This window comes from Halomonas sp. DP5Y7-2 (genome assembly GCF_019802025.1).
Lineage (GTDB): Bacteria > Pseudomonadota > Gammaproteobacteria > Pseudomonadales > Halomonadaceae > Halomonas > Halomonas litopenaei_A.
The window spans coordinates 1-57063 of sequence record NZ_JAHVHY010000008.1 but is presented as its reverse complement, the minus strand read 5'-3'; the positions used below and the strand labels follow the sequence as shown (position 1 = coordinate 57063).

At 63.1% G+C, this 57063-nt stretch carries 52 protein-coding genes (1 of these 52 only partly in view); 35 read left to right on the top strand and 17 right to left on the bottom strand.

The window, feature by feature from the left end; all coding sequences use genetic code 11:
* Positions 1–159: the 3' end of a TetR/AcrR family transcriptional regulator gene (locus KUW18_RS15710; protein WP_206940455.1), read on the top strand. The gene continues 462 nt to the left of window position 1, outside the view; the window shows 159 of its 621 coding nt (coding positions 463–621); the start codon falls outside the window, past its left edge; its stop codon occupies positions 157–159.
* A complete protein-coding gene (locus tag KUW18_RS15705; protein WP_315857905.1) occupies positions 156–863 on the top strand; it encodes a 1-acyl-sn-glycerol-3-phosphate acyltransferase in 708 nt (235 codons plus the stop codon). Before KUW18_RS15710 ends, KUW18_RS15705 begins: the two co-directional genes overlap by 4 nt.
* Positions 864–1029: 166 nt before the next feature.
* Here the strand turns inward: KUW18_RS15705 and KUW18_RS15700 are convergent, their stop codons facing one another.
* Together KUW18_RS15700 and KUW18_RS15695 are read right to left on the bottom strand one after the other, a co-directional pair.
* Complete coding sequence (locus KUW18_RS15700) at positions 1030–2319, bottom strand: HlyC/CorC family transporter (RefSeq protein WP_222486442.1); 1290 nt, start codon at positions 2317–2319, stop codon at positions 1030–1032.
* A 217-nt stretch (positions 2320–2536) separates the two neighbouring features.
* The gene (locus KUW18_RS15695) at positions 2537–3337 is read right to left on the bottom strand and encodes an inner membrane protein YpjD (RefSeq protein ID WP_206940451.1); all 801 of its coding nucleotides are present in this window, start codon (positions 3335–3337) and stop codon (positions 2537–2539) included.
* Between the two features lie 450 nt (positions 3338–3787).
* Between KUW18_RS15695 and ffh the strand changes: the two genes are divergently transcribed.
* The 11 genes from ffh to recJ all read left to right on the top strand — a co-directional run bounded on the left by ffh (position 3788) and on the right by recJ (position 15077).
* Positions 3788–5197 carry a signal recognition particle protein gene (ffh, locus tag KUW18_RS15690; protein ID WP_222561814.1) on the top strand — a complete coding sequence of 470 codons (1410 nt, stop codon included), beginning with the start codon at positions 3788–3790 and terminating at the stop codon, positions 5195–5197.
* A 206-nt stretch (positions 5198–5403) separates the two neighbouring features.
* Positions 5404–5652: a 30S ribosomal protein S16 gene (gene rpsP / locus KUW18_RS15685; RefSeq protein ID WP_206940440.1), complete on the top strand. Its 249-nt coding sequence runs from the start codon at positions 5404–5406 to the stop codon at positions 5650–5652.
* Between the two features lie 50 nt (positions 5653–5702).
* The gene (gene rimM, locus KUW18_RS15680) at positions 5703–6272 is read left to right on the top strand and encodes a ribosome maturation factor RimM (RefSeq protein WP_206940438.1); all 570 of its coding nucleotides are present in this window, start codon (positions 5703–5705) and stop codon (positions 6270–6272) included.
* 42 nt (positions 6273–6314) lie between these two features.
* The gene (gene trmD / locus KUW18_RS15675) at positions 6315–7121 is read left to right on the top strand and encodes a tRNA (guanosine(37)-N1)-methyltransferase TrmD (RefSeq protein ID WP_206940436.1); all 807 of its coding nucleotides are present in this window, start codon (positions 6315–6317) and stop codon (positions 7119–7121) included.
* 110 nt (positions 7122–7231) lie between these two features.
* Positions 7232–7588: a 50S ribosomal protein L19 gene (gene rplS, locus KUW18_RS15670; protein ID WP_045991330.1), complete on the top strand. Its 357-nt coding sequence runs from the start codon at positions 7232–7234 to the stop codon at positions 7586–7588.
* 283 nt (positions 7589–7871) lie between these two features.
* The gene (gene xerD / locus KUW18_RS15665) at positions 7872–8768 is read left to right on the top strand and encodes a site-specific tyrosine recombinase XerD (protein ID WP_222561813.1); all 897 of its coding nucleotides are present in this window, start codon (positions 7872–7874) and stop codon (positions 8766–8768) included.
* A gap of 3 nt (positions 8769–8771) precedes the next feature.
* Complete coding sequence (locus KUW18_RS15660) at positions 8772–9524, top strand: DsbC family protein (protein ID WP_206940432.1); 753 nt, start codon at positions 8772–8774, stop codon at positions 9522–9524.
* 152 nt (positions 9525–9676) lie between these two features.
* Positions 9677–10993: a homoserine dehydrogenase gene (locus KUW18_RS15655; protein WP_206940846.1), complete on the top strand. Its 1317-nt coding sequence runs from the start codon at positions 9677–9679 to the stop codon at positions 10991–10993.
* A gap of 88 nt (positions 10994–11081) precedes the next feature.
* Positions 11082–12473 (top strand): threonine synthase, encoded by a 1392-nt coding sequence (gene thrC / locus KUW18_RS15650; protein WP_206940429.1) that lies wholly within the window; start codon positions 11082–11084, stop codon positions 12471–12473.
* 65 nt (positions 12474–12538) lie between these two features.
* Positions 12539–13156, top strand: coding sequence for a glutathione S-transferase family protein (locus KUW18_RS15645; protein WP_222164015.1), 618 nt, complete (start codon positions 12539–12541; stop codon positions 13154–13156).
* Between the two features lie 109 nt (positions 13157–13265).
* Positions 13266–15077 (top strand): single-stranded-DNA-specific exonuclease RecJ, encoded by a 1812-nt coding sequence (gene recJ, locus KUW18_RS15640; protein ID WP_222561812.1) that lies wholly within the window; start codon positions 13266–13268, stop codon positions 15075–15077.
* Between the two features lie 146 nt (positions 15078–15223).
* Here the strand turns inward: recJ and KUW18_RS15635 are convergent, their stop codons facing one another.
* From KUW18_RS15635 to KUW18_RS15625, 3 genes are all read right to left on the bottom strand, one after another.
* On the bottom strand, positions 15224–15664 hold the full coding sequence (locus tag KUW18_RS15635) for a VOC family protein (RefSeq protein WP_206940423.1): 441 nt from the start codon (positions 15662–15664) through the stop codon (positions 15224–15226).
* A gap of 140 nt (positions 15665–15804) precedes the next feature.
* Positions 15805–18411 carry a heavy metal translocating P-type ATPase gene (locus KUW18_RS15630; RefSeq protein WP_261396721.1) on the bottom strand — a complete coding sequence of 869 codons (2607 nt, stop codon included), beginning with the start codon at positions 18409–18411 and terminating at the stop codon, positions 15805–15807.
* Positions 18408–18857, bottom strand: coding sequence for a MerR family transcriptional regulator (locus KUW18_RS15625; protein WP_206940421.1), 450 nt, complete (start codon positions 18855–18857; stop codon positions 18408–18410). The genes KUW18_RS15630 and KUW18_RS15625 overlap by 4 nt, the downstream gene beginning before the upstream one ends.
* Before the next feature lie 315 nt (positions 18858–19172).
* Here KUW18_RS15625 and KUW18_RS15620 point away from each other — a divergent pair, with 315 nt between their 5' ends.
* The 3 genes from KUW18_RS15620 (at position 19173) to KUW18_RS15610 (ending at position 24022) form a co-directional block, all read left to right on the top strand.
* Positions 19173–20495 carry an OmpP1/FadL family transporter gene (locus tag KUW18_RS15620; protein WP_222561811.1) on the top strand — a complete coding sequence of 441 codons (1323 nt, stop codon included), beginning with the start codon at positions 19173–19175 and terminating at the stop codon, positions 20493–20495.
* Positions 20496–20943: 448 nt separating this feature from the next.
* A complete protein-coding gene (locus tag KUW18_RS15615) occupies positions 20944–22881 on the top strand; it encodes a TonB-dependent receptor domain-containing protein (protein ID WP_222561810.1) in 1938 nt (645 codons plus the stop codon).
* A gap of 61 nt (positions 22882–22942) precedes the next feature.
* A complete protein-coding gene (locus tag KUW18_RS15610) occupies positions 22943–24022 on the top strand; it encodes an MBL fold metallo-hydrolase (RefSeq protein ID WP_222561809.1) in 1080 nt (359 codons plus the stop codon).
* Between the two features lie 95 nt (positions 24023–24117).
* On the opposite strand, the gene KUW18_RS15605 is transcribed toward KUW18_RS15610, so the two are convergent.
* The 5 genes from KUW18_RS15605 to KUW18_RS15585 form a co-directional block, all read right to left on the bottom strand.
* A complete protein-coding gene (locus KUW18_RS15605) occupies positions 24118–25752 on the bottom strand; it encodes an ABC transporter ATP-binding protein (RefSeq protein WP_206940413.1) in 1635 nt (544 codons plus the stop codon).
* A gap of 20 nt (positions 25753–25772) precedes the next feature.
* Entirely contained in the window at positions 25773–26654 is an 882-nt protein-coding gene (locus tag KUW18_RS15600; RefSeq protein WP_206940411.1) for an ABC transporter permease, read from the bottom strand.
* 9 nt (positions 26655–26663) lie between these two features.
* Complete coding sequence (gene oppB / locus KUW18_RS15595; RefSeq protein WP_206940409.1) at positions 26664–27590, bottom strand: oligopeptide ABC transporter permease OppB; 927 nt, start codon at positions 27588–27590, stop codon at positions 26664–26666.
* A 112-nt stretch (positions 27591–27702) separates the two neighbouring features.
* Positions 27703–29328, bottom strand: a complete 1626-nt coding sequence (locus KUW18_RS15590; protein ID WP_222561808.1) for a peptide ABC transporter substrate-binding protein — start codon at positions 29326–29328, stop codon at positions 27703–27705.
* A gap of 95 nt (positions 29329–29423) precedes the next feature.
* Positions 29424–31055, bottom strand: a complete 1632-nt coding sequence (locus KUW18_RS15585) for a peptide ABC transporter substrate-binding protein (RefSeq protein WP_206940405.1) — start codon at positions 31053–31055, stop codon at positions 29424–29426.
* Between the two features lie 362 nt (positions 31056–31417).
* Between KUW18_RS15585 and prfB the strand changes: the two genes are divergently transcribed.
* From prfB to KUW18_RS15550, 7 genes are all read left to right on the top strand, one after another.
* A protein-coding gene (gene prfB / locus KUW18_RS15580; protein WP_347401316.1) for a peptide chain release factor 2 occupies positions 31418–32516 on the top strand; the annotation gives its coding sequence in 2 pieces (ribosomal slippage) (positions 31418–31492 and positions 31494–32516; 1098 coding nt in all).
* Between the two features lie 136 nt (positions 32517–32652).
* On the top strand, positions 32653–34182 hold the full coding sequence (lysS, locus tag KUW18_RS15575; RefSeq protein ID WP_206940403.1) for a lysine--tRNA ligase: 1530 nt from the start codon (positions 32653–32655) through the stop codon (positions 34180–34182).
* Between the two features lie 144 nt (positions 34183–34326).
* The gene (locus tag KUW18_RS15570) at positions 34327–34713 is read left to right on the top strand and encodes a hypothetical protein (protein ID WP_206940401.1); all 387 of its coding nucleotides are present in this window, start codon (positions 34327–34329) and stop codon (positions 34711–34713) included.
* Between the two features lie 131 nt (positions 34714–34844).
* Positions 34845–36275 (top strand): MFS transporter, encoded by a 1431-nt coding sequence (locus KUW18_RS15565; protein ID WP_206940399.1) that lies wholly within the window; start codon positions 34845–34847, stop codon positions 36273–36275.
* Between the two features lie 155 nt (positions 36276–36430).
* Complete coding sequence (locus KUW18_RS15560) at positions 36431–36742, top strand: BolA family protein (RefSeq protein WP_206940397.1); 312 nt, start codon at positions 36431–36433, stop codon at positions 36740–36742.
* Positions 36739–37632, top strand: coding sequence for a hypothetical protein (locus KUW18_RS15555; protein WP_222561807.1), 894 nt, complete (start codon positions 36739–36741; stop codon positions 37630–37632). Before KUW18_RS15560 ends, KUW18_RS15555 begins: the two co-directional genes overlap by 4 nt.
* On the top strand, positions 37629–38156 hold the full coding sequence (locus tag KUW18_RS15550) for a GNAT family N-acetyltransferase (RefSeq protein WP_222561806.1): 528 nt from the start codon (positions 37629–37631) through the stop codon (positions 38154–38156). The genes KUW18_RS15555 and KUW18_RS15550 overlap by 4 nt, the downstream gene beginning before the upstream one ends.
* 173 nt (positions 38157–38329) lie before the next feature.
* Here KUW18_RS15550 and zapB read toward each other — a convergent pair whose 3' ends face one another.
* Together zapB and rsmD are read right to left on the bottom strand one after the other, a co-directional pair.
* On the bottom strand, positions 38330–38551 hold the full coding sequence (gene zapB / locus KUW18_RS15545) for a cell division protein ZapB (protein ID WP_222486456.1): 222 nt from the start codon (positions 38549–38551) through the stop codon (positions 38330–38332).
* A gap of 193 nt (positions 38552–38744) precedes the next feature.
* The gene (gene rsmD / locus KUW18_RS15540) at positions 38745–39371 is read right to left on the bottom strand and encodes a 16S rRNA (guanine(966)-N(2))-methyltransferase RsmD (protein ID WP_222561805.1); all 627 of its coding nucleotides are present in this window, start codon (positions 39369–39371) and stop codon (positions 38745–38747) included.
* A 219-nt stretch (positions 39372–39590) separates the two neighbouring features.
* Here rsmD and ftsY point away from each other — a divergent pair, with 219 nt between their 5' ends.
* The 4 genes from ftsY to rpoH all read left to right on the top strand — a co-directional run bounded on the left by ftsY (position 39591) and on the right by rpoH (position 43983).
* Positions 39591–41207 (top strand): signal recognition particle-docking protein FtsY, encoded by a 1617-nt coding sequence (ftsY, locus tag KUW18_RS15535; protein WP_222561804.1) that lies wholly within the window; start codon positions 39591–39593, stop codon positions 41205–41207.
* Entirely contained in the window at positions 41204–41872 is a 669-nt protein-coding gene (gene ftsE / locus KUW18_RS15530; RefSeq protein WP_206940388.1) for a cell division ATP-binding protein FtsE, read from the top strand. Before ftsY ends, ftsE begins: the two co-directional genes overlap by 4 nt.
* Positions 41873–41874: 2 nt before the next feature.
* A complete protein-coding gene (gene ftsX / locus KUW18_RS15525; RefSeq protein WP_261396753.1) occupies positions 41875–42933 on the top strand; it encodes a permease-like cell division protein FtsX in 1059 nt (352 codons plus the stop codon).
* A 183-nt stretch (positions 42934–43116) separates the two neighbouring features.
* Positions 43117–43983, top strand: coding sequence for an RNA polymerase sigma factor RpoH (gene rpoH / locus KUW18_RS15520; protein ID WP_206940385.1), 867 nt, complete (start codon positions 43117–43119; stop codon positions 43981–43983).
* Between the two features lie 155 nt (positions 43984–44138).
* On the opposite strand, the gene slmA is transcribed toward rpoH, so the two are convergent.
* The 5 genes from slmA to coaBC form a co-directional block, all read right to left on the bottom strand.
* Positions 44139–44747 (bottom strand): nucleoid occlusion factor SlmA, encoded by a 609-nt coding sequence (gene slmA, locus KUW18_RS15515; RefSeq protein ID WP_206940382.1) that lies wholly within the window; start codon positions 44745–44747, stop codon positions 44139–44141.
* A gap of 129 nt (positions 44748–44876) precedes the next feature.
* The gene (gene argB / locus KUW18_RS15510) at positions 44877–45782 is read right to left on the bottom strand and encodes an acetylglutamate kinase (RefSeq protein ID WP_206940380.1); all 906 of its coding nucleotides are present in this window, start codon (positions 45780–45782) and stop codon (positions 44877–44879) included.
* Positions 45783–45804: 22 nt separating this feature from the next.
* The gene (locus KUW18_RS15505) at positions 45805–47187 is read right to left on the bottom strand and encodes a phosphomannomutase/phosphoglucomutase (protein WP_206940377.1); all 1383 of its coding nucleotides are present in this window, start codon (positions 47185–47187) and stop codon (positions 45805–45807) included.
* A gap of 48 nt (positions 47188–47235) precedes the next feature.
* Positions 47236–47676: a dUTP diphosphatase gene (gene dut / locus KUW18_RS15500; protein WP_374107049.1), complete on the bottom strand. Its 441-nt coding sequence runs from the start codon at positions 47674–47676 to the stop codon at positions 47236–47238.
* Between the two features lie 142 nt (positions 47677–47818).
* Positions 47819–49120 carry a bifunctional phosphopantothenoylcysteine decarboxylase/phosphopantothenate--cysteine ligase CoaBC gene (coaBC, locus tag KUW18_RS15495; RefSeq protein WP_206940373.1) on the bottom strand — a complete coding sequence of 434 codons (1302 nt, stop codon included), beginning with the start codon at positions 49118–49120 and terminating at the stop codon, positions 47819–47821.
* Positions 49121–49475: 355 nt separating this feature from the next.
* Here coaBC and radC point away from each other — a divergent pair, with 355 nt between their 5' ends.
* From radC to KUW18_RS15455, 8 genes are all read left to right on the top strand, one after another.
* Complete coding sequence (gene radC, locus KUW18_RS15490) at positions 49476–50150, top strand: RadC family protein (protein WP_206940371.1); 675 nt, start codon at positions 49476–49478, stop codon at positions 50148–50150.
* A gap of 414 nt (positions 50151–50564) precedes the next feature.
* Positions 50565–50801 carry a 50S ribosomal protein L28 gene (rpmB, locus tag KUW18_RS15485; RefSeq protein ID WP_206940369.1) on the top strand — a complete coding sequence of 79 codons (237 nt, stop codon included), beginning with the start codon at positions 50565–50567 and terminating at the stop codon, positions 50799–50801.
* Positions 50802–50913: 112 nt separating this feature from the next.
* Complete coding sequence (gene rpmG / locus KUW18_RS15480) at positions 50914–51069, top strand: 50S ribosomal protein L33 (protein WP_016856547.1); 156 nt, start codon at positions 50914–50916, stop codon at positions 51067–51069.
* A gap of 151 nt (positions 51070–51220) precedes the next feature.
* Complete coding sequence (gene mutM, locus KUW18_RS15475; RefSeq protein ID WP_206940367.1) at positions 51221–52084, top strand: bifunctional DNA-formamidopyrimidine glycosylase/DNA-(apurinic or apyrimidinic site) lyase; 864 nt, start codon at positions 51221–51223, stop codon at positions 52082–52084.
* A 48-nt stretch (positions 52085–52132) separates the two neighbouring features.
* Positions 52133–53323: a class I SAM-dependent rRNA methyltransferase gene (locus KUW18_RS15470; RefSeq protein ID WP_206940365.1), complete on the top strand. Its 1191-nt coding sequence runs from the start codon at positions 52133–52135 to the stop codon at positions 53321–53323.
* Between the two features lie 182 nt (positions 53324–53505).
* On the top strand, positions 53506–53835 hold the full coding sequence (locus tag KUW18_RS15465) for a DUF2007 domain-containing protein (protein ID WP_206940363.1): 330 nt from the start codon (positions 53506–53508) through the stop codon (positions 53833–53835).
* A complete protein-coding gene (locus KUW18_RS15460; RefSeq protein ID WP_206940361.1) occupies positions 53835–54290 on the top strand; it encodes an acyl-CoA thioesterase in 456 nt (151 codons plus the stop codon). Before KUW18_RS15465 ends, KUW18_RS15460 begins: the two co-directional genes overlap by 1 nt.
* Before the next feature lie 845 nt (positions 54291–55135).
* Entirely contained in the window at positions 55136–56926 is a 1791-nt protein-coding gene (locus KUW18_RS15455; RefSeq protein WP_261396719.1) for a ShlB/FhaC/HecB family hemolysin secretion/activation protein, read from the top strand.
* Positions 56927–57063: the final 137 nt, after the last annotated feature.

Below are 57063 nucleotides of genomic sequence, written 5' to 3'. Positions count from 1 at the left end.
GCCCGTACCCTGTGGGGCAGCGTGCATGGACTGGTTCAGCTGGGATTGAATGATCGACTCGGCTATTCCCAGGGCGGCGCCTTTGAAGTCGAGGAGCTGCTGGATCAGCTGCTATCCACCACCCTGGCGGGCCTTACGCAGACGAACAGGGTGTCGTGATCGAAATCTTCCTTTGGGGCCTGGTTGGCCTTATTGCCTGTCTCGCCGTCTGGCGCTTCTCTCGGACCCCCGCCGTCTACATCCGACGCCTGGTCTTTGCTCTCATTCACCTGCTGTATCGGCTTCGCTTCCAGGGGCGACGTTTCGTTCCTCCCCGTGGACCCGCCTTGGTAGTGTGCAATCACGTCAGTTTCATGGATGCCCTGGTGATGGGGGGCGGGAGCCCTCGGCCCCTGCGCTTCTTGATGGACCGGCCGATCTACGAGTCGATCTGGCTCAACTGGCTGTTCCGCATGGTGGGTGCCATTCCGGTGGAGTCGGATCGTCGCGACCCCGGCAACGTGCGGCGCGCGCTTGATGAAGTCAGTCGCGCGCTGCGCAATGGCGATGTGGTGATGCTGTTTCCGGAGGGGCGGCTTACCTCGGACGGCGAGATTCGGACCTTTCGTCGAGGATTGGATCTCATTCTGGCCAAGGATCCGGTGCCGGTGATACCGGCGGCGCTGTCCGGCCTGTGGGGGTCATGGACCTCCAATCGGCACGGCAAGGCGCTGGCCCATCTGCCCAGACGCTGCCGCGCCCGCGTCGCGCTGTACTTCGGAGAGCCCGTGCCCCCGGGGCAGGCCAGTCGCCAGCTGCTGGAAGCCCAGGTGCGTGAGTTGAAGGCCGAGGCTGATCGTTGGGTCGAGACAGGCAAGCCGTAGGGCGGCCGCCCTCCATTGAGGCTGAGCGGCCGCCCTCCATCGGGGCTAAGCGGTCGCCCTCCATCGGGGCTCGCTGTTGCGGGTCCTCTGGCAAAGGCGCTGGTAGACACGCAAAGGGACGGCCATGGCCGTCCCTTTCTGGTTGCGTTGTTGTCGCGGGCCTGTCTCAGGCGTCGGTATCGCTAAGCACGCGGCGGGTGCTGGGCCAGCAGCAGACCGAGGTGATCAGGTTGTCGCGCATCTCGAGAATTTCCATGCGGATATTGCCGATCTGCAGACAGGCGGGGCCGTCGGGGAAGGATTCCAGGTGCTCAAGGATGACGCCGTTGAGCGTTTTAGGGCCATCCGTGGGCAGATGCCACCCCAGCGACTTGTTGATATCGCGAATGTTGGCGGTGCCGTCGATCACATGGCTGCCGTCACTCTGGGGCAGCATGTCCTGCTCCTGGCCGGCCACGTCAGTGGTGAACTCCCCGACGATCTCCTCGAGGATATCTTCCAGCGTTACCAGCCCCTCCACGTCACCGTATTCGTCCACGACGATGCCGATGCGGCGTTTCTGCTTCTGGAAGTTCAGCAGCTGCGTGTGCAGTGGCGTTGATTCGGGGATGAAGTAGGGCTCCCGCGCCTCCTGAACGATGGCCGCCTTGGTCACTTCGGGCCGGGACAGAAAACGTGCGGCATTGCGCAGGTGCAGCATGCCAATGATGTTGTTGATGTCGCCCTTGAATACCGGCAGTCGCGTATGCTGGCTGGTGCGGATCTGGGTCAGGATATCTTCCAGACTGTCGTCCAGATCGATGCCCACCACCTCATGACGCGGGACCATGATGTCGTTCACCGTGACATTCTCCAGGTCCAGAATGGACAGCAGCATGGCCTGGTGGCGGTGGGGAATCAGGGTGCCCGCTTCGTGCACGACCGTACGTAGCTCGTCGCGGGTCAAGTGGTCGCCGCCGCCGTCAATGCTCTTGACGCCAAGGAGCCGGAGCAGTCCATTGGAGATCACGTTGACCACCCATACCAGCGGGTACAGGAGCTTGAGCAGGGGCTCGAGGATCATCGACGCCGGGTAGGCAATGCGCTCGGGTTTGACGGCGGCAAAGGTCTTGGGCGTGACCTCGGCGAAGATCAGCACCACGATGGTGAGGATGGCCGTTGAAATGGCCGGGCCGCTGACATCGCCGAAGAAGTGAATGGCGATGATGGTGGCAATCGACGCCGCCAGGTTGTTGACGAAGTTGTTACCGATCAGGATGACGCCAATCAGCCTGTCTGGCCGTGCCAGCAGGCGCAGGACGCGCTTGGCGTTGCGTTGTCCGCTGTTGGCCTGGTGGCTTAGCCGGTAGCGGTTGATCGACATCATTCCCGTCTCGGAGCTGGAGAAGAAGCCCGACAGGGTGATCAGCAGAAAGAGCAGGCCGAACAGCAGGCCTACCGGAAAGTCGTCGTTCAAGACGTTGGATCCTTGGTCGCGGGTAAGGGACGAGTTGTAGGGGGTCGCTCAGGGAGTGTCAAGGTCGCCCCGGTCACGGCAAAGGCGGGTGCGTCGCCCTCGCAGGCCTTGTCAGGCTGTGCCAAGGCCCTGGCAGGATGCCGGATGTTTAGGCCTAACCCCATGTTTGTAGCACTCTTTATTCTTGGTGGTCAGCGTCGGGGTGACAGTCCTGCCATCAACTGTGCGCGAGCAGGATTTCCAGCACAAACTTGCTTCCGAAATAGGCGAGCAACAGGGCCAGGTAGCCCCCTAGGGTCCAGCGAACCGCACGCATGCCCCGCCACCCCAGACGATAGTGGCACAGCAGCAGGACCGCGAACACCAGCCACGCCAGCAGAGACAGGACCGTCTTGTGGACCAGGTGTTGGGCAAACATGTTGTCGAGGAACACGAAGCCGCTGGCGATGGCCAGGGTCAGCAAGGCCTGGCCAACCCAGATCATCTCGAACAATACCCGCTCCATGGTGGTGAGGGGCGGCAGCGCCTGCACCACTCCGCGTATCTTGTGGTGTTTCAGCGCCTTGTTCTGAATGCCCACCAAAATCGCCTGCAAGGCAGCGATGGCCAGTACGGCAAAGGCGAGGGCGGAGCTGACAGCGTGAAAGGCGATACCCGGCGTCATGCCGTTCTGCCCGGTGGGTGTCGGGAGCTCGATGCCCAGCAGCAACACGATGCCGGCAAAGGGGAACAGCACCGCGGCGATATTGAGCACCGGCTTGAACAGGCTGGCGCCGAGCAGGACGACGACAGCCAGCGCTGTCACCAGCACGGCGCTGGTGGATAGGCCAGGCAGCATCGAGCCTTCCAGCCCGATAAGGCCTCCCGCCACGACCAGGTGCAAGGCGGCAGCCAGGGTGCCAAAGCTGCGCACCAGAAGATCGCGAGGGGGAACTCGGCGAATCAGCGTCAAGCCTTGCCAGGAAGCGGCTGCCAGATAAAAGACAAAGGCCAGTAGGGCCAGAGGTAACGCCTGCATGCTGTGCTGTCCGTGCGCCACGCTGGCGCCAATGGGTAAGAAGTGAACCGTCGGGGCAGGGCGCTCTCCCTGTCCCCTGGCAATGACTATACCGGATCGTACCTCTTCTGACAGCCAGGGGCCGTGCGCCACGACCTGGTGGCCAAGACTGGGCCGCCAGTGTCAGTCAGCAGAGCCAGTCAATAGAGCCAGCCAACAGAGTCAGGGCGTCTGGCGCTGGTCGTCAACGCCAACCAGCGGGGCTCCCCGTCAGCAGAGGGGATGCGAGACCGGTCACGAGTCAGTGCATGGAGAGTCGGCGCCACAAGGCGTATAATTTGCCCCAACGTCAAGGCCGCGCAGGCATGCGGCCGCCTCGGAGGAGAGTTTGCGAGGCGCGTAAGGCCGGTCGCACCAGCCGTATTGCGCAGCGCACGAGGCCAACGCATTCCGCGTATTTTGGAGAGTTCCATGTTTCAGAACTTGAGCGAGCGTCTTTCCCAGACGCTGAAGTCGATCAAGGGCCAGGCCCGCCTGACCGACGATAACATCAAGGACACCCTGCGCGAGGTGCGCAAGGCGCTGCTCGAGGCCGATGTCGCGCTGCCCGTGGTCAAGGCGTTCATCGAACGCGTGCGTGAGCGCGCTGTCGGCCAGGAAGTGTCGCGCAGCCTGTCGCCGGGCCAGCAGTTCATCAAGATCGTCCAGCAAGAGCTCGAAGTCACCATGGGGGAGGCCAATGAAGGGCTTTCTCTCAAGGGGACGCCCGCGGTCGTGCTGATGGCGGGTCTGCAGGGGGCGGGTAAGACCACCTCCGTGGCCAAGCTCGGCAAGTACCTGCGCGAGCGTGAGAAGAAAAAGGTGCTGGTGGTATCCACCGACGTCTATCGTCCGGCGGCCATCGACCAGCTCGAGACATTGGCCAAGGAAGTCGACGTCGATTTCTTTCCGTCTCGCTCGGACCAGGCGCCGATGGACATCGCCAACGCCGCCCTGAAGCACGCCAAGATCCAGTTCCACGACGTCGTGCTGGTCGATACCGCCGGCCGTCTGGCCATCGACGAAGCCATGATGGAGGAGATCAAGGGGCTCCATCAGGCCATCGAGCCGTCAGAGACGCTGTTTGTGGTCGACTCCATGACCGGCCAGGATGCTGCCAATACGGCCCGCGCCTTTGCCGACGCCCTGCCGCTTACCGGCGTGGTGTTGACCAAGGCCGACGGTGATGCCCGTGGCGGTGCGGCGCTGTCGGTGCGCCACGTGACGGGGCGCCCGATCAAGTTCATGGGGGTGGGCGAAAAGGTCGATGCCCTCGAGCCGTTCCATCCGGACCGGGTGGCCTCGCGCATTCTCGGCATGGGGGATGTGCTGTCCCTGATCGAGGAAGCCGAGCGTACCGTCGACAAGGGCAAGGCCGAACAGCTCGCCAAGAAGGTCAAGAAAGGCCAGGGCTTTGACCTTGAGGACTTTCGTGAACAGCTGCAGCAGCTCAAGAAGATGGGCGGCATGAGCGGACTGCTGGGCAAGTTGCCGGGCATGGGGCAGATGGCCGATATGGCTCAGGGCCCTGGACCCGAGAAGGAGCTGGGCAAGCTCGAGGCCCTGATCAACTCGATGACCCCCAAGGAGCGCCGTAACCCTGACATCATCAACGGATCGCGCAAGCGCCGTATCGCTGCCGGTGCGGGCTTGCAGGTGCCCGACCTCAACCGCTTGCTGAAGCAGCACAAGCAGATGCAGAAGATGATGAAGAAGGCAGGCAAGAAGGGCGGCATGCAGAAAATGATGAGAGGCATGTCCGGAATGATGGGTGGCGGTGGCCCAGGCGGTCCCGGTGGTATGGGCGGAATGGGCGGCCCCGGCGGCATGCCCTGGCGCTGAGACCGCATTGATACCTGCTCCTGCCGGTGCCGGCCGTCAAGGCCGGTGAGGCAAAAAAGGTTCCCAAGGGGGGCGGTTTTCCGTAGAATACTGCCTCTTCGTTCGAGGACCGTGCATTGGCGCGGCCCTCGTCGTGAGCAAAACACCGGTGGCAGACCCGTCCGTCGCCGTTATCCGTAAAATCCCAACCGAAGGACAGTCAACGTATGGTTACCATTCGTCTGGCACGTGGTGGCGCCAAGAAGCGTCCCTTCTACCACCTCGCCGTGACCGACTCCCGCAATGCCCGTGATGGCCGTTTCATCGAGCGTCTGGGCTTCTTCAACCCGGTAGCACGTGGTCAGGAAGAGCGTCTGCGCATCGACCTGGATCGCATTGCTCACTGGCAGTCTCAGGGCGCGCAGCTGTCTGATCGCGTTGCCGAGCTGGTCAAGGAAGCACGCAAGCAGGCCTGAGGCGAACGCCTTGCCTGTGACAGTCCCGGTGTGAATGAGGTTTGACCCAGATGGCATCGCCCCAAGGCAACAACGCGTCGCCAGCGGCGCAAGACGATCGCCACAGCGATGATTACGTCGTGCTGGGCAAGCTGACCAGTCCTTACGGCATCAAGGGCTGGATGAAGGTGTATTCGTATACCTCGCCCATGGAAGGCATTCTTGATTATGCCGAGTGGGTGGTCCGTCATGACGGACAGCTTTCACGCCACCGCCTCAAGCAGGGGCGCAAGCAGGGACAAGGGCTGGTCGCCCAGCTGGAAGGCATCGATGACCGTGACCGGGCCGAAGTGATGGCCGGGGCGGACATTCTGCTGGCCAAGCAGGACCTGCCCGAGCTCGACAGTGAAGAGTACTACTGGCACCAGCTGGAAGGCCTGCGGGTCGTGACCCTCGAGGGGGTTGTGCTGGGCAAGGTGGCTTATCTGTTCGAGACCGGTGCCAATGACGTGATGGTCGTGAAGGGTAGCGATGCTCCGGACGACCGTGAACGTCTTCTCCCCTATCTGCCCGATGACGTGATCAAGCGCGTCGACCTGGGTGCGGGGGACATACTGGTCGACTGGGACCCGGAGTTTTGATCGCCTGGCGATCAAGCAGCGCGTTGACGGGAGATCAGTGAGATGTGGATTGGGGTGGTGTCACTCTTTCCGGACATGTTCGAGGCGATCACTCGCCACGGTGTGACCGGCAGGGCTGTAGACAAAGGCCAGGTGACGCTGGAGTTCTGGAATCCCCGGGACTACGCCACCGACCGCCATCGTACCGTGGACGACCGCCCTTACGGCGGAGGTCCGGGGATGCTGATGAAGGTCGACACCCTGCGTTGTGCAATCCACGCTGCTCGCGACCGGGCGCACGTCGCGACCGGGCAGCGACCCCGAGTGATCTATCTGTCGCCCCAGGGCCGCAGGCTGGATCAACAGGGCGCGCGCGAGTTGGCGTCAGGCCCGCCCCTGGTGGTAGTGGCAGGACGCTATGAAGGCATCGATGAACGTGTGGTCGAAGCGGACATCGATGAGGAGTGGTCCATTGGCGACTATGTGCTGAGTGGAGGTGAACTCCCGGCCATGGTGCTGATCGACACAGCGGCAAGGCTGGTGCCGGGTGTACTGGGGCATCAGGATTCCGCAGTCGAGGACTCCTTCAATGACGGTCTGCTGGACTGTCCGCACTATACCCGTCCGGAGGAAATCGACGGACGCAAGGTGCCGGATGTGCTGCTCAGCGGTCACCATGGACAGATTCGCCAGTGGCGAATGAAGCAGTCCCTGGGGCGTACCTGGTTGAGACGGCCTGACCTGCTCGAGGGCAGGGCTCTGTCAAAGGAGCAGCAGCGTCTGTTGAACGAGTTCATCGACGAATACGCCGACAAGGCGGAGGTGCAGGACGACGGTCACGAGGTCGACCGGGCGGCCAATCGCCGCTGACGGACCTGCGTCATCAACGACCCGAGCGCTCGAGCTTCGAGTGCCGGGATCACGATCCATCGGCATCCACGACCGATCGATGGATCACAACGATTTCAGGAGCAAGTGAAATGAGCAGCAAGAACAAGGTGATCCAGGCGCTCGAAGCCGAGCAGATGAGCAAGCAGGTGCCGGACTTCGCCCCGGGCGACACTATCGTCGTTCAGGTCAAGGTCAAGGAAGGTAACCGCGAGCGTCTGCAGGCGTTCGAGGGCGTTGTCATTGGCAAGCGTAACCGCGGTCTGAACTCCGCTTTCACCGTGCGCAAGATTTCTCACGGTGTTGGCGTCGAGCGTACTTTCCAGACCTACAGCCCGCTGGTTGACTCCATCAGCGTCAAGCGTCGCGGTGACGTGCGTCAGGCCAAGCTGTACTACCTCCGTGAGCGTAGCGGCAAGTCTGCACGTATCAAGGAAAAGCTGGCCTAAGACGCCTGAGGAAGCGCTGAATACATCAGCCGAGCGGATTGAGGCGCCAGGCGCCCGCAGCGCAGAACCCGGAGCCTATGCGGTATAGGTGAGGAGTTCGAGCAGTGCGCAACGCAGCGATTCGTCCGCGCAGGCATTTATGCAGTGTTTCCCCTAAGCGTCAGTCAGTCCGAGGGAGGACCTTCCTCCCTCTCCCGACACCCCGTCACCACCTCTGTGGGGCGGGGTGTTTGTGCATTGAGGCCCTGGCATTCGTCCGGTCGCCCAGGCAGCGAGGCAGGCAATGAGCGCAGGCCACGGTCAGATCATCGACACCTTTCTCGACACCCTGTGGCTGGAACAAGGGGTGAGCGACCATACCCTGAGTGCCTATCGTCATGACCTCGAGGCCTGGCAGGCCTGGTTGGACGAGTCCGCTCTGACGCTGCTGGCACCGGGGGCGGTGAGTCTGCCGGCCTGGTTGGATCAGCGTCGTGAGGGAGGCTATCAGCTCAGCAGCAATGCCAGGCTGTTGTCGAGTCTCCGGCGGTTCTACCGCTGGGCCCTGGCGGAAGGCCTGATCGACGAGGACCCGTTGGTCAAGGTGCGTCTGCCCCGGGTGCGTCCCGCGTTACCGGATACCCTGGATGAGGACGAGGTCGAGCGCCTGTTGCAGGCGCCAGATGTGACCGCCGCCCTGGGGTTACGCGACCGGGCCATGCTCGAGGTGCTGTACGGTGCTGGGCTCAGGGTCAGCGAGCTGATCGGCCTGACCACAGACGCCATCAACCTGCGGCAAGGCGTGGTGCGCGTGCGCGGAAAGGGCCAGAAGGACAGGCTGGTGCCGTTGGGCGAAGAGGCATGCGACTGGCTGGAACGCTATCTGCGCCAGGGCAGATCTGAACTGATGAGCGATATCCAGAAGCCAGCGCTGTTTCCCGGAAGGCGGGACAACGCCATGACGCGCCAGACCTTTTGGCACCGAATCAAGCATTACGCCAGTGTTGCGGGTATCGACCGCCCCCTCTCTCCCCATACACTGAGGCATGCCTTTGCCACCCATCTTTTGAATCATGGGGCAAACTTGCGTGTCGTACAGATGCTGCTGGGGCACTCGGACCTGTCGACGACCCAGATATACACCCATGTGGCGCAGGCGCGACTGGAAGCCCTGCATGCCGATCATCATCCTCGAGGCTGACTCATGAATCGCCCCTCCTTCGCGACCCTGCTGACCAGCGTGCTTCCCGCCACGCTGCTCGCCACGTCCCTGGCCGCCGGCAGTGCCGTTGCCGCGCCGCCCGCTGCGCTCAACGAGCTGTCCGTGAATGGCCAGAAGATGCCGGTGAGCCAAGTGCTCGACACCCCGATGAGCGGGATCTACGAGGTTCGTCTGGAAACCGGTGAAACGTTCTACACCAACGCCAGCGGTAGCCATTTTCTGGTGGGCGATCTCTACGAGAATGCCGAGGACGGCCTGGTCAACTTGTCCGAGCAGAGCCGCAACGCCAGCCGCGCCGAGCGTCTGGCCGCCGTCGCCGAGTCCGACCAGATCGTCTACCGTGGGGTGGACGAGCCGAAGGCCACTATCCACGTCTTTACCGATTCGACCTGCCCCTATTGCCGCAAGCTGCACGAAGAGGTGCCGCGCTTGAACGAGCTGGGGATTCAGGTCAACTATCTGGCCTTCCCGCGCGGCGGCATGCAGAGCGAGGGCGCGCGTCAGCTCACTCAGGTGTGGTGTAGCGACAATCGCTCTGAAGCCATGACCGCGGCCAAAGAGGGAGAGGTTCCGAGCGACGCTGCAAGCTGCGACAATCCGGTCGAGCAGCAGTATCATCTGGGGCTCGAACTCGGGGTCCAGGGGACGCCTGCCATCGTGTTGCCGGACGGCACCATGGTGCCTGGCTACGTTCCGGCGGAGCGCCTGGCCGAACGCCTGGGCATCGACGGCTGATCGCCAGCTGTCTGCAAGACGGACCAATAATGAGCGGGAGCGCTGGCGCGGCCGGTGCCTCCCGCATCGACAAGGCTCGACGCAGATTCGGGCCACCACGCATCGCTGACACAACTGCCGCCCGTGGCGGCAGCGAGTAAGGGAGAATGACATTGAAACCGGTAAGAGTGGGAATCTGTGGGCTAGGTACCGTCGGCGGCGGTACCTTCAACGTACTGACACGAAACGCCGATGAAATTGCCCGCAGGGCAGGGCGTCCGCTTGTCATTGAGCAGGTCGCCCATCGCAGCATCAACCCCGACTGTGATCTTACCGGTATCCGTACCACCAAGGATGTCTTCGAAGTCGCGACCAACCCGAACGTGGACGTGGTGGTCGAGCTGATCGGTGGCTACGAGGTGGCGCGTGACCTGGTCATGACGGCGATCGACAATGGCAAGCACGTGGTGACGGCCAACAAGGCGCTGATCGCCGTGCACGGCAACGAGATCTTCAAGGCCGCCCACGACAAGGGCGTGATTGTGGCGTTCGAAGCGGCGGTGGCCGGCGGCATCCCGGTCATCAAGTCCCTGCGTGAAGGTCTTGGGGCCAACCGCATCAGCTGGGTGGCTGGCATCATCAACGGTACCGGCAACTACATCCTGACCCACATGCGCGACGAAGGCCGTGCCTTTGAAGATGTGCTGGCCGAGGCCCAGGCGCTTGGCTATGCCGAGGCGGACCCGACCTTCGACGTCGAGGGCATCGATGCCGCGCACAAGCTGACCATTCTGGCGTCGATCGCCTACGGCGTGCCGCTGCAGTTCGAGAAGGCCTACACCGAAGGTATCTCGCGGATCACCGCAGAGGACGTCGAGCAGGCCGATAACCTGGGCTACATCATCAAGCACCTGGGGATTTCCAAGCGCACCGGCTGTGGCCTTGAGCTGCGGGTGCATCCGACCCTGATCCCCAAGGAGCGCCTGCTGGCCAGCGTGCACGGCGTGAAGAACGCCATCGCGGTGATGGGAGATGCGGTAGGCCCGACCCTGTATTACGGCGCGGGTGCCGGCGACGAGCCGACCGCCTCCGCCGTGGTCGCGGACTTGCTGGACGTTGCCCGCGATATCTCCACCGAGCACCGCTACCGGACCCCGTACCTGGCCTTCAGTGGCGTCAGCGACGACTGTGACGAGCTGCCGATCATGCCGATGGAGGAGATCACCACCGCCTACTATCTGCGTCTGCTGGCGGTTGATCGTCCCGGTGTGCTGGCTCGGGTGGCCACCATCCTGTCCGAGGAAGGCATCTCCATCGAGGCGCTGATCCAGAAGGAAGCGACCGAAGGCGAGCTGGTGCCGATTATCCTGATGACGCACCGCACCCTCGAGAAGCAGATGAACGAGGCCATCCGCCGGATCGAGGCCCTGGCCGACATCGCGGGTTCGGTGACCCGAATCCGTGTCGAGAGCCTCGACGAGCAGGATTGACGATGTCCATGGGGCGGCCGCGGCCATGCCCCATGGCGCTTCGCTGGACCCCTCAGGCCGCGCTGCAGCGGCGGCAAGGAATCACAAGATGCGCTATATCAGCACCCGTGGGCAGGCGCCCGCGCTGTCCTTTGAAGATGTCGTTCTCACCGGCATGGCCACCGATGGCGGCCTTTACGTGCCCGAGGACTTTCCCCAACTCAGCGCGGATGATCTGGCCGACATGGCCGGTCTCTCCTATGCCGAGATCGCCTTTCGTGTGATGAAGCCGTTTGTCGGCGGTGAGATCGACGACGACACCTTCCGCGGCCTGGTCCGGGACGCCTACGCCACCTTCAGCCACGATGCGGTCGTCCCGCTCAACCAGCTGGATGCCAACCACTTCCTGCTGGAGTTGTTCCACGGGCCGACGCTGGCGTTCAAGGACGTGGCACTGCAGCTGTTGGGCCGCATTCTCGATCACTTCCTGCAGAAGCGCGGCGAGCGCGCGGTGATCATGGGCGCCACGTCCGGGGATACCGGCTCTGCGGCCATTGAAGGCTGCCGCCACTGTGACAACCTGGATATCTTCATTCTTCACCCCCACAACCGGGTGTCGGAGGTGCAGCGCCGCCAGATGACCACGGTGCTGGCCGACAACGTCTTCAATGTCGCTATCGAAGGCAACTTCGATGACGCCCAGGCCATGGTCAAGGCGAGCTTCGCTGACCAGAGCTTCCTCGAGGGGACGCGGCTGGTAGCCGTCAACTCGATCAACTGGGCGCGTATCATGGCCCAGGTGGTGTATTACGTGGCGTCGGCAGTGGCCGTCGGGGCGCCCCAGCGCCAGGTCAGCTTCTGCGTGCCCTCGGCCAACTTCGGCAATGTCTTTGCCGGCTATGTGGCCTATCGCATGGGACTGCCGGTCAAGCAGTTCATCATCGCGACCAACGCCAACGACATTCTTCACCGCACCCTGGCCGACAATGACTTCTCCAAGAAGGACCTGCTGGCCACCCTGGCACCGTCCATGGACATCGTGGTGTCGTCCAACTTCGAGCGTCTGCTGTTTGAAGCCTACGAGCGGGATGGCGCAGCCGTCGATGCGCTGCTCACACGCTTCCAGCAGGAGCCGACCGCGTTGGCCGACGCGCCCCTGGGCCGACTGCGCGACATTTTTGCCAGCCATAGCGTCGATGACGCTACCATTCTGGAGGTGATCCGCGAGGCTCATCACCGGACCCAGGAAATTCTCGACCCGCATACCGCGACCGGCTACCGTGCCGCCGAGCGCGAGCGCAGGGATGCCGCCACGCCGATGATTACCCTGGCGACGGCCCATCCGGCCAAGTTCGCCGAGGCAGTGGTCAAGGCGGGCTTCCCTGGTGTGCCGCTTCCGCCACATATGGAAGACCTGCTGGAGCGTGAGGAACGCTACGAGGTGCTTCCCGCTAGACTCGAAGCGGTACAGGCCTTCGTGGCCGAGCATCGCCGCCGCTAGGCTTGCCCGTTCCGGTCGAGGCGAGGACCTCGCTTCGACCGTTCCGTTTCGCCAGGGAGACAATCATGAAGCTTTGGGGACGCAGCAATTCGGTCAACGTGAAGAAGCCCATGTGGTGTGCCGCCGAGCTCGGTATCACGCTCGAACGGATCGACGTGGGAGGGCCTTTCGGAGGGCTGGATACGCCGGACTATCTGGCCAAGAATCCAAACGGGCTGATTCCCTGCCTTGAAGACGGCGACCTCGTCCTGTGGGAATCCAATGCCATCGTGCGCTACCTGGCGGATGCCTACGGTAACGCTCAGCTGAACACGGCGACCCCCGCCGAGCGCGGTCGCTCGGGCATGTGGATGGACTGGGCCCTGGCCAGCCTGGCGGGGCCCTATCGTGACCTCATCATGAATCTGGTGCGGGGAACGCCCGAGACCTGCGATGATGCCGCGATCGAGCGTGGGCTGTCGGGGTTCGAAAAAGCACTGCGCCTGGCGGACGGGGTGCTGGCCAAGCAACCTTGGCTATCGGGTGATGCCTTTGGCCTGGCCGATATTCCGTTGGGGGCCTATGTCTATCTGTGGTTTGAGCTGGACATCGAACGTCCCACACTGCCTCACCTGGAGGCCTGGTACGGCAAGCTGACCCAGCGCACCGCCTACCGCGAACATGTGATGCTGCCGATCAGCTGAGGCCGACGTCGCCTGCTGAGGGAGTGGCTGACCTGCCGAGGGGCCAATTTGTCCCGCTGACCCCGGATAGACGCCGGAACGTCACCTACCCCCATATCCCGAGAGTCCGATGTCTGAGTCTTCTGTGATCGACAGTGCCCCGCGTCCCTTTGTCGAGCCACGTCCGAGAATACAGCGCCGTCAGCGCAATGAATCCCTCTACCGTCAGGGCCTGGACGCCGGCCTGTCCGAGCTGCAGGCACGCCTGCTGGCTGGCCGCCTGGTGGACTACAAAGGTGAGCTCGAGCCCCTGGTCGATCCCAGTCTGCGCTACCTGGTACACCCTGAACGCCTGGCCGATGCTCCGCGTGCCGCCGAGCGCATCGCCAGGGCGGTGGCCGAAGGGGAGCATATCGGTATTCTTACCGACTACGATGTCGACGGCATCACGTCCCACGTGGTGATCCGGCGCACCTTGAACGAGCTGTTTGGCGTACCGGCATCACGACTGCACAGCCTGATTGGTCACCGCATTCATGATGGGTATGGCATCAGCCTGCCGCTGGTGGAGCGTACCCTGCGGCTCAGTCCCCGCCCAAGCCTGGTGATCACCGCCGATTGCGGCAGTAGTGATGAAGCGCGTATTGCCCGGCTGAAGCAAGCCGGCATTGACGTGGTGGTGAGCGACCACCACGCATTGCCCGTGGAGGGTCCGCCGCCGTCGGCCTATGCCACGGTCAACCCGACCCGACAGGACTGTGACTATCCCGATGCCACCATCGCCGGCTGCATGGTGGCGTGGCTGTTGATGTCGCTGACGCGCCAGGCATTGATCGAGCAGGCGGTGCTGTCACCGTCGACGCCCAAGCTGTCGCCCTGGCTGTCCTATGTGGCCTTGGGCACGGTGGCCGATTGTGTCTCCCTGGGCGCAAGCGCCATCAATCGTGCCGTGGTTCGTCACGGTCTGGCCGTGATCAATCGCATGGGCGAGCCGTGCTGGCGAGTGATGGCCGAGCGGCTGGGAGCGGATAGCGTGCCCTTCGATGCCGAGACCCTTGGGTTCCAGATGGGGCCCCGCATCAACGCACGCTCGCGCCTGGATGATCCTTACGCCGCGTTGCATTTCATGCTGGCCAGCGATGACAGCGTGGCGCGGCGCCATCTTGAGACGCTGGATGCCGACAACCAGTCACGCAAGGCCATCGAGGCGGAGATGGTGGCTGATGCCAAGGCATTGGCCAGAGTGGCGCTGGAGGCCGATGACCCGATGATCATCGTGCATCTGGAGGAGGGGCATCCTGGCGTTCAGGGGATTGTCGCATCGCGCCTGGTGCAGGCCTATGGTCGTCCCACGCTGGTGCTCACTCCTGCGGCAGAAGCCGGTATGCTGACAGGTTCCGGGCGTTCAGTAGACGCCTTGCATCTGCGTGATGCGCTGCAACGTGCCCATCAGCTTGCCCCCGATGCTCTGGTCCGTTTTGGCGGCCATCGCGGTGCGGCTGGGGTCGGTGTGGTGCAGTCGCGTCTCGACGCTTTTCGAGGTGCGATGCTGACCGCGGTACGCGAACAGTTGGGCGAGCGGGAATTGGTACCCTGTATCGACACCGACGGTGAGCTCTCTGAACAGCAGTTACGTCTCGAGACCCTGGTCGAGATCGAGGGGCTCGGTCCCTTCGGTCGCGAGTTCGAGGCCCCCCTGTTCGAGGGACGCTTTGTGGTGGAGCGGCTCAAGCCGGTAGGGGATGGCAGTCACCTGTCACTCGAACTGTCGTGTCAGGGGCTGACGCTGAAGGCCATCTGGTTTCGCTGTCTGACGCCTGGCCAACTGCCCGACTTTGATGTTGGGTCGACGTTGCACTGTGCCTACAAGCTCAATCGCAATCGCTACCGTGGGCGCGAAACCCTGCAGCTGATGGTCGAACACGCAGACCCCGTCGATTGATACCTTCCAAGCACAGGCCAGCGTCGAGCCCTGAACCGCGCCAGCTAGCTAAGTGAAACGGCTGTGATTGAGGTGGAACGGTCGTTCCCTGGGGGACAGTGACGGGGCATTGAGGGGCTCGCCCCCTGTGCCCAACGATGTCGCCGTCAGTAATGGGGCCAGACTCCCGGGGTCGCCAGTTCCAGCAGATGGCCATCCGGGTCTCGGAAGTAGAGGCTTTCTCCGCCACGCGACCAGCGGGTTCGGCCTTCGATCTCGACACCATGGGCATGGAGTCGGGACTCCCATGCCGCCAACTCTGCGTGGCGAATGGCAAAGGCCATATGGACCCAGCCGCGACCGTCGTGGGGCGGAATGGTGCCCCCGTTGTCCGGCAGCACGACGGTTTCCAGGGTTCCCCCTTCCAGAAACAGCAACAGTACCGAGGGCCCCACCTGGTAGGCGGTAAAGCGATGGTCTGCGGTAAAGGGGGACAGGCCCAGTGCCGACTCGAAGAACTGTCGTGCCTTGGCCATGTCGGCCACATACAGCGCCGTTTCCAGCACTCGATCGAGGGTGGGGCCCGTGGGCGATTCCGCTTGGCTCATGGTCTTGCCTCCTTTTCCCGTCTTCACGCCTGTCTGGCCCAGCGATGTGGTCCTTACGCCGGGAGTGCTCTTTCAGGATAGCCAGAACCACCAGATGATCAGCGCGATGAGCGCCAGCCCCGCCAATGTCACGATGATACTCATGGAGAGACTCCTGACGCTGTAGAAGAGTCGGCGTCTGCCGAGGGCTGCGTCACAGCACCCTGCAGCCGTCTGAGACGCAGTCGGTTGGCGTTGGCGACCACGGTGATGGAGGAAGCGGACATTGCCGCGCCGGCGATCATCGGTGACAGCAGGGTGCCTGTCAGCGGATACAGCAGACCTGCAGCGATGGGGATACACAGGGCGTTGTAGCCGAGGGCGCCCCACAGGTTCTGGCGAATGTTGCTCAAGGTTGCCTGGCTGATCTCGATGGCCGCTGCGATCCCGTGGAGAGAAGGCCGCATCAGCGTGATGCCAGCGCTTTCAATGGCCACGTCGGTGCCCTGGCCCATGGCAAAGCCCACGTTGGCGCGGGCCAGCGCTGGCGCGTCGTTGATGCCGTCACCTACCATGCCGACGATCTCCCCTTGGGCCTGGCGTCGTTCGATGTCGGCATGCTTGTCACTGGGCGACAGCTCCGCATGGACCTCGTCGATGCCGACGGCTTCGCCGATGGCTGTTGCGGTGGCGGCGTTGTCGCCGGTCAGCATGACCACCTTGATGCCATCGGCCTGGAGGCGAGCGATGGCGTCTCGGCTGTCCTCGCGCAGCGGATCCTCGATCGCGAAGGCTGCTGTCAGTTGATCGTCTAGCGCAGCATAGACCAGGGTACGTGCCTGCTGTTGCCAGTCAGGTAGCGTGTCAACAGCGGCGTGCAGATCGACGCCTTGTGCCTCCATCAATGCCCCGTTACCGATCGCCAGCGTAGGTCCTTGCGCTGTTCGGGCCTTGACCCCCTGACCGGTGATGCTCTCGAAGTCGTCGATGGTGACGTCGCCGTGGTGGGCGGAGGCGGCTTGCTGCTCGGCGAAACGCGCCAGCGCTTCCCCCACCGGGTGTTCGGACCGGCTCTCGACCTCAGCGATGAGTGCCAGCAGCGATGAGCGTTCGAGCCCACGCGAATCGAACCAGTGCACGTCGGTCACTCTGGGACGTCCCTCGGTCAGTGTGCCGGTCTTGTCGACCATCAGGGTGGTCAGTGTACTGGCCGTCTGCAGCGCCTCGCCCGAGCGGATCAGTACGCCGTGGTCGGCCGCCTTGCCTACCCCGATCATGGTCGACAGCGGCGTGGCCAACCCAAGGGCGCAGGGACAGGCGATGATCAGCACCGTGGTGGCAGTGACCAGCATGTGAATCACCGCCGGTTCGGGGCCCAGGTGGTACCAGGCCAGAGCGGTCAACACCGCGATAATCATGACGCTGGGCACGAAGACCGCAGACACCCGGTCCGCGAGATTGCCGATGGGCGGCTTCGACCCCTGGGCCGTCGCCACCTGTTCGGTGATCCGCCCCAGCCGCGTGTCCGCGCCAATGCGGGTGGCGCGGAATACCAGTGAGCCGCGTCCGTTGACGGTGCCGGCGCTGACCTCGTCCCCTGGCCCGCGGGCGACGGGGGCCGGCTCCCCTGACAGCATCGATTCGTCGATGTAGCTGCTGCCTTCGGTCACCTGGCCGTCCACCGGCAGGCGTTCGCCGGGTCGTACCCGGATCAGGTCGCCCTCGGTGACGTCGTCGATGGCGACTTCTTGATCACCATGCTGGGTCACCAGGCGGGCGGTTTGACTCTGCAAATCGAGCAACCGATGCAGCGCCTCGGAGGTATGCCCCTGGGCGCGCAGCTCCAGCGCCTTGCCCAGCAGCACCAGACCGATGACCATGGCGGACGCCTCGAAATAGAGGCCTCGGGCGGCCTCGGGTAGCCAGGGCGCTGCCAGCACCACCACCATGGAATACAGCCAGGCTGTACCGGTGCCCAGGGCAATCAGGGTGTCCATATTGGCCTGATGATGACGCAGGGCTTTCCAGGCGCCACGGAAGAACTGGCGCCCCGGGCCGATCAGCACTGCCAGGGTCGCCAGACCGACCAGTCCCCAGCCAAGACGCGCCACGCCGGTTGGGGCCGGGTGATGGATCAGCATCATGATCATCAGGGGGACGGCGAGCCCCAGGGAGGCGATGCTGCCCTTGAGCATGCGCCGGTAGTCCTGCTGGTTGCGCTGTGCTCGCTGCTTTTCCGCCTCGCGCAGGTCGACAATGGGCGTGGCGCCATATCCCACCGACTCGACCGCTTGCACCAGTGCCTGGGGATCGACGCTGCCCCGCACCCGTGCCGTATGAGAGGCAAAGTTGACGTCTGCCTGTTCGACACCGGGGGTATGCGCCAGAGCCTTTTGAACGCTAGCGACACAGCCAGCGCAGGTCATGCCCTGGATCGCCAGACGCTGGGCCGAAGCGGTGGAGGCGTCGGGTTGTGAGGGTGGTTCGTCCGGTACGGGGGAGGTCGTCGCCTTGCCACAGGCCGCTGGGTCGTCACAGACCGGAGGGTTGGTGGCGTCAGTGTGCTCGGCGGGGTAGCCGGCCTGTGCCAGCAGGGCTTTCACCTCACTGGCACCGAGTGCCGAGGCGACCGAGAGCCTGCCGCTCCCGGGATCACCTTCGACCCTGGCCGTGTTGTCACGCTCCTGGATGGCCCGGCGCATGCGCCCGACGCAGCCCTGGCAGGACATTCCGCTCACCTGAAACTGGTGCTCCTCGAGGTGATTCATGATGACTCCTGCTGTCTGGCCGTGGTGGATTCCGGTACGGACGCCTTCGGCACGCTTTCGATCAGACGGCACAGACTGTGTCCGTCCGGGACGCCGTCGGGCAGGTGTTGCCAGCTGTGCATGGCATCTTCCATGCGCTGAGCCAGCGCTTCCAGTTCCGCAATACGCTGGCGTATCTTCGGCAGCCGCTCCGCCAACAGGTCGCGGACCAGTGGGCAGGGAGAGTCTCCCTGGTCCGCATGAACCAGGATCTGGCGTATGTCGGCCAGGCTGAAGCCCAGGGTGCGGGCACGCTGAACAAAGCTCAGGCGTTCACGATCCTGCTCCGAGTAGCGGTGATAGCCGTTCGCTGGGTCCTTGCTCGGGGACAGCAAGCCCTCTCGGGTGTAGTGACGAACGGTCTCGGACGTGACCCCTACGGATACGGCCAGTTCACTGACTTTCATCTTGTCTCCTTGGGCGGGGTGGCGCGGGACAGGGAGCGATGTGGTGCAATGTCAGTGTAAAACCTTTGTGTTACCCAATGGTCAAGGGGATATTTTGTATGCCGTAAACAACAAAGCATGAAGTCCTAAGTCACTGAATTGACGTTATCAGCAAAATTCGTTGGACCAAAGTATGAGCAAATTAGCTATTAAAACGAACGTTTGGCCTTGAACTCTAGCCCGCCTTCGCAAACACTGCGATCAAGCCCGCTAACAAAGGCGGTGCCAGCCGATAATAAATGCGCCGACACGCTTGCTGATATTAAGGACGTCGAGATGATCTATAACAAAGTCAAGCCGTTGACCCTGGCGGTTGCCGTGGCCGCCTCCGCTCTTTCTGGTCAAGCCATGGCCGGTGCCTTCCAGCTGAATGAGCAAGGTGTCAGCGGGCAGGGCACTTCCAATGCGGGCCGCGCCTCTACCGTCAATGATGCCAGCATCGTGTTCGGCAACCCCGCCGGCATGTCGTTTCTTGATCGCGCTCAGATCACCGCCGGTGCCGCCTTCCTGACCGTGGATACCGATATCAAGAATGCCGATGGCAGCGCAACGGGTTCCAACGAAGGCGATATGGTGCCCAACAGTGTGATTCCGTTCGGTTTCTACGTGCAGCCGATCAATGACAACCTGCACTTCGGTCTCGGCGTGTATGCGCCCTTCGGTTTGATCACCGACTACGAAGGTCAATTCCAGGGCCGCTTCTTTGGCGATCGCAGCAAGGTTGAGGTGGTGACCGTCCAGCCGACCATCTCGGTCAAGTTCAGCGAACAGTTCTCGGCGGGCTTCGGTCTGACCTATAACCAGATCGACGGCGAGCTGACCGCCAATACCCAGGGTGGCCCCGTAGGCCTGTTCGACGCTGCAACCGGTGCGCCTCTGGGCGGCAATGGTATCGCGGGTGAAGGCGATGTCGACATTGAGGGTGATGACAACGCCTGGGGCTATACCCTGGGCGCCATGTACAAGCCCTGGGAACACACCACCTTCGGCTTCGCCTATCACTCCGAAGTGGAGTATGACCTGGAGGGCAAGGCGCGCTTTACCAACGTCCGTGGCGCGCAGGCCGGCCCCTTCCCTGGCACAATCGCGGCAGGTACGCGGACCCAGGCTGCGGACGCCGCCCTGTCCATTACCCTGCCTGCCGTCTGGGATTTCTCGGCCACTCACCAGATCAACGACCGATGGACGGTGATGGCCGGTGCCGCCATGACCAACTGGAGCGAGTTTGACGAGCTGCGCGTCGAAAATGATGTGCGTGAAATCGTCGAGGCCCAGAACTACGAGGACAGCTGGCAGTACTCCGTGGGCACCACCTACCAGCTGAATCCCCAGTGGGTCCTGCGTACCGGCCTTGCCTACGACGAGACCCCGATCAAGGACGAATATCGCAGCGTGCGGGTGCCGTCCGATGACCGCATCATCTTCTCACTCGGTGCCGGCTGGACCCCGATGCCGGATCTGACCGTGGACGTGGCCTACAGCTACATTCATGAGTCCGACGCGGAACTGTCCCAGGAAGAGGAAAACCGCGGCACCTACGAGGCGGACTTCGAGAACACCGCCCAGGCCTTTGGTGCCCAGGTCACCTACCGCTTCTGATCCGTTTGGTCGCAAGACCACGGCCACTGACACTGACATTGGCCCCACAGCGCCCCTCCCTGGAGGGGCGCTGTCGTTGGTGGATAGCTAAGGAACCTCGGTAGAAACAGCTGCGCGGACGATTCGCTACGTTGCGCGATGCTCTCATTCTTCACCTGTATCACATAGGCGCCATGGACTGTGCTGCGGGCGCCTGGTCTCTCATTGCGCTCAGCGCTTTCCCGAGGATTCGCATTGCCGCTTGGCGCAACCGTCAACGTGGCGCTGTGGACGAGGGCGATAGCCATCTGCGGCGATGGGTACGAGCGGCATGGTTGCGGAAAATAGAACATGCCGTTGTGACGAAAGCATGGCCAAAAGGCCGCTTAACGCTGTTTGGACGGCATCGACCTCTCTAGAATTGAGAACTAATAACGTTCAATACGAATTGACGATACTGGTGTTCTCCATGCTTTCACGATCTTTGCTCCCTTGGGTGGTTGTTCCTCTTAGTGGCGCTGCCCCGCTGGTGGTCCACGCTCAGGATGACATCAATCTCGACGATATCGTCGTCACTGCCGCGGGTTACGAGCAGACCGTCAGCAATGCCCCAGCTTCCGTCAGTGTTGTCACTCGCGAGTCCTTGGAGAGGCGTGCGTATCGTGACATCACCGATGCTCTCCAGGATGTTCCAGGGGTTGTCGTCACGGGAGGTGGCGACGGTGAAGATATCAGCTTGCGGGGTATGCCCCCCCAATACACGCTGTGGTTGGTGGATGGCCGCCGCCAAACCTCTCGGGAATCCCAGCCCAGTGGTGGTGGCGGCTTTCAGAAGGACTGGCTGCCGCCGCTCAGCGCCATCGAGCGTATCGAGGTCATCCGGGGGCCCATGTCGACTCTTTACGGCTCCGACGCGATAGGAGGTGTGATCAACGTTATCACCCGCAAGGTCAGTGATGAATGGGTCACCAGCGTGCGCAGCGAAGCGACAATTCAGGAAGACAGCGATTCCGGCAACGAATTCAACAACCAGCTATATGTGTCGGGACCTTTGATCAGCGATGTGCTCGGTGTGCAGCTTAGTGGCCAATACCAGCATCGTCAGGAAGACAAGATCGAGCGGGGCTATGCCAAGCGCGAGTTCGACAATCTGGCGGCTCGCCTCTCCTGGCAGGCAAGCGACGAGCACGCCTTTTCCTTTGATGCCAGTCGGCGCAAGCAGGAGCGCACCAGCCGGGCGGGATTTTCATTGCCAGAGCGATCAAGCGACAGCGAAACCGAGAACCGGCACAAGACGCTAGCGCTCTCCCATCAGGGCAGGTGGGGCGCCATGACCTCCGATTCTTACCTCCAGCGGGAAGAGACCGACAACGTTGGGCGCGATATCGAGATCCGCAACACCGTAGCCGATTCGCGCTGGGTGCTGCCGTTGGCCGATCACTTCGTCACCTTTGGCGCTACCTGGGAAGACGAAAGGCTTCAGGATACGACGACCAATGCGCTCTCCGATACCGACGAGATCACCGTCTATCAGTACGCGTTGTTTGTCGAGGATGAGTGGTTTCTGACGGACCGCGTTGCCCTCACCGCAGGTCTTCGCATGGATGATCACGAGTTCTTCGGCGACCACTACAGCCCCCGTATTTATGGTGTTTGGGACTTTGCCGACGAATGGACGATGAAAGGTGGCATGTCCACTGGTTTTCGTGCGCCTAACCTGCGTGAGCTGTCAGGGGAGTGGGTCCAGGAGAGTCGTGGGGGCGATATTTACGGCAACCCGGATCTGGATGCGGAAGAGTCTCGCAGCTACGAGATGGGGCTGGTCCATGATGGCGCCGGAGGCCTGCAGGCCAGCCTGACCCTGTTCTACAACGACTTCGATGACAAGATTGCCACCGTGGGCTGCGGGGGCCGTGACTGCGGCGATGCGGCGACGGGGGATCCGGATGCTCGCACCAACGTCAACATTGATGACGCTATTACCCAGGGAGTGGAAGCTAGTCTCACCATGCCAGTAGGGCAGCGAGTTCAGGCCCTGGCGTCATACACCTACACCGACTCCGAGCAGAAGAGCGGTGACAACGAGGGACAGCCTCTGACCCAGGTGCCGCGCCACCTGTTCACAACCACGCTGAACTGGCAGGCCAGTGACAGCGTAGCGCCCTGGCTGCGCTTTACCTTCCGTGGTGAGGAAAGCCAGCCGGTCAACTTGTCGAGTAACAGCAGTACCTCCATTCGTGCCCCATCCTATGCCACCTGGGACACCGGCCTGGGATGGCAGGCGACGCCTCGGCTAGAGCTATTGGCAGGCATCTACAACCTGACTGACAAGGATATCGACTACGACAATTTCGGCCATGTTGATGATGGACGACGCTATTGGGTTGGGCTGGAGATGGAATTCTGAGCACGTGATGACCGGCCTCTATCGAATCGATACCGCCCTGATTTTGTTTAAGGAACTGAGAATGAAGCACCTATCCAATCCGACTCGGCGAAACGTGGCACGGCAGGCGATCACGCTGGGTCTAGGTCTGCCGGTGGCGCTGATCAGCCTGTCAGCAGTGGCGGACGTTGCTGACAGCGAAGCGCCCGATATCCTGGCTCAGGCGATCGCCGAACGGGGCCTGGCTGCCGGTCAGGCGTTTCCGGGGTTGGCTAGCCTGTGTGACCTGTCCACTCGTCTCAAGGTGGCAGGGCAGCGTCCCAAGGGCAGTGGCGCCGAGCACGAGCATCGTGAGTCCCATCGGGAAAACCGGCGCGGCCCGGCAGAACCAATGCCGACCCGGGTGTTTGATAACCTCTACTATGTCGGTACTCCGGGCGTCGCGAGCTGGGCGGTCACCACCAGTGAGGGCATCATTCTGATCGATGCTCTGAACAACAATGAGGAAGCCGAGCGTTTTATCGAGCAAGGGCTCGTCGATCTCGGGCTTGATCCTGGCGACATCACTACCCTGATCGTGACCCATGCCCATGGTGATCACTATGGTGGTCAGCAATATCTGGTCGACGCCTACGGTGCCCAGGTAGTGATGAGCGATGCTGACTGGACAGCGCTGGAGCAGCCGGAGCTGGCGATCGATAACCCGCGCTGGGGCGAGCCTCCGGTCCGTGATGTCACCGTGGCCGATGGCGAAGCGATCACCCTGGGTGATACCTCTATCGACGCCTACGTTACCCCAGGTCATACGCCGGGCACACTGTCGCTGGTCATTCCACTCAAGGATGGTGAGTCGACCCACCACGCCGTGCTCTGGGGAGGCACCGGTTTCAATTTCGGGCCGGATGAAGCTCGCCTGCGTGAGTACTCAGCCTCAGCCGCGCGGATGAAGGCGATCGCCGCAGAACATGACGTCGATGTCTTTCTCTCCAACCATCCCACCCGGGACAACTCTCTTCAGCGTATCGAGGCCTTGAAGCAGCGTGAGGAAGGCGCTCCACACCCCTTCGTCAGCGACCAGTCGCTGGGTGCCCTGGACCTGTTGATGAGCTGCTCGCTGGCCCAGGCCGAGCGCGTCTACGCAGGTGAGCACCCGGCAGAGTAAGGACACCAAGCGAGCAATAGCGAAGGCGGCGACCGCTGCCATCGCACACCAGGCGCTGTCTAGGCAGAGCCTGGTGTCATGCTGGCGACCCTTCGTTACGCCACCTGGTCGAGCATGGCGGCGGCCAGCAGGCGCTTGGTGTACGCGGTCTTGGGTGCAGCAAACAAGTCCTCGGCGCTGCCCTGTTCCACCACCTGGCCGTCCTTCATCACCAGCACGGTGTCGGCCAGCGCCCGCACCACGGCCAGGTCGTGGCTGATAAACAGGTAGGTCAGCCCATGCTTTTGCTGCAGCTCGCGCAGCAGGTCGATGACGGTGACCTGTACCGAGCGATCCAGCGCCGAGGTGGGCTCATCCAGCAGCAGGAACTCGGGCTTGAGGACCAGCGCCCGAGCGATGGCGATGCGCTGGCGCTGGCCGCCGGAAAACTCGTGGGGGTAGCGGTTGCGCATGGCGGGATCCAGCGAGACTTCTTGCAGGCTGGCCATCACCTGGGCGTCGCGCTCGGCGCGGGACAGGTGCGGGGCATGGACCTTGAGCCCCTCGCCGATGATGTCGCCCACGGTCAGGCGTGGCGACAGCGAGCCGTAGGGATCCTGGAACACTACCTGCAGCTTCGAGCGGATCGGCCGCATGGCGGTCTTGTCGAGCACGTCGAGTCGGGTGTCGTGGAAGCGTATCTCGCCCTGACTCTTGAGTAGCCTGAGCAGGGCACGCCCCAGGGTCGACTTGCCCGAGCCGGATTCACCGACGATACCCACCGTCTGGCCCCGGCGGATGGTGACATCGATGCCGCGCACCGCCTCGAAGTACTCGCTGGGCCCGAACAGGCGCTTCTTGAGGGCGAAGCGCACGCGCATATCCTTGGCTTCCAGCACCATGGGCTCGCTGTCAGGCACCGTGGCCTTGCGCCCTCGCGGCTCGGCGTCGATCAGCATGCGCGTGTAGTCGTGGTGTGGGTGGGCGAAGACCTCGGCGGTGACGCCCTGTTCCACCAGCTCGCCGTGGCGCATCACGCAGACCCGGTCGGCGAAGTGCTTGACGATGGTCAGGTCGTGGGTGATGAACAGGATCGCCATGCCATAACGGCGCTGCAGGTCCTTGAGCAGATCCAGAATCTGGGCCTGAACGGTCACGTCCAGCGCGGTGGTGGGCTCATCGGCGATCAGCAGCTCCGGCTCGCCGGCCAGCGCCATGGCGATCATCACCCGCTGGCGCTGGCCGCCGGACAGCTCATGGGGATAGCTCGCGATGCGCCGTTCTGGCTCGGGTATACCGACCTGCTCGAGCAGGTCGATGGCCTTGGCGGTCGCTGCCTTGCCTTTCACGTTCTGGTGGCGGTCGAGGACTTCCTTGATCTGGTCGCCGATGCGGTGCAGCGGATTGAGCGAGGTCATCGGCTCCTGGAAGATCATGGCGATGTTGCCACCGCGAATCCGGCGCATGCGCTTGGGCGTGGCGCTCAGCAGTTCCTCGCCCTTGAAGCGAATCACCCCCTCGGCGCGGGCCAGCTCCGGCAACAGGCGCATGGCGGCGGTGGAGGTCACCGACTTGCCGGAGCCGGATTCCCCTACCAGCGCCAGGGTCTCGCCGGGGCTGATGGCAAAGCTCACGTCCTTGACCGCCTGGACGGTGCCGTGGGGCAGCTCGAAGCTGACGCTGAGCCCCTCGATCTCGAGCAGCGCCTCGCGGGCGGGACGACGGGTGGGCTTATGTTGTGTGTCGGTCATGGTCGCGTCTCCGTCGTCACTTAGCGGGTCTTGGGGTCCAGGGCGTCACGCAGGCCGTCGCCGAGGAAGTTCAGGCAGAACAGCGTCAGCGCCAGGAACACCGAGGGCACCAGCAGCATCCAGGGTGAGGTCTGCATCATGTCGGCCCCCTCGGAGATCAGCACGCCCCAGCTGGTCAGCGGCTCCTGCACGCCGAGGCCGAGGAAGGACAGGAAGCTCTCCAGCAGGATGACCTTGGGCACCGTCAGGGTGACGTAGACGATCACCGGGCCGATGGCGTTCGGAATCAGGTGACGGGTGACGATCTTGCCGTCCTTGACGCCCAGCGCGTGGGCCGCCTCGACAAATTCACGCTGCTTGAGCGCCAGGGTCTGGCCGCGCACGATGCGGGCCATGTCGAGCCACTCCACCGCGCCGATGGCGGCGTAGATCAGGAAGATGTTGCGGCCGAATACCACCATCAGCAGGATCACCAGGAACATGAAGGGCAGCGAGTACATGATGTCGACGAAGCGCATCATCAGGTTGTCCAGGCGACCGCCGACATAGCCGGAGATGGCGCCATACAGCACGCCGATGATCAGGCTGACGAAGGTCGCCACCAGCGCCACCGACAGCGATACCTGGCCCCCGTAGAGGGTTCGGGTCAGCAGGTCGCGGCCGTTGGCGTCGGTGCCGAGCCAGTGGCCACCCTCCAGGGTGGGTCCTACATCAAAGGCGTTCCAGTCAACGTCGGCCAGCCCCCAGGGGGTTAGCCAGGGGCCGATAAAGCAGGCCAGGGTCATGGCGCCCAATAGCCACAGGCTGACCATGGCGGCGCGGTTCTGAGTCAGGCGCCGCCAGGCATCGCGGCCAAGGCTGTCGCCGGCAGGGGCGCTGGGGGCGAGGGTATCGGTGGTCATGGCGTCGCCTCAGTCGTCGTAGCGGATTTGGGGGTCGAGGGCGGAATAGATCAGGTCGACGATCAGGTTCATCAGCACGATCAGCGCGCCGTAGAACACCACCGTGCCCATCACCAGGGTATAGTCCCGGTTGAGCGCGCCTTGGACGAAGTAACGCCCGATCCCGGGGATGCCGAAGATCTGTTCGATCACCACCGAGCCGGTGATGATGCCGGCGATGGCCGGACCCAGGTAGGAGGTCACCGGCAGCAGCGCCGGACGCAGCGCGTGGCGCCAGACCACCTCGGCCTCGGTCAGGCCCTTGGCCCGGGCGGTGCGAATATAGTGACTGCCCATCACCTCGATCATGCTGGCGCGCATCATGCGGGCGATGTAGGCGATCTGCTGGATCGACAGGGCGATCACCGGCAGGATCAGATTGGGCAGGGCGCCGTCGTTCCAGCCACCGGCAGGCAGCCAGCCCAGCATGACCCCGAAGACCAGCGCCAGCACCGGGGCGACCACGAAATTGGGCACCGCTATCCCGGCCAGGGCCGTGCCCATGACCGCGTAGTCCACGGCGGTATTGCGTTTCAGCGCGGCAATGATGCCCAGCGGCAGCCCGATCGCCAGCGCCAGCAGCATCGCCAGACCGCCGATCTGCAGGCTCACCGGGAAGCCCTGCAGGATCAGTTCGGTGACGGTGAAGTCCTTGTACTTGAACGAGGGGCCGAAGTCGCCCTGGGCCAGGTTGCCCAGATAGCGGAAGTACTGCTGCCACAGCGGCTCGTCCAGGTGGTAGGCGGCCATCAGGTTGGCCTCGATCTCCGGTGGCAGCGCGCGTTCGCCGTCGAAGGGGCCGCCGGGAGCGATGCGCATCAGAAAGAAGGCGATGGTGATGACGATCAGCATCGTCGGAATGGCCTGAGCCAGGCGCTTGAGGGTATAGCTCAGCATGGTGCCGTTCCTCGCTTGCGGCGGCGGGCGGGGCGTTCGCGGCCGCGCCCAATGGGTTCATGGATCGGGGCTGGGCGAGGGTGTCCCAGCGGTAGGGTGGGGCCGGGCTTGCTCATTTTGCGGCTGCCTCGTCCACGGACACGTAGCGCAGCGGATGCACATCGAGCGCCGTGGGCTGCCAGCCCTCGACGTCCGGCGAGACCAGATTGACGACCACGTAGTCGTAGATCGGCAGCATCACGTCGGCGTCCAGCAGGCGCTGCTCGGCCTCGGTCATCAGCGCGGCGCGTCGGTCCACGTCGAGCTCATGGGTGCTGGCCTCGACCAGGGCGTCGTACTCGGGATCCGCGTAGCCGGTGCTGGCCGCCGCCGAGCCGCCCGCCGCGTAGGCGTTGAGGAAGTCGTAGGGGTCGTTGACCGTGGCCACGAAACCGTAGCGGGCGATCTCGAAGTCGCCCTGGCGCAGGCCGGCGAAGTGCACCGCCGCCTCGCGATTGACCAGTTCGATCTCCACACCCAGTGGGCGCCACATGGCGGCGATGGCCACGGCGATCTTCTTGTGGTCTTCCAGGGTGTTGTAGGAAAGCTCCAGTTCAAGCGGTCGATCGGGCCCGTAGCCGGCTTGATCCAGCAGCATCCGGGCCCTGGCTCGGCGGCTGTCCATGTCCTGGTCATGGAAGTCGAGGCGGGCCGAGGTGGGCGAGGCGATGGTGCGCGGCACGAACCAGTAAGACGGCGTCTGGCCTATGCCCAGCAGGCGTTCGGTGATGACCTCGCGGTCCAGCGCCAGATTCAGTGCCTCGCGCACTCGCTTATCGCTCAGCGGCGTGCCGTCACGCAGGTTGAGCATATAGAAGTAGCTGCCGATCAGCGGACCTACCCGCAGCGATTCGCTCAGGTTCTCCTGGGCCCACTCGAACCGCGCGGAAGGCACCGCGCCGTAGGCGATGTCGAGTTCGCCCGAGCGAAAACGGTTCATCAGCGCCGAGGTGTCCTCGATGGCGTGGAAGTCGACACCGTCGAGGGCCACCTCATCGGCGGCGTAGTAGTGGGGGTTGCGGCTAACCTCGACCTTGTCCTGGGGCTTCCAGTCGACCAGCACGAAGGGGCCGCTGGCCACCAGGGTGCCTGGCCGGGTCCAGTCCTCGACGCCGCTGGTAAGCAGGTGACGGGGCAGGGGGGCGGCCTCGGTCATCGCCATGGCCTGAAGAAAATAGGCGGTGGGCTCGGACAGCCGGATTTCCAGGGTGTGGGTGTCCAGCGCGCTGACGCCGAGGCTCTCCGGCTCGGCCTTCCCGGTGTTGATCGCTCGGGCGTTGACGATGGGGTAGTAGAGGTTGGCGTTGTGGTTGGCGGTGGCCGGCGTCACCAGACGTTGCAGCGCGAAGACGGCATCGTCGGCGGTGATCGGCTCGCCGTCGGACCAGTGAGCCTGGCGCAGTGTGAAGGTGTAGACCAGGCCGTCTTCGGACAGCGTCCAGGATTCGGCCAGGCCCGGCTCCAGTGAGCCGTCGGGGCCGTAATTGATCAGCCGATCAAACAGCTCCCGGGTGATCCGGCTCTCCCAGTTGCCGTTGACCTTCTGCGGATCCAGGGTACTGGGCTCGGCACCGTTGCCTACCTGCAGCGTGGCGGCTTGAGCGCCGAGGGCCAGTGAGGCGGACGCCAGCGTGAAGATCGCACGGGCCACGGACCGCAAGGTCGAGAACGAGCCAGCACGAGAATCGGCATGCAACATGGGGGGTATCCTTTGCGGAGCGGCGAGGAGACAGTGGCCCGGTCCCGAGAGGGCCTCGGGACCGGGGAAGCTCAGGTTGTCGGTGACAGCCTTGTCTATTCCTCGAAGGAAACCCAGCGTGAGGGGTGGTCGTCCTCGATGTTGTCTTCCCAACCACTGATCGCCGGGTTCACCAGGTTGCGTGAGACGTAGTAGAGCATCGGGATCAGCGCGTCGTCGTCCATGGCCAGGGCCTCGGCACGTTCCAGGATAGCCTTGCGCTCGTCCAGGTCGAGGGTCGTGGCCGCCTCGTCGTACAGGGTATCGAACGCCTCGTTGGCATAGGCCCCGTAGTTGTTGCCGACGCCGGAGCGCAGCAGCGCGAGGAAGTTCTCGGCGTCGTTGTAGTCGGCAATCCAGCCGGCCCTGGCCACGTCGAAGTCGCCCTCGGCGATGGTCTGGTAGTGCACCGTGGCCTCGGCGTTGACCAGCTCCACCTCGACCCCCAGCGGTCGCCACATGGAGGACACTGCCACCGCGATCTTCTTGTGCTCGTCAGTGGTGTTATAGCGCAGGCGCAGGGTCAGCGGGTTGCCCTGGTCGTAGCCGGCGTCTTCGAGAAGTTCCTTGGCGCGGGCCATGCGGGCGTTCAAATCGCCGGTGATGTCGTTGCCCTCGGCGTCGTCGAAGGCTGCGTTCTGGACTTGGTAGTGATCGATGCCATCGGGCACGAAGGACAGTGATTTCTGGAAGGTGCCGCCCATGATGTTGTCGGCGATGACGTCGCGGCGTACGGCCATGTTGAGCGCCTCGCGTACCCTGGGGTCGGCTGTGGGATGGCCGTCGCGATGGTTGAACACGTAGTAGTAGCTGCCCAGGTAGGTGGCCATGTGGGTGGCCTCGGGGATCTCTTCCTTCAACAGCGGATACATGCTCGAGGAATACTCGCGCATGATGTCCAGCTCGCCTGCGCGAAAGCGCGAGACGCCGGCGTTGCGATCCTCGATGGTGTGGTAGCGCACGCCGTCCAGCGCCACCTGGTCGGCCTCGTAGTACTCGGGGTTCTTGACCGTGGTGATGCGTGACTGGGAGATCCACTCGGTAGGGGTGAAGGCGCCATTGGTGACGATGTGTTCGAGATCCACGTACTCCTTGCCGTACTGCTCGAAGGTGTGCTGCGGCTGTGGGTAGGCGGTGTAGTGGGTCAACAGCTGCAGGAAGTAAGGCGTGGACTGGTTTAGCTGGACGACCAGGGTGCGGCCATCGTCACGGCTTTCCACGCCCAGTTCTTCCAGTGCAAGCTCGCCGGTGTTGACCTCCCGGGCGTTGACCAGCGGATACAGCATGTAGGCGTACTTGGAAGCGTTGGCCGGGTCCAGCAGGTGGCGCCAGCCGAACACGAAGTCCTCGGCGGTGACCGGTTCGCCGTCGGACCAGCGGGCATCCTCGCGCAGGCTGAAGGTCCAGGTCTTGCCGTCCTCGGAGACCTGCCAGTCGCTGGCCATGCCGGGCAGGACCTTACCTTCCGGAGACTTTTTGACCAGGCCCTCGTAGACGTCCATCAGGATCTGGGATTCCCAGATACCGCCCGAGATCTGGGAGGTGTCGAAGGAGGCGAGTTCGCCGGTGACGCCCAGGTCGAGAGTCTCGGCCATGGCCGGTGCGGCGATGACGGCAGCCAGTGTGGACAGGGTCAGGCCAGAGGCCAGCCCTAGCTGGCGCACCCAGCGAGGACGGATCGCGATCATGTCAGTTCCTTGTTGATGTTGGCATTGTTGTGGCGGGCAGGGCCGTTGGTAGCGCCTGCGGCGAGCCTGAGAAGGTCGCACAAGGTGTACGACATCGGCTAAGCCCGCTTAGTCGCTAATGACCATCGCGCTGAGTCGCTGGTGCTGTCCAGACGAAAATTTTCATAGCGTCTTGCGTTTCGTCGATAGCCCGGCGCGAGCCCTTTTGCCATGAGGGGTGGCCGCCCTGGTCAGGATGACGGGGTTAGACGTTTTGGCTACAATGCTCCCCCTTTATCGCGTTGCCCCTGGCGACGTTCGACCAAAGCCCATTTCACGTGCCCTGGCCGCCCTGTGGCGAGGGACAACACAAGGCGAGCACCATGTTGGAAACCAATCCGATTCACAACCAGATCAAGGACCTGTCTGAGCGGACAGATGTTCTTAGGGGGTATCTTTGACTATGCCGAAAAGAAAGATCGGCTAGAAGAAGTGACCCGCGAGCTTGAGGATCCGGCGGTCTGGAACGACCCGGACTACGCTCAGAAGCTCGGGAAGGAGCGCGCCTCGCTGGAACTGGTGGTCGCCACCATCGACGAGCTGGACCAGGGACTCGGCGACAGCCGTGACCTGCTGGAACTGGCCGAGATGGAAGACGACGAAGCGACCGTGGCGGAAGTCGAGAAGGAGCTTGATTCGCTTCAGGCCAATCTCGAGAAGCTTGAGTTTCGTCGCATGTTCTCCGGTGAGATGGACGAGAACAGCGCGTACCTGGACATTCAGGCAGGCTCTGGCGGCACCGAGGCTCAGGATTGGGCCAACATGCTGTTGCGTATGTATCTGCGCTGGGCCGAGGCCCACGGTTTCAAGGCCGAGATCACTGAGCTGTCTGCCGGTGAAGTGGCGGGCATCAAGTCGGCGACGGTGCATATTCAGGGCGAGTACGCCTTCGGCTGGCTGCGCACCGAGACCGGAGTACATCGCCTGGTGCGCAAGAGTCCGTTTGACTCTGGCGGTCGCCGCCACACCTCGTTTGCGTCGGTGTTTCTGTCGCCTGAAATCGACGACAGCTTCGAGATCGAGATCAATCCGGCGGACCTTCGCGTCGACACCTATCGCTCCAGTGGCGCCGGTGGTCAGCACGTCAACACCACCGACTCAGCGGTGCGCATCACCCATGAGCCGTCCGGCGTGGTGGTGTCCTGCCAGAGCCAGCGTAGCCAGCACGCCAACCGCGACTTCGCCATGAAGCAGTTGAAGGCGAAGCTGTGGGAGCTGGAGATGCAGAAGCGCAACGCCGCCAAGCAGGAAGCGGAAGACTCCAAGGCCGACATCGGCTGGGGCAGCCAGATTCGCTCCTATGTGCTGGATGACCAGCGCATCAAGGATCTGCGTACCGGCGTGCAGTCCAGCAACTGCGACAAGGTGCTCGACGGCGACCTCGACCAGTATATCGTCGCCAGCCTCAAGCAGGGGCTCTAAGCGACCGTCGACGCCGCCACCCAGCCCCAGGCGCTCGTGCCTGGGGCCTTTCGCCACCATCATTCATGGGTCCCTGCCGGGACCATCCGGGAAGGTCGTTCGTTGGCCTTCCCCTTCGTGACAGAGACGACTAGCCATGGCCCAACAGGATACGCCTTCCCCTCAGGACGCCGCCGCCGAAGAAAACCGTCTGATCGCGGAACGCCGCGCCAAGCTTGCCGCCCGTCGCAAGCTGGCCGAGGCCGAAGGTGGCAGTGCTTTTCCCAATAACTTTCGCCGTGACAGCCTGGCGGCCGAACTCGATGCCGAGCTTGGCGACAAGGACAAGGAAGCGCTGGAATCGCTGGGGCGTGAGGCGGCCGTGGCCGGGCGCATCATGCGCAAGCGTGGTCCCTTCATCGTGATTCAGGATGTCAGCGGCCAGATTCAGCTCTACGTCGACAAGAAGGGGCTCGATCCCGCCCTGCTCGAGGACATCAAGAGCTGGGACATCGGCGACATCGTGGCTGGCCATGGCCCGGTGCACAAATCCGGCAAGGGCGACCTGTACGTGATGATGCGTGAGGCCAAGCTCCTGACCAAGAGCCTGCGTCCGCTGCCGGACAAGTTCCACGGCCTGACCGACATGGAAGCGCGCTACCGCCAGCGCTATGTCGACCTGATCATGAATCCGGACTCGCGTCGGGTGTTCGAGACTCGCGCCGGCATCATCAGCGCCATGCGCCGCTTCTTCGAGGATCGCGGCTTCATGGAGGTGGAAACCCCGATGCTGCAGCCGATTCCCGGTGGGGCCACCGCGCGTCCCTTCGTCACCCACCATAATGCGCTGGACATCGACATGTACCTGCGTATCGCGCCGGAGCTTTATCTCAAGCGCCTGGTGGTAGGCGGCTTCGAGCGAGTCTTCGAGATCAACCGTAACTTCCGCAACGAAGGGCTTTCCACCCGCCACAATCCCGAGTTCACCATGGTCGAGTTCTACTGGGCCTACGTGGACTACCAGGCGCTGATGGACCTGACCGAGACCATGCTGCGGGAGATCGCTCAGAAAGTGCTGGGCACCACCACCCTGAATTACCAGGGTTCCACCTACGATCTCGGTCAGCCGTTCGTGCGCATGACCCTGCGTGAGGCGATTCTGGCCCACGGCGAGGGCATCGAGGCAGCGGACATCGACGAACTCGAGCCTGCCCGCGCCCTGGCCGGCCGTCTGGGTATCAAGGTCAAGGACGGCTGGGGGCTTGGCAAGCTGCAGACCGAGATCTTCGAGGAAGTGGCCGAGTCGCGTCTGGATCAGCCGACCTTCATCACCGAATATCCGGCGGAGGTGAGCCCGTTGGCACGCCGCAACGACGCCAACCCGTTCGTCACCGATCGCTTCGAGTTCTTCGTCGGCGGCCGTGAGATTGCCAATGGCTTCTCGGAGCTCAATGATGCCGAGGACCAGGCCGAGCGCTTCCGTGCCCAGGCTGCCGAGAAGGATGCCGGCGATCTGGAGGCAATGTACTACGACGCCGACTACGTGCGCGCACTGGAAGTCGGGCTGCCGCCCACCGCTGGTGAGGGTATCGGGATCGACCGTCTGGTCATGCTGTTCACCGACAGCCCGTCGATTCGCGACGTGCTGCTGTTCCCGGCCATGCGCCCGGAAGCCGGCGACGCGTGAACCAAACGGGCGGCCGCTGGGAGCCTTTCCGAGCGGCCGCAGGCGAAACCGCGCCGCAGTGGCCGGGTTTTATTGGCAAGGGACGCCCATAGCACCCATAATGGCTGCGATTCGAGACTGCGATTCGACGTCGAGGAGATCGCGATGAAACTGCTCAACCGCTCCGCACTGAGCGTCAGACCCACCCAGCACTTTGTTGACTGGATCAATGCCCTGGAACCGACCATGGGCGATGACGATCTCAACCTGTCCGACGTCGACCGCGAGAGTACGGTCTACCTGATTCCAGAAATGGATACTCCCGAGGCGTTGGAAGCCTTCGTTCGCGAGCGGTATCTCGAGGTGCTCGAGAACGAGCTGCGCGCCTGGGAAGAGGACGAGCGGCAGTGGCCTGAATCGCTGGACTGGGCGCTGTTCCAGCGTTTCCTTCAAGTCGAGCACAGCTATCTGGCCATCGATCTGGATAGCGAGGCGGCGCTTGAAATCTCCGAGGTTGACGACGAGTTGCTGGCCGACCTCGAACAGGACTGAGCTCGGCACCCAGCGGCAGGCCTGCTTGCCGCATGTGCAACGCGCCTCTTTGCTGACAGGACCGGCCCAGGCCGGTCCTATCAGCGTTCGCGCTGGTTCCCCATGACGCCCCAGGACGGGACGATACCTGCATGAGTCGACTGTTCTCTACCCGTGACGGCGACGATGGCTTGCCCGGGCCGGAACGTCGTCTGGCGGTCATCGCCCTGGTGTTGGGCACCTTGATGGCGGTGGTCGACACCACCATGATCAATATCGCGCTGCCCTCCATGGCTCGCGATCTCGGCGTGTCGGATGCCCGCGCCGTATGGATCACCAACCTGTTTCAGGTGGTCTGCGCGGCGATGCTGCTGGTATTTGCAGCGGCCAGCGAGCTGCTCAGTCGGCGCAAGGTCTACGTCGCCGGGCTGTCGCTGTTTGTGCTGGCCGCCCTGGGCAGCGCGCTGTCGCCTAACTTCGAGACCCTGCTGGTGTTTCGTGCCTTGCAGGGCGTTGGCGCCGCAGCCACGCTGTCCATCGGGCCAAGCCTGTATCGTTCGATTTTTCCCTCGCGCCTGTTGGGTAGCGCACTTGGCCTGTCGTCGCTGGTGGTGGCCGGTGGCTATGCTGCAGGTCCTTCCATCGGCGGGCTGGTACTGTCGGTGGCCAACTGGCCATGGCTGTTTGCGCTGAACGTGCCGCTGGGGATCGCCGCGGCCTTCATGGCGTGGAAGGCGCTGCCCAGGGAAACACGCCGCGAGGGTAGCTTCGATGGACCTGGCGCGCTGGCGTCCATGGCCATGCTGGCGGGGCTGTTCATGGCCATGGATGCCATTGGCCATCGTGCGCCGATGCTGGATATCGCGTTGTGGCTGGCAGTGACGCTGGGGTCTGCGTGGGCCTTCATCCATCGCCAGGGGCGAGCGCCGCATCCGCTGCTGCCGCTGGGACTGTTTCGCGAGCCACGCTTCAGCCTGGCCGTGTCGGCCCAGGGTACGGCCTTTATCGGCCAGGGGCTGACCTTCGTCGCGCTGTCGTTTCTGTATCAGCAGCAGATGGGCTACTCCGCCCTGCACACCGCCTGGTTGTTCACTCCCTGGCCACTGACCATCATGATTGTCGGTCCGTTGGCCGGGCGTCTGGCAGATCGCTTCAATCCCGGTCTGGTCGCTAGTGTCGGCCTTGCCGTACTGCTGGTGGGGTTGCTCAGCCTGGCCAGCCTGGACAGCGATGCGACGGCCCTCGATAGCCTATGGCGCACGGCCCTGTGTGGCGCTGGCTTTGGCCTGTTTCAGCCGCCTAACAATCGTGAGTTGATGACCAGCGTGCCGAAGTCTCGCAGTGCCAACGCCTCTGGCGTGATGAGTACCACCCGCACGGTGGGGCAGTCGCTGGGGGTGGCGTTGGTGGGCCTGTGTCTGGCGGTCGGGGCGGGGGTTCAGCAGTCGTTGTGGGTGGGCGCTGCCACCACCTTGCTGGCGCTGTTGATCAGCCTGGTGCGACTGCCGATGGCCCAGCGTGCGTACCGTATCGCCCGTGAAGAAAAGAAGGCGGCCCGCCGCGAGGCATCAGGTCAAGCTTAGTCAGCCAGGCTATGAATGCGTACAATGGCATAGTACTGAGGACAGCCCGCAAGGTTTGTCGTGCCTTCGCGACAATCATGCAGGGGTGCGTCGAATTGACGTCCATCGTAGCCATGTTTGCCGTCTCGACCGAGGCAATGACAAGAGATTTCATCATGAGTATTCAGGCGACCATTGAACACAAGCTCGCGGCTCTCGAACCCACCGAAATGGTGGTCGAGAATGAAAGCCACATGCATAGCGTGCCGCCGAATTCGGAAACCCACTTCAAGGTGACGCTGGTGTCTGAGCGTTTCGCCGGCCTGATGCCGGTCAAGCGTCACCAGCAGATCTACTCGTTGCTGGCCGATGAGCTGTCCGGCCCGGTGCATGCCCTGGCCCTTCACCTCTACACCCCTGCCGAGTGGCTGAGCCGTGGCGCGGCACGCCCTGACTCGCCCAACTGCATGGGTGGCTCGCGCTCGTGACGCCTGAGCCGACACGACTGGCCTATCTGGATGCCATGGGGCTGACCGCTTGGGTCGCCCGGTATCAGTTCCCCAATGCGCGGGAAACCGAGGTCTGTGACTGGCCTGAGCTGGAGCCTCAGCAGCCGCCGGAAACGGGGGCCCGAGGCTTGCACGCGCTGTTGGATGAGGTGCCTGCAGCGCGCAGCCACGAAGCTGCCCAGGACAGCAGCGTCGCCGTCACGGCGGCGTCCACTGCCCAGGCGCCGTCTCCAGAGCCGTCTCAGCCTGCAGCGCCGGTCGCCCGCAAGGCGAGAGCACTGCTGGGCGATATGGTGCCTGATGATGAGGCGACCAGCGCCATACCGGCACTGGACAGCGAAGAAGAGGGTGTCGAGGACGCCGAGCCGCTGCGCTTTGTCTGCCAGGTGGCCTGTCTCGATGGACGCTGGTTGTTGTTGGTGGCCCAGCAGGCGCCGTTGGGCGTGGAGCATCAGCGGCTGCTGTTCAACATCCTGCACAGCAGTGGAGTGACGGCCGAGCAGCGCCCGGTATTCGAGACGCTGACCTGGCCTCTGGCGGAAGGGTTGCCGGTCAGGCGTCCTCTGGAAGAGGCTCGTCAAGGGCTCAAGGCCTTCGTGGCTGGTCGAGCCCGGCGAGGCTGGGCGCCTGAACGCGTGCTGGTATTCGGCCACGAAGACGCCTTGATGCAGGTCCTGGGTGAAGCTGGGCAGGCTGCCGGCGCCGAACCGACAGCGGCCAGTGAATCAGGGCATTCCAGCACTCTGGCACTCCCCCAATGGAGTGGGCCAGGCCTTGATGAGCTGCTGAGCAGTGCGACGGCCAAGCGCCGTTTGTGGGTGTCGAGTGCCGATTGGCAAACCCTATGGCAACAGGGCCGCGAGGCATGACGACCGGATCCGCCGGGCGGGGTGCTGGGCAGCAGCCTGGACGGGGCGCCGAGCCCTTCGTGGTGCGCCAGTTGAGGCCTGATGACCTGGCTGCTCTCGAGGCTCTCGAGGCGTCCCAGACCCATCGACTGTCTCGGCCACAGGCCCTTGAGCAGGCCTTCGTCGATGAGCAGCGCCTGCTGCTGGGAGTCGAGGGTAGCAACGGAGGTCTAGCCGCCTACGCGCTGGTGTCGCGGCTGCCCTTTGAAGCCGAACTGGAGGCCATACTGGTGGCCACTGATGCGCGGCGCCAGGGGCTCGGTCGTTTGTTGCTGTCGCAGCTGGTAGAGCAAGCAAGAGATTGGGGGGCAGAAAGGCTGCTGCTGGAAGTCCGCGCGGATAACGCTGAGGCGATCGCCCTCTATCGTGCGCTCGGCTTCACCCAGGATGGGCTTCGCCGCGCTTACTATGCTGCCCACTGCGCAGCCCACGAGCCGGGTGGTGAACGCGTCGATGCGGTGTTGATGTCGTTGACGCTGGCCTAAGCGCGCGAGATGCAAGGGGCTCTCTTTAAGGGGCTCTCTTCAAGGGGCTCTCTTCAAGGGGCTCTCTTCAAGGGCTCCTCTTGGAGCCCTCGGATCGGGCGGTGTGGCTTATGGTGCTTAGATCGTGCTGCTTAGATCGCGGTGCCTAGATCGTGATGCCTGGATGGTGATGCTTAGACGCTGTGCGCCGGTGCTGGCTGCGTGCTGCCCTGTTCTGCATCCACGTCGTCGAGTTGGCCCAGGATCGCCGTCAGACGGCGCTCCCACTCCTCACGCTCCTGCTTCAGTCGAGCGTTTTCCTCGCGCAACTCCTCAGCTTCCAGTTTCAGCAATTCCAGGGCCTCCAGTGCGCTGGTGACCTTCTTTTCGAGTTGGTTGAAGAGTTCCGTGCTCATCCTCGTCTCCTGACATGACGTGGGGTGAGGGCGCAACGCGCGCCCCGATGGCACGAGCGTAACGCCGAGCTCGTCGGTGGACAAGCGTCGCGACGCGGCGACGCTGTCTGATAGAGAGTGCGGGCATCGGTCCGGGGCACAGCGCAATGGTCGAGAGGCCCGGAAAGCACGTCGCAAGGGGCGGTAAGAGGGCTCAGCTCGACGTCGTATGACGCCGATAGAGTCGCCCAAAACTGTCGCCCGCCTTGACCTCCCGGTGTAGATGCCAGTGCTTCGGTACGCTCAGCTCCAGTCCGCTTTCCACCTCGACATAGATCCAGGCATCGTCGGTCAGCCAGCCTTGCTCCAGCGCAGCACAGCAGGGTTCGGCCAGTGCCTGGCGGAAGGGCGGGTCGATAAACGCGATGTCAAACGGTACCTCGGGCGGGTTCGAGAGCATCGTCAAGGTATCTTGAGTGATCACCTCGGCGCTGCTGATGGAGAGCGTGGCCAGGTTGTCGTTGATGGCCTTGGCGACCTGGCCATCACGCTCGACGAAGGTGGCGGCCCTGGCGCCGCGTGATAGCGCTTCCAGGCCCAGGGCGCCGGTGCCGGCGAACAGGTCCAGCACTCGCTTGCCGTAGAGCGTACCGCCAAGCCAGTTGAACAGCGTTTCGCGCACGCGATCGGGCGTCGGGCGCAGGCCTGGTTTGTCGAGGACGGGCAGCAGTCGGCGTCGGTGGTCGCCACCGATGATACGCAGCTTGCCAGGGGCGCGGCCTGTGGCTGCTGTTTTGGCGCCGGGACGGGGGCGCGGTCGAGAAGGGCGATGTCGGCTCATGGCGAGAGATTTTACCCGTGCCGAGTGGCTGCGTCATGCCAAGGACGGCCTCAGCGTCATCTTTGTTCGTCGGGTGGTGGTTGGGTTGGACCTTGAACGGCGCAAAAGCCGCTGACAGGTCCGCCAGTGAGTTCGACAGCCTGCCTTGCGAGTCCACAGAAGACGGGCAGGGTGGTAGGATGTGGCGGTTCGTTCACCGGCTGAGGCGGCAGGTCATCCATGTTCGGTATTTTCAAGCGCAAGAAGAAGCAGTCGGGTGAAACACCCGTTGAGGATCAGCAGTCACAGGACCTGGCATCCCGCGAGGAAGAGACGCGGTCGAGCGAGGGTCCTGCTGAGACGCCGGATCACGCTGAGTCGTCCCCCGATGCGGCACCTCGGGCTGATGAGGAAAGGTTGACTCCGGCCGCTGAGCACGGGGCAGACTCGGATGTCACATCGGCGCAACAGCACAGCGAGTCTCAGCAGCAAGCAGCTGGCGAGCCTGCCGAGGCGCTGGTGCCGGAGCCCATCGAGCCTGACGCCTTGCGTGAGGCCAGCACCTCTCAGGCCGAGCCCGAGGCCGCAGCCACACCTGCGGCCAAACCAGAGCGCGAGCCGGGTGCTGAGTCAGGGGTTGAGACAGCGGCTGGGCAAAAGACCGAGCGAGATATTCAGGCAGCGTCGGAGGCCTCCGAAACAAGGACGCCTGCCGCTGATGCCGCTCCCCAGCGACCCGTCGAGACCGAAGCGGGGCACGAGAATGCGCCGACGGTCGAGGCGTCGCCAGAGCCAGAGCTAGAGCCCTCCTCTCAGCGTCTCGAGCACGCCGAGGTCATCGAGCCCAACCGCTCCAGCGGCCCTGCGCTGCAGGAAAAGCCGAGGGCCGCGGCTGCCGATAAAGGTGCAGAGAAAAAGGGGTGGTTTGCCCGCATGCGGGCGGGGCTGGGCAAGACCCGGGCCAATCTTAGCGATGGGCTGGCCGACCTGTTCATGGGGGCCAAGCAGATCGATGACGACCTCATCGAGGATATCGAAACCCAGCTGCTGATGGCGGATGTAGGGATCGAGGCGACCAGTGAGATTATCGAGGCACTGACCGAGCGAGTGTCGCGCAAGGAGCTGAAGGATCCCGAGGCGCTGTATCGTGCCCTGCAGCAGGAGTTGGCCAGTATGCTGGGGGCGGTCAGCGACCCGCTGACTCTGACCACGGAAGATGGCGGACCCTTTGTGATTCTCGTGGTGGGCGTCAACGGAGTGGGCAAGACCACCACCATCGGCAAGTTGACCCAGCGCTTCCAGCGCGAGGGCAAGAGCGTGATGCTGGCGGCGGGAGATACCTTCCGTGCCGCCGCGGTCGAGCAGCTCAAGGTCTGGGGCGAGCGCAACAGCGTTCCCGTGGTGGCTCAGCACACTGGTGCCGACAGTGCCTCGGTCATCTACGACGCGGTGGCCGCTGCGCGGGCTCGCGGAGTCGACGTGCTGATCGCCGATACGGCGGGGCGTCTGCACAACAAGTCCCACCTGATGGAAGAGCTGAAAAAGGTTCACCGCGTGATGGGCAAGCTGGATGCCAATGCGCCCCATGAGGTCATGCTGGTACTGGATGCAGGCACTGGCCAGAACGCTCTGTCCCAGGCGGCGACCTTCAACGAGGCCGTGCCGGTCAGCGGGATTACTCTGACCAAGCTCGATGGCACCGCCAAGGGCGGCGTCATCTTTGCCCTGGCGAAGCAACTCAAGACGCCGATTCGTTTTATCGGTGTCGGCGAGAGCCTCGATGACCTGCGACCGTTCAAGGCAGAGGATTTTGTCGATGCCTTGTTTGATCGTCGCTCGAGTGACGGCGACGAATGATCGCCTTCGAGCACGTCGGCAAGCGCTATGGAGGGCGCTTCGAGGCGCTCTCCAATATCGACTTCCGTGTTTCCCGCGGAGAAATGGTGTTTCTCACCGGGCATTCCGGGGCCGGCAAGAGCTCGTTGCTGCGTTTGATCATGCGCCTGGAGCGCCCGAGTCGAGGGCGCGTGCTGGTGGCCGGACACGACATCGACAAGCTGCACTCGAGCCAGCTGCCCTTCTACCGGCGTCAGATTGGTGTGGTGTTTCAGGATCACCAGCTGCTGTTTGATCGCTCCATCTATCACAATGTGGCGCTGCCGCTGGAAATCCGCGGACTACCGCCGCGAGATACGGCTCGACGTGTGCGTGCCGCCCTCGACAAGGTCGGCCTGTTGCACCGTGAGAAGGCCTTGCCGATCGAATTGTCCGGTGGTGAGCAGCAGCGTGTTGGAATCGCCCGTGCCGTCGTCAACAAGCCGGCCCTGCTGCTGGCCGACGAACCCACCGGTAATCTGGACCCCCAGTTATCCGCTGACATCATGGGCTTGTTCGAAGATTTCCATCGCATCGGCACCACCGTGATGATTGCCAGCCACGACCTGGCACTGATTGCGCGCCTGCGTCACCGGACCCTGCGCCTGAGCGAGGGACGGCTGGTGGGTGATGAGGAGGCTGCGTGAGTCTGGATCCCCCCCGTAGAAGAGCGGCCACGCCGCGCAGCACTGGAGCCCGCAGTCGGGGTGCCGCCAGGTCGGACCGACCAGCCGGTCGAACCGCGGTTACGCCGGCCCAGGGTGGTGCCCGTCAGCAGTCCGCCAGGCCGCAAGGACAGTGGCGGTCATGGCTGCGTCATCACCGGGCCATGTGCCTCGACAGCCTGCGCCGGCTGATTCGCCAGCCGGTGGGCAGCCTGCTGACCATGCTGGCCATCGCCATTGCCTTGGTGCTCCCTAGTGCGCTGTGGCTGTCCCTGGACAGTGCCAAGCTGGTCGATGCAGAGCTCGATGCCAGTGCCACTTTGACCGCTTATCTGGACAAGGGTGTGGATGAGGCCCAGGCCCAGCGTATTCTCGAGGCCATCGATGCACAGTCGAATATCGCCAGTACGCGCATGATTACCGCGGCTGAGGGCATGGCGGAGTTCCAGCAGGCGCTTGGTCTTGACGACGCGCTGGCCCGACTCGAGACCAATCCTCTGCCCGCTTCGGTGGTGATATCGCCGCAGTCGCCGTCACCCGAGGCAATGACGGCGTTGTCCGAACGGCTGACGGCCATGCCGGGCATTGCCGAGGTACGCCTTGATCTGGCCTGGATCGAACGCTTGCGGCAGCTGGCCGAGGTGGGGCGGCGTGTCACGCTGGCGTTAGGCGTACTGTTCGGACTGGGGGTGTTGCTGGTGGTCGGCAACACGATCCGGCTGGCGGTGGAGAATCGCCGCAAGGAAATCGAAGTGGTGACGCTGATTGGTGCCACCCATGCCTTCGTGCGCCGCCCGTTCCTTTACAGTGGTGCCTGGTATGGGCTCGGCGGTGGCCTGCTGGCCTGGGCATTGCTCACCCTTGGCAGTGACTGGCTGTCAGCCCCGGTAGCGTCGCTGGCTGCGAGCTATGGGGCACACTACCAGCTGCCCGCGCTGGGGGCGGCTGGTTCTACAATATTGCTGAGTTGTAGTACACTATTGGGCTGGTTAGGTGCCTGGATCGCCGTCAGTCGTCATCTGGCGGGCATCAAGCCCCGCTAGGTCATCACGTTGCGCACGGTCATCTCATAGCGCACGTGAGTCGTCAGCGAAGCCTGAGGCGCCACCAGGTGGTTTCGTCGGATGCACCCTGAAGGGCTATACGACGAAAGGGGAACTTTTTGAGCGTGTGTTCCTCCAAGGTGCATTCGAAATCTTGTTGGTCTTCGAGGAGACAATCTGCACATGAGCAACAGTCTTCTGCCGGTGGGTCATCTATCACCGGGGCACGACCTGAACGGCTACATTCAAGCCGTCAACCGCATTCCCCTGCTGACGGTGGAAGAAGAGCAGGATCTGGCCCATCGCCTCCAACAGGAAGGTGATCTGGAAGCCGCCCGCCGTCTGGTCATGTCCCATCTTCGTTTTGTCGTGCACATCGCACGCAGTTACTCCGGCTATGGGCTTCCCCAGGCTGACCTGATTCAGGAAGGTAATGTTGGCCTGATGAAGGCGGTCAAGCGTTTCGATCCGACCCAGGGCGTCAGGCTGGTGTCCTTCGCCGTGCACTGGATCAAGGCGGAAATCCACGAGTTCGTGCTGCGCAACTGGCGCATCGTCAAGATCGCCACCACCAAGGCCCAGCGCAAGTTGTTCTTCAACCTGCGTGGTGCCAAGAAGCGTCTGGCCTGGCTGAACAGCGACGAAGTCGATGCGATTGCCAAGGATCTGGACGTCAAGCCAGAGGTGGTGCGGGAAATGGAAGGCCGGCTGGCCTCCCACGATGCCGGCTTCGATGCTGCTCCGTCCGATGACGAGGAAAGCGCGTATCAGGCCCCGGTGCATTATCTGGATGATGCCAGCCAGGATCCGGCGACTCAGCTTGAGGACAGCGACTGGGAAGAAGACGCCACCCGTCGCCTGCAAGGAGCGCTGGCGGACCTGGATGAGCGTTCCCGGGATATCCTGACCCAGCGCTGGCTAGCCGAGAACAAGGCGACGCTGCACGAGCTGGCGGACGTCTATGGGGTATCGGCTGAGCGGATTCGTCAGCTTGAGAAAAACGCCATGAAGAAGATTCGTGAGCGTCTTGGCGATGCCCTGGCTGCCTAAGCGGCGGTAGGGGAGGTCCCTTCGGCACTGGCCTGAACGCAAGCCTGAACGCAAGCTATGTTCAGCAGCAGTGCCAGCCCACGAAAAGAAGCGCCCGAACCGTCAGGTTCGGGCGCTTTGCGTAAAGACCGGTCCGTTCGCGGCAGCCCTCAGAATCAGGCGGGCACCGCGCTGTCTCTGAGCAACTGAGACGACAGCGCAGGCCACTGATCTTCCCAGTACTCGGTGGGACGGTGGCGATAGTCGCTGCGCACGTACTGGGCGATACGCCCCTCGATCTGTGCTGTCAGTAGATTCGCGCTGGCGCTCGCCGGCATGGCCAGACGACGTCCCTCACGAAGTTCCGCCTCGCGGAGTACCTGCTTGAACTGGGTTTCCAGGCGCTCGAACAGCTGGTGAATGCGCAGGCGTAGCCTGGCGGTTTCACCGGTCAGTACATCGCCGCCGAGCAGGCGCGACAGTCCGGGGTTCTTCTCGGCAAAGGCCAGCACCAGGGTCATGATCTGATGGCAGCGTGGCAGCGCCTCCTGCTGCTCGTCGAGGATACGCGTGATGCGTTCAAACAAGGTTTCCTCGATAAAGCTGATCAGACCTTCATACATCCTGGCCTTGCTCGGAAAGTGGCGATAGAGCGCGGCTTCCGAGACGCCCACCTGTCGGGCCAGGGCAGCAATGGTGATGCGCTTGCCGCTGTCTTCCTCCAGCATCAGGGCCAGGGCCTGCAGAATCTGGTCCCGCCGGCTTGGGGTGTTTTCCTGCGTCATGGTGTCGAGTTCTTTATCGTTGATGGCCCGCCAGGCTATCCGGCGGGCGAGTTCCCTTGCGATTCGACGATCTGGCTGGCGAACCGCATCTTCCTTGCGTGTCAGTCTTGTTGGCGCCGCTGGGCGGTATCAGTCAGGTGCGTGGTTGGTGATCAGGGTGCCGACGCCGGCATTGGTGAAAATTTCCAGCAGGGTGGCGTGGGGCACGCGGCCATCGACGATATGGGCGCTGACCACGCCGCCCTTGACCGCATCCAGCGCGCAGCGGATCTTGGGCAGCATACCACCATGAATGGTGCCATCGGCGATCAATTCGTCGACCTGCGCGGTAGACAGCCCTGTCATCACCTCGCCGTCACGGTTCATCAGGCCTGCCACATTGGTCAGCAGCATCAGCTTTTCAGCACCCAGCGCTTCGGCCACCTTTCCCGCTACCAGGTCGGCGTTGATATTGTAGCTATGGCCTTCGCCATCGACGCCGATAGGAGCGATGACGGGAATGAAGTCCCGCGCGGCCAGCATTTCGATCAGGTCCGTGGAGACATGCTCCACTTCACCCACGTGGCCGATATCGATGATTTCTGGAGCGGTCATTTCCGGGCTCTGGTGTTCCACCTTGAGCTGGCGAGCCCGAATCTGCGCGCCGTCCTTGCCGGTGAGGCCGATGGCCTTGCCGCCGCACTGGTTGATCTGATTGACGATGTCCTTGTTGACCAGGCCGCCCAGCACCATTTCCACCACGTCCATGGTCTCGGCGTCGGTCACCCGCATGCCACCGACAAAGCGTGACTCGATGTTGAGCTTCGCCAGCAACTCGCCGATCTGAGGGCCTCCGCCGTGGACCACGACGGGGTTGATCCCTACTTCCTTCATCAACACCATGTCCCGTGCGAAGGAGTCGATAAGGGCATCTTCGGTCATGGCGTTGCCGCCATACTTGACCACTACGGTCTTGCCGGAAAACTTCTGGATGTAGGGGAGGGCCTCAGAGAGGACCTCCACCACCAGGCGCGGATCGTGAGCCTGTTCGCTCATTGGCGTAGTGTCTCCTGCGGGTTCAGTTCGGAAGGGTGAGCGAGGCGTCTACCGCCGCCAGAGCCTTGGCAAAACGCTCGCGAATGCGTGCCAGGGCATCACCATCATTGCCCTCGAAACGCAGCACCAGCATCGGCGTGGTGTTCGACGCGCGGCACAGGCCCCAGCCGTCAGCGTAGTCCACACGGATGCCATCGAGGGTCGTCTTGACGCCGTCGTCACCGAAATCCCCCTCCCGAGCCAGGCGATCGACCAGATCGAACTTGGTCTCGTCGGTCACTTCGATATTGATCTCCGGCGTGCTGATGTTCTGCGGATAGCGATCAAAGAAAGTGTCGGCGTCACCGTCGAAGCGGGACAGGATTTCGAGCAGGCGGGCCGCGCCGTAGAGACCGTCGTCAAAGCCGTACCAGCGCTCCTTGAAGAAGATGTGGCCGCTCATCTCGCCGGCCAGCAGGGCGCCGGTTTCCTTCATGCGAGCCTTGATCAGAGAATGACCGGTCCGCCACATCTCAGGCGTGCCGCCGGCTTGCTCGATCACCTCGATCAGCTTGCCGGTGCACTTGACGTCGAAGATGACGCGGGCGTCCGGATTGCGGCTCAGCATGTCTTCGGCAAAGGCCATCAGCAGGTGGTCGGGGTAGATCAGTCGCCCCTTGGGGGTGATCACACCCAGGCGATCGCCATCGCCGTCGAAGGCCAGGCCGATATCGGCGCCGTGCTCGGCCACTGCCTTGATCAGGTCCTTGAGGTTTTCTGGCTTGCCCGGATCCGGGTGATGGTTCGGGAAGGTGCCATCGATCTCATCAAACAGGGGGATGGTGTCAGCGCCCAGTGCCTTGACCAGCTGTGGGCCAAGCTCACCTGCGACACCGTTGCCACAGTCGACCACCGCCTTGATCTTGCCGGATACCGAAACGTCACCAAGGATGCGTGCGAGATAGGCCTCGCGAACGTCCTGCTCGGAGACCTGGCCCTGACCTGAACGCAGATCACCGTTCTCAAGACGCGTGTAGAGCGCGGTGATCGCGTCGCCGGACAGCGTCTCGCCGCCAAGGACCATCTTCAGACCGTTGTAATCCGGCGGGTTGTGGCTGCCGGTCAACATGACCCCGGAACTGGTGCCGTCGAGAGTATGGGTCGCGAAATACAGCACCGGGGTCGGCACCATGCCGATGTCGATGACATCGCAGCCGCTGGCGGTGAGGCCGCGGGTCAGGGCCTGGATCAGTCGGGGGCCGGACAGGCGGCCGTCACGGGCGACGACCACCCGGGTTTCCCCGCGGTCCTGGGCCTCGCTGCCGATGGCCTGGCCAATGGCTTCGACCCCCGCCTCGGTCAGGGTGTCGTCGACGATGCCGCGAATGTCATAGGCACGAAAGATCGTGGAAGGTACGTGTGTCATGGGCAGGTCCTTTCCTTTTGACGTAGCGCTGGGTCAGGTGAGTCGCGATCAGTGACGGCCAGAACTGCCGAAGCCGCCATCGCCGCGCAGGCTGGCGGAGAAGTCGTCGACCACTTCCAGGTTGGCTTGAACCACCGGCACCAGCACGTACTGGGCGAGGCGTTCAAAGGGTTCCAGGGTGAAGGAGCGGTCCGAGCGGTTCCACACGGACACCATCAGTTCGCCCTGATAGTCAGAGTCGATCAGGCCGACCAGATTGCCGAGCACGATCCCGTGCTTGTGGCCGAGGCCTGAGCGCGGCAGGATCAACCCGGCCAGTGCCGGGTCGGCAATGTGGATGGCGAGGCCGGTGCGCACCAGCTCGCAGTCTCCTGGCGCCAGCGTCAACGGCGCATCGAGCAGCGCATGCAGGTCCATGCCGGCGGAGCCTTCAGTGGCATAGCGCGGCATGCGGTCCTTGATGCGCTCGTCGAGTATCCTGACCGCCATGGTGGGGCGAGTGGCTGTGCTGGACATGCAAAATCCTTGAGTCGTGAGAGCGCTTCCGGCCCCCGTGTTGAGCGTAGTGCAGCGACCGCATGGTCGGCCGCAGTGATACAGTGCCACGGCACCGCACGACCGGCGCGAAGTGTCAGTCGTGGTGCTGGCGAGCGGCAAGACAGGCGCTGGCCTGGGCGATGACAGCCTCGGCCAGGCGCGTCTTGTCCTGTTCGGCCTCGTGGCGTGTGTTGACCTGGTCGCCGTCGCGCCACATCAATAATGCCGCATTGCGATCGGAGCCAAAGCCGAGTCCTGCGCGGGAAACGTCATTGGCCACGATCATGTCAAGATTCTTGCGCCTGAGCTTGTCCTTGGCGTAGCGCTCGAGGTCACGGGTCTCGGCGGCGAAGCCGACAATCAGGGGGCGTGGGTGACGACTCGCCAAGGTGGCAATGATGTCCGGGTTCTTGACCAGTGTCAGCGTCAGACCGTCCTCGCCTTCCTGCTTCTTGATCTTGTGTTCGGCGGGTGCCGCGGCGCGGTAATCGGCCACAGCTGCACAGCCAATGAAGATGTCGCACTCGGCGACTAGGCCTTCGGCCGCGGCGAGCATCTGCTCAGCGGTATCCACATCCATGCGAGTCACTCCGGCCGGGGTAGGCAGGCTGACAGGCCCAGCGATCAGCGTGACCCGGGCGCCGCTGTCGCGAGCTGCCTGCGCCAGCGCAAATCCCATCTTGCCCGAGCTGTGATTGCTCAGGTAGCGCACCGGATCCAGAGGCTCGCGCGTCGGCCCTGCGGTGATCACGATATGGGGCGCCACTGCGGAAGGTGGTGTGCTCGTTTCACTCTGTGCCGCGACAGTCGCCTCTGTGGTATCCCGGAACAAGGCCGTGACGATCTGCTCGGGCTCCATCATGCGTCCAGGGCCTACATCACCGCAGGCTTGATCGCCTTGATCGGGGCCCAGCAACTGCCATCCATCGTCGCGCAGCTGGGCGGCATTGCGCGCCGTAGCCGGATGGCTCCACATGGCCTGGTTCATGGCCGGTGCCACTACTCGTGGCGCATCGCTAGCCAGACAGGCGGTCGTCAGCAGGTCGTTGGCCATGCCCTGGGCCAGGCGTGCCATGAGGTCGGCAGTTGCGGGGGCGATCAGGATCAGGTCGGCCCAGCGTGCCAGCTCGATGTGCCCCATGCCCAGTTCCGCATCCGGATCCAGCAGTGATGTCCTCACCGCACGTCCCGTCAGCGCCTGCAGCGTCAGCGGCGTGATGAAGGCCTGTGCCCCTTCCGTCATGACAACCTGGACCTCGCAGCCTGCCTGCACCAGCAAGCGAGCCAACACAGCACTTTTATAGGCAGCAATGCCAGCGCTGATACCAAGCAGCACACGCTGTCCTGCGCGCAGCGCCGGAGGGCCATAGCGCGTAGAGGAAGATGGTTGAAGCATGCAAAACGATCCACGACCGGGGTAAGAGTCCTACCTTACCACCGGTGTCGGATCATGCGTAGCCGCGCACCCCCGTCCCAGGTCATCGCTGATGCCACTAGACTCATCAGGTATGTCGGCGCTCGCCGACACTGGCGCGCATCGCTACCCAGGGAAAGGCCGCCACCCACAGCGGGACAAGGCAGCGGGAGGGCGGTCAGACAGGCAGACAAGAAGGGCAGACAACAAGAGCTGACTAGAAAGGCTGACAAGAGGGGCTGACAAGAGAGGCTGACAACAGCGGGCGGCCAGAGGGGCGGATAACACAGGCTGACCAGAAAGCGCGGCAAGAGCGCTGTTCATAAAGGAGACAGGGATGTCGATACGGGATTGGCCTGAAGGAGAAAGGCCCAGGGAAAAGCTTTTAACCATGGGGCCCGGTGCGCTGTCAGATGCCGAGCTGCTGGCGATCCTGCTGCGCGTCGGTGTGGCAGGGCGCTCCGCCGTGGACCTGGCTCGGGATGTACTGGTGGCGTTTGGTGGCCTGCGCGCGCTGCTTGAAGCTCGCCAGCAAGAGGTCTGCGCCCAGCGCGGCCTGGGGGTGGCGACGTTCGTCCAGCTGCAGGCTGCCCAGGAGATGTCGCGCCGGCACCTTGCGAGCCACCTTGAACGGGGTCAGCCGTTGGATTCCCCCAGTCGAGTGAGGGCCTTCCTGGCCGCCCAGCTGCGCCACCTTGACCACGAAGTCTTCGCCGCGCTGTTTCTCGATAGCCAGCACCGAGTGATTCGATTCGAGGTGTTGTTCCATGGCACGTTGGACAGCGCCTCGGTGTATCCGCGAGAAGTCGCCAAGAGGGCGCTCGCTCTGGGGGCCGGAGCGCTGATCCTGTGTCATAACCATCCGTCCGGCGTTGCCGAGCCCAGCGGCGCAGATCGACGAATTACCGAACGACTGAGGGAGGCGCTGGGGCTGTTCGATATCCGTGTGCTGGATCATTTTGTGGTGGGAGACGCAGAAGTGGTGTCATTTGCCGAGCGAGGGTGGGTATAATACGCCGCGCGCAGGAACCGGGTGGTTATCGGCGGCGTCTACGACGCATGACGACACCGGGATCCTCTACCATCGACAACGCCACGCCACCGCCGTGAACGCACCCTTGCCGCTTCGATGCAACACACGAGACAGGCAACGGCGCGAACGGGATGGCGAAGCTTGGCGTAACTCTTGCCCAGGCGGCAGGGTTCTGGTATAAAGTGCACCCTTTGAATTCCCTTGGGTTGAAAGCACGGGGCTCATGACAGGGCTTGAGGTTGCTGAGGCTTGATGACTGCGGATCTGCGTCGACACCGCGCGGCGGGTTTGCGACACAGGCTGACAGGCACGCCACTTATTCAGTTAAGGTTCTCGCCCTTCCCGGTTTGCCCGACAGGTTTTGAACAACTCGCCACGCGGTTGGAGGCTCTCATGTCCAAAGTATGTCAGGTTACCGGCAAGCGCCCGGTGACTGGTAACAACGTTTCACACTCCCAGCGCAAGACACGTCGTCGTTTCTTGCCGAATCTTCACAGCCATCGCTTCTGGGTCGAGTCCGAAAAGCGTTTCGTGACTCTGCGCGTCTCTTCCAAGGGCATGCGCATCATCGACAAGAAGGGCATCGACGAGGTGCTCAGCGATATTCGTAAGCGCGGCGACGCCATCTAAGGATGTCGTCACTCGGAGCCTGTAGAGCGTAGCTCGTATCACAGGTTCCGGCCGACTTGAATGACTGGCCTGGTGTGGCGAACGTACCAGGCAGCAATCTGGGAGAATTCTCATGCGTGACAAGATTCGTCTGGTGTCCAGCGCCGGTACCGGCCACTTCTACACCACCGACAAGAACAAGCGTAACACTCCGGACAAGATGGAAATGAAGAAGTTTGATCCGGTGGTTCGCAAGCACGTGATGTACAAGGAAGCCAAGATCAAGTAAGGCTTGATCTCGCTTCCACCGCAGGCGAGCCGCCTGTCGACGAGAACCCGGCCCCGAGGTCGGGTTCTTGCGTATGAAGGTGCTGACGCGGCGCCTGGCGAGAATGTGTCGCCTGACGTCCGGATATCAGCCTCACTGCCGCAGGTGCAACATGCCCGAGTTGCCTGAAGTCGAGACGACCCGGCGCGGTATCGCTCCCCATGTGGAAGGGCGAGAAGTGCGCGAGGTGCTGGTGCGTCAGTCGCGCCTGAGAGTGCCCGTGCCCGAGACCCTTGCCGAGCGCCTGGTAGGGGCGCGGATTGGTCAGATTCGTCGTCGCGCCAAGTACTTGCTGTTGCCTGTCCTGTCTCCCTCGGATAGCGCTACGGCGGACGAGGTGGAAGCGCCCCGGGAACGGGGTACCTTGCTCTGGCACCTGGGCATGTCGGGCAGCCTGCGGATCGCTCGTCTTGGCGATCTGCCGAAGAAGCATGACCACGTCGACCTGGTGCTCGAAGGCGGCGCGATTCTGCGCTACCACGATCCTCGTCGTTTTGGCTTTGTCGATTGGCTGCGCGAGGACGAGTCTCAGGATACGCGATTGTCGCGTCTCGGCCCTGAGCCGCTATCGCCAGCGTTTGATGGCGCTCGCCTGTACGCCCTTTCCCGTGGGCGGCAAGCCGCGGTGAAGCCGTTTTTGATGGACAATACTGTGGTCGTTGGCGTGGGCAATATCTATGCCAGCGAAGCGTTGTTTCTGGCGGGAATCGACCCTCGGCGAGCAGCCGGGCGCATCGGCCGCGAGCGCTATGACAGGCTCGCCGCGGCTGCCAAGGATGTACTTGCCGCAGCCATCACCCAAGGGGGCACGACGCTGCGTGACTTTGTCAGCGGCACCGGCGAGCCAGGCTATTTCGCTCAGCGCCTCAATGTCTATGGTCGCGCTGGAGCGCCCTGTCGCCGCTGCGGCGGCGAACTCAAGCATGTGACCCTGGGGCAGAGGGCCAGTGTCTTTTGTCCTCGCTGTCAGCGCTGATAGCACTGGCACCTCCACACCTTAGATATCTTGAAGAGAGTGATCACCGTGACTCGACCGCTGCGCTTGAAAAAGAATGCCGATCGTCGCCTCAAGTCTGGCCATCTATGGCTGTATTCCAACGAGGTCGATACCACCGAGACACCGCTCAAGGCATTTGAGGTTGGCGAACAGGTCATCGTCGAAGCCGCCAATGGCAAGCCCATGGGGCTGGCCTATATCAACCCGAACTCGCTGATCTGTGCACGTATCGTGTCGCGTGATCCGAGCCAGCGCCTGGATCGCTCGCTGCTGGTGCATCGCCTCAACCAGGCGCTGGCCCTGCGTGATCGCCTGTTCGACAAGCCTTTCTACCGTCTGGTGCATGGTGAAGCCGACCTGCTGCCCGGTCTGGTGATCGATCGCTATGCCGACGTGCTGGTGGTACAGCTGAACACAGCAGGCATGGAAGCGGTGAAGGACGAGCTGCTGGATGCCCTCGACAAGGTGGTATCGCCAGGGTGTGTGGTGTTGCGCAATGACACCAGTGGCCGTCGTCAGGAAGGTCTTGGCGAAACCATTGAAGTGGTCAAGGGCGCGCTTCCCGACCAGGTGCTGCTGGAAGAAAATGGCGTGCAGTTTATCGCCCCCGTCATGGACGGGCAGAAGACCGGTTGGTTCTATGACCATCGCGTCAACCGTGCCTGGTTGAACCAGCAGGTCGCCGGCAAGCGAGTGCTGGACCTGTTCAGTTACGTCGGTGGCTGGGGTGTCCAGGCGGCGGCCCATGGCGCCAGCGAGGTCTTGTGTATCGATGCCAGCGAGTCCGCACTGGACCGCGTCGCGGAGAACGCTGCCCTCAACGGTCAGCACGAACGCGTCGCCGTCGGTCATGGTGACGCCTTCGAGGCGCTGGCCGCGCTCAAGGCAGATGGCGAGAAGTTCGACGTGATCGTGCTCGACCCTCCCGCCTTCATCAAGCGCCGCAAGGATATTGCCAACGGTGAGCGTGCCTATGCCCGCTTGAATCGCGATGCCATGCGTCTGCTGGGGCGCGATGGTCTGCTGCTGTCAGCCTCCTGCTCCATGCATCTGGCGCCGGAGCGTTTGACCGACGTCGTGCGCGGCGCAGTGCGCCATCAGGATCGCCATGGCCAGATCCTGTTCCAGGGACATCAGGGCCCGGACCATCCGGTGCATCCCGCCATTCCCGAGACCGCCTATCTGAAGGCGCTGGGCGTTCGCGTGTTTCGTGATTGAGGGCGGCGCGATACCCCCTTCCACGACGTCTGCTCCAAGGAGGGCGGGCGACATGATCGACCCTCGTTAAGGCGGGGGGATCAAGTGTCGTTCGAGTATCGATCAGGGCTTGTCCTTGTGGCGGGGTTGGGCGCATCGTGGCCAGTAAGGCTGCGGCCCTTGCAACGATAAGGATATCCGCCATGAACGACGTGCCCTGGACGATGGTCTTCTCCGACAGCAATGCCCTGATGGTGGGGCATGTACGTAACCTGCTCAATGGAGCAGGCATACCCACGGAGCTTCGCAACATGACCCTGGGGGGTGGTGCCGGCGAGTTGCCACCGCTCGAGTGTGAACCCCAGGTGTGGGTGGCCGAGCACAATCGCCAGCGCGCCGAGGCGGTCATTCATCAGGCGTTGCGCGCATCCTCGCCTGGGGGCGAGTGGCGCTGCCGGGTGTGTGGTGAGGAGCTGGAGGTCGCCTTCGATACCTGCTGGTACTGTGGTACCGAGCGCGAGGATCAGAAATAGTGTCTGTCTGCAGCCAGCCCAACTGGGACCTGCCTAATCCCTTCGTCATCGACATCCTTGTGACAGCGGATGCCATCGACCACTACGGCCACGTCAATAACGCCCAGTACCTGCGCTGGGTCGAACAGGCCAGCTGGGCACACTCGGCTCAGCTAGGTCTGACCTTGGATCACTACCGGGCGTTGGATCGTGCCATGGCGGTGCACCGCCACGAACTCGATTATCTGGCGCCAGGGTTTGAGGGCCAGCAACTGGCCATGGCGACCTGGATCGTGGCCTGTGACGCACGCCTTACCCTGACACGTCGATTCCAACTCTTCCGACCCGATGATGGGGCGACCCTGTTGCGGGCACGCACGCGCTACGCATGTATTGCGCTGTCCAGCGGTCGTCCACGTCGTCTGCCTCCTGAGTTTGTCAGCGCCTATGGGGGGGCATTGGTGGCAGAGGCTTAGAGCGTGGAACCTCGCTTTTCGGCCGAGTGCTGTCGATGCACCTGGCTATCTGCGAATACCTGTGCTGACGGCGGCGATCGTTTCTGCTTCCTGCTTTCCCTTTCCTTCTGCTTCCTGCTCTCCCTTGCCATCCGTGCTCTTGCTTATTCTCTTTCCCAGAGAGATGCGGAGTAGGTCGGCTATTTTTTGTTATTCATGCCGCGCCTCTTTAAGAGATATCGGTTTTGTTTGTAGGAAATAGTGGACAATGCTAGATGAGGCGGCATTACCTCTTTTCAGTAACTGCTTTCCTGCTCTCGGCCTTTTTATGTCAATCCTTCTATCGTTGTGCTTTTTCGCTACGACATTCATTTCTGGTGCATTTTTCCACTTTCACTCCTTGAGGTAGCATCACGCTACTGTCAACCACCTCAGCAGTGGCTGGGGGTCAATGTTAGAGACATTATGTGGCTGGCAATCTTGAGCCGAGTCACGATAGTTGTCCGCCATAACGCCGAACGAGGTGTCGCGGTAGCCGTGCTGTTGCCACGCTTCCGGATGGCCAGCCACGCAGGGTGGTGGGTGAGTTGGGTAGAAGAAAATGAAGGGAAAAAGATAACGACGCTAAGGATGGAAGCCAGGAATAGACGCTAGGGGTGGAAGTTAGAGGCGGAAGTTAGAGATAAAAAATCAAGATGGGAATGAAAGATAGAAGTCGAGATAGCAATTCGAAAAAGAAGTTAAAGGTAGCCACTTTGAGTGCGTGAATCAGCATAACAATATGACGGCTCAACGTCGTCAATAAAACGTGGAGCAGGCCAGGCCAGCGACCACGAGTCAGTGTCTCTTGCAGGGGAATCTCATAGATGATGGTGCATTGCGTCGACGCGTCTAGGCCGGGCGTGGCGTTTCTTGTTGACCCGAGGTGTTTACGCCTGATTGGCGCAACACTGTTGGCGATGGTGGCGTGCTGTCCGACCTCGGTACTCGCCCAGGTACAGCCACCGGTGTCGCTGCCTTCAGCGGTTCCACCCAATGCCACCTTCAACGAAAACTTCATTCGTGACGATCAGCAGCGCTTGCTTGAGCAGCAGCGTGAACGCCTGGATCAGCTGGAGCGCTTGCCCGGTGAGGCCGTGGTGGCTCCAGAGGTGCGCCCTGATGACGGGGGCTGCCTGGATATTCATGAGATTGAACTGGAAGGCGCGAGCCTGCTCAGCGAGAGGCAGCGAGGGCGGCTGTTGCAGCCCTATCTGGGACGCTGCCTGTCAGCAGCTGAGCTCAATGGGCTGCTGGGTGAGGTGACCCAGTGGTACCTCGAACGTGGCTACGTCACCACCCGCGCCTATCTGCCAGAACAGGACCTGACTCAGGGGCGGCTGCGGGTGGTCGTTGCCGAAGGTCGCCTGGAAGCGTTGGACAGCGGCGGAGTGCGACCTTCCCCCCGAGAAGTCTTGATGGCGTCACCCACGCGCCCGGGGGACATCCTTAATCTGCGTGATCTTGAACAGCTGATCGACCAGTTGAACCGCCTGCCATCACGCCGCGCCCAGATGGAATTGCTGCCGGGTGACGACCTGGGCGGCAGCCGCGTGCGCATCGACCCGGATGCCGGGCAAGGGCGCCCCGTGCGCGTCGCGCTGGGTCGCAGCAATGACGGCAGCCGCGAGACCGGCGAGCAGCAGTGGACCCTGGGCGGCGAGTGGGACAGCCCTCTGGGGCTGGCCGATCAGCTCAGTCTGCAGTTCGGTCACGATGTCACTGGCGCCCCCGGCATTGGCTCCAGCAACCAGTATTTGGCCTATCGGCTGCCCTGGGGGCGCTGGAACTTTCGCTATCAGTACAGCCGCAGCGACTATCGCAGCATCGCCCGCGCCGATGGGTTTCGCTTCGACCTGGACGGTGCCAGCGAGCGCCACAGCCTGTCGGCCGAGCGTCTGATGCACCGGGACCGCGTCAGCACCACCTCTGCCAGCGTCGGCGTCAGCCGGCTGAGCACGCGCAATGACCTGGACGAAACGCGCATCGAGGTCAGCAGTCAGCGTCTTAGCGAGCTGAGCCTGGGGTTGAACCATGGCCGCCGCCTCGGGCGTGGGCTGATCAACGCGGACTTGGGCTGGCACAAGGGCCTCGACATCCTGGGCGCCCAGGACGATGACGACCAGCCCGCGGGGTCGCCCAAGGCCCAGGACGAGCGCACCACCCTGACGCTGAGCTATGCCCGACCGTTCGAGGTGCTGGGCCAGTCCCTGACCGTGACCAGCCTGGCCAGCGGCCAATGGAGCGACGATGCCCTTTACAGCCCCCAGCGGCTTAGCCTGGGCGGCCAGCACTCGGTGCGTGGTTACAAGGACCAGACCCTGAGCGGTGACAGCGGGGGGTACTGGCGCAATGAGATCAGCTGGGCCCGTCCGTTACCTGCGGAGGTCCCCCTGGTGGATCGGCTCGAGGCAAGCCTTGCCTACGATGTGGGCGTCATCCGCCACGATGACGATAGCGGCGACCAGCACGGTCGTCTCAGTGGCATGGCCCTGGGGCTTGGCGTCAGCGGCGACTACCTCAGTGCCAGTGTCACCCTGGCCAAGTCCATTGACCGTCCCGATGCCATCGATCATCGCGAAAGTCCCGTCTATTTCACCGTTCAGGCGCGCTTCTAGTGGCCGCGCCAGATACGTGCCATGCCCTCCAGGAGGGACGTTTGATGAACCCACGCCGTCCGCTGTTTCGCCATCTGGCCATCGTCATGATCAACGCCCTGTTCTGGCATCCCGTGGTGGTGCTGGCAGACGGCATC

What these genes read in the sequence shown, in the direction of transcription:
- KUW18_RS15695 (WP_206940451.1), bottom strand. Translation starts at nt 3,337, where the DNA reads ATGCAGGCGTTACCTCTGGCCCTACTGGCCTTTGTCTTTTATCTGGCA.
- ffh (WP_222561814.1), top strand. Translation starts at nt 3,788, where the DNA reads ATGTTTCAGAACTTGAGCGAGCGTCTTTCCCAGACGCTGAAGTCGATC.
- rpsP (WP_206940440.1), top strand. Translation starts at nt 5,404, where the DNA reads ATGGTTACCATTCGTCTGGCACGTGGTGGCGCCAAGAAGCGTCCCTTC.
- rimM (WP_206940438.1), top strand. Translation starts at nt 5,703, where the DNA reads ATGGCATCGCCCCAAGGCAACAACGCGTCGCCAGCGGCGCAAGACGAT.
- trmD (WP_206940436.1), top strand. Translation starts at nt 6,315, where the DNA reads ATGTGGATTGGGGTGGTGTCACTCTTTCCGGACATGTTCGAGGCGATC.
- rplS (WP_045991330.1), top strand. Translation starts at nt 7,232, where the DNA reads ATGAGCAGCAAGAACAAGGTGATCCAGGCGCTCGAAGCCGAGCAGATG.
- xerD (WP_222561813.1), top strand. Translation starts at nt 7,872, where the DNA reads ATGAGCGCAGGCCACGGTCAGATCATCGACACCTTTCTCGACACCCTG.
- KUW18_RS15660 (WP_206940432.1), top strand. Translation starts at nt 8,772, where the DNA reads ATGAATCGCCCCTCCTTCGCGACCCTGCTGACCAGCGTGCTTCCCGCC.
- thrC (WP_206940429.1), top strand. Translation starts at nt 11,082, where the DNA reads ATGCGCTATATCAGCACCCGTGGGCAGGCGCCCGCGCTGTCCTTTGAA.
- KUW18_RS15645 (WP_222164015.1), top strand. Translation starts at nt 12,539, where the DNA reads ATGAAGCTTTGGGGACGCAGCAATTCGGTCAACGTGAAGAAGCCCATG.
- recJ (WP_222561812.1), top strand. Translation starts at nt 13,266, where the DNA reads ATGTCTGAGTCTTCTGTGATCGACAGTGCCCCGCGTCCCTTTGTCGAG.
- KUW18_RS15635 (WP_206940423.1), bottom strand. Translation starts at nt 15,664, where the DNA reads ATGAGCCAAGCGGAATCGCCCACGGGCCCCACCCTCGATCGAGTGCTG.
- KUW18_RS15630 (WP_261396721.1), bottom strand. Translation starts at nt 18,411, where the DNA reads ATGAATCACCTCGAGGAGCACCAGTTTCAGGTGAGCGGAATGTCCTGC.
- KUW18_RS15625 (WP_206940421.1), bottom strand. Translation starts at nt 18,857, where the DNA reads ATGAAAGTCAGTGAACTGGCCGTATCCGTAGGGGTCACGTCCGAGACC.
- KUW18_RS15620 (WP_222561811.1), top strand. Translation starts at nt 19,173, where the DNA reads ATGATCTATAACAAAGTCAAGCCGTTGACCCTGGCGGTTGCCGTGGCC.
- KUW18_RS15615 (WP_222561810.1), top strand. Translation starts at nt 20,944, where the DNA reads ATGCTTTCACGATCTTTGCTCCCTTGGGTGGTTGTTCCTCTTAGTGGC.
- KUW18_RS15610 (WP_222561809.1), top strand. Translation starts at nt 22,943, where the DNA reads ATGAAGCACCTATCCAATCCGACTCGGCGAAACGTGGCACGGCAGGCG.
- KUW18_RS15605 (WP_206940413.1), bottom strand. Translation starts at nt 25,752, where the DNA reads ATGACCGACACACAACATAAGCCCACCCGTCGTCCCGCCCGCGAGGCG.
- KUW18_RS15600 (WP_206940411.1), bottom strand. Translation starts at nt 26,654, where the DNA reads ATGACCACCGATACCCTCGCCCCCAGCGCCCCTGCCGGCGACAGCCTT.
- oppB (WP_206940409.1), bottom strand. Translation starts at nt 27,590, where the DNA reads ATGCTGAGCTATACCCTCAAGCGCCTGGCTCAGGCCATTCCGACGATG.
- KUW18_RS15590 (WP_222561808.1), bottom strand. Translation starts at nt 29,328, where the DNA reads ATGTTGCATGCCGATTCTCGTGCTGGCTCGTTCTCGACCTTGCGGTCC.
- KUW18_RS15585 (WP_206940405.1), bottom strand. Translation starts at nt 31,055, where the DNA reads ATGATCGCGATCCGTCCTCGCTGGGTGCGCCAGCTAGGGCTGGCCTCT.
- lysS (WP_206940403.1), top strand. Translation starts at nt 32,653, where the DNA reads ATGGCCCAACAGGATACGCCTTCCCCTCAGGACGCCGCCGCCGAAGAA.
- KUW18_RS15570 (WP_206940401.1), top strand. Translation starts at nt 34,327, where the DNA reads ATGAAACTGCTCAACCGCTCCGCACTGAGCGTCAGACCCACCCAGCAC.
- KUW18_RS15565 (WP_206940399.1), top strand. Translation starts at nt 34,845, where the DNA reads ATGAGTCGACTGTTCTCTACCCGTGACGGCGACGATGGCTTGCCCGGG.
- KUW18_RS15560 (WP_206940397.1), top strand. Translation starts at nt 36,431, where the DNA reads ATGAGTATTCAGGCGACCATTGAACACAAGCTCGCGGCTCTCGAACCC.
- KUW18_RS15550 (WP_222561806.1), top strand. Translation starts at nt 37,629, where the DNA reads ATGACGACCGGATCCGCCGGGCGGGGTGCTGGGCAGCAGCCTGGACGG.
- zapB (WP_222486456.1), bottom strand. Translation starts at nt 38,551, where the DNA reads ATGAGCACGGAACTCTTCAACCAACTCGAAAAGAAGGTCACCAGCGCA.
- rsmD (WP_222561805.1), bottom strand. Translation starts at nt 39,371, where the DNA reads ATGAGCCGACATCGCCCTTCTCGACCGCGCCCCCGTCCCGGCGCCAAA.
- ftsY (WP_222561804.1), top strand. Translation starts at nt 39,591, where the DNA reads ATGTTCGGTATTTTCAAGCGCAAGAAGAAGCAGTCGGGTGAAACACCC.
- ftsE (WP_206940388.1), top strand. Translation starts at nt 41,204, where the DNA reads ATGATCGCCTTCGAGCACGTCGGCAAGCGCTATGGAGGGCGCTTCGAG.
- rpoH (WP_206940385.1), top strand. Translation starts at nt 43,117, where the DNA reads ATGAGCAACAGTCTTCTGCCGGTGGGTCATCTATCACCGGGGCACGAC.
- slmA (WP_206940382.1), bottom strand. Translation starts at nt 44,747, where the DNA reads ATGACGCAGGAAAACACCCCAAGCCGGCGGGACCAGATTCTGCAGGCC.
- argB (WP_206940380.1), bottom strand. Translation starts at nt 45,782, where the DNA reads ATGAGCGAACAGGCTCACGATCCGCGCCTGGTGGTGGAGGTCCTCTCT.
- KUW18_RS15505 (WP_206940377.1), bottom strand. Translation starts at nt 47,187, where the DNA reads ATGACACACGTACCTTCCACGATCTTTCGTGCCTATGACATTCGCGGC.
- dut (WP_374107049.1), bottom strand. Translation starts at nt 47,676, where the DNA reads ATGGCGGTCAGGATACTCGACGAGCGCATCAAGGACCGCATGCCGCGC.
- coaBC (WP_206940373.1), bottom strand. Translation starts at nt 49,120, where the DNA reads ATGCTTCAACCATCTTCCTCTACGCGCTATGGCCCTCCGGCGCTGCGC.
- radC (WP_206940371.1), top strand. Translation starts at nt 49,476, where the DNA reads ATGTCGATACGGGATTGGCCTGAAGGAGAAAGGCCCAGGGAAAAGCTT.
- rpmB (WP_206940369.1), top strand. Translation starts at nt 50,565, where the DNA reads ATGTCCAAAGTATGTCAGGTTACCGGCAAGCGCCCGGTGACTGGTAAC.
- rpmG (WP_016856547.1), top strand. Translation starts at nt 50,914, where the DNA reads ATGCGTGACAAGATTCGTCTGGTGTCCAGCGCCGGTACCGGCCACTTC.
- mutM (WP_206940367.1), top strand. Translation starts at nt 51,221, where the DNA reads ATGCCCGAGTTGCCTGAAGTCGAGACGACCCGGCGCGGTATCGCTCCC.
- KUW18_RS15465 (WP_206940363.1), top strand. Translation starts at nt 53,506, where the DNA reads ATGAACGACGTGCCCTGGACGATGGTCTTCTCCGACAGCAATGCCCTG.
- KUW18_RS15455 (WP_261396719.1), top strand. Translation starts at nt 55,136, where the DNA reads ATGATGGTGCATTGCGTCGACGCGTCTAGGCCGGGCGTGGCGTTTCTT.